At 55.5% G+C, this 55,315-nt stretch carries 57 protein-coding genes and 4 tRNA genes (1 of these 61 cut by a window edge); 22 read left to right on the forward strand and 39 right to left on the reverse strand.

The annotated features are described in order from the left end of the window. Nucleotides 1-78 precede the first annotated feature (78 nt). Both MV985_RS00040 and MV985_RS00045 read left to right on the forward strand, forming a co-directional pair. A complete protein-coding gene (locus MV985_RS00040; protein WP_297457852.1) occupies nt 79-330 on the forward strand; it encodes a UPF0175 family protein in 252 nt (83 codons plus the stop codon). Beyond that, nucleotides 327-812 (forward strand): DUF3368 domain-containing protein, encoded by a 486-nt coding sequence (locus MV985_RS00045; protein WP_297457854.1) that lies wholly within the window; start codon nt 327-329, stop codon nt 810-812. The genes MV985_RS00040 and MV985_RS00045 overlap by 4 nt, the downstream gene beginning before the upstream one ends. Nucleotides 813-848: 36 nt before the next feature. Here the strand turns inward: MV985_RS00045 and MV985_RS00050 are convergent, their stop codons facing one another. From MV985_RS00050 to MV985_RS00105, 12 genes are all read right to left on the reverse strand, one after another. Continuing rightward, a complete protein-coding gene (locus MV985_RS00050; protein WP_297457856.1) occupies nt 849-1,193 on the reverse strand; it encodes a hypothetical protein in 345 nt (114 codons plus the stop codon). A 166-nt stretch (nt 1,194-1,359) separates the two neighbouring features. Further along, nucleotides 1,360-1,755 carry a type II toxin-antitoxin system VapC family toxin gene (locus MV985_RS00055; RefSeq protein ID WP_297457857.1) on the reverse strand — a complete coding sequence of 132 codons (396 nt, stop codon included), beginning with the start codon at nt 1,753-1,755 and terminating at the stop codon, nt 1,360-1,362. Then, on the reverse strand, nt 1,752-1,988 hold the full coding sequence (locus tag MV985_RS00060; RefSeq protein ID WP_297457858.1) for an AbrB/MazE/SpoVT family DNA-binding domain-containing protein: 237 nt from the start codon (nt 1,986-1,988) through the stop codon (nt 1,752-1,754). Before MV985_RS00060 ends, MV985_RS00055 begins: the two co-directional genes overlap by 4 nt. 103 nt (nt 1,989-2,091) lie before the next feature. Beyond that, a complete protein-coding gene (locus MV985_RS00065) occupies nt 2,092-2,739 on the reverse strand; it encodes a 30S ribosomal protein S7 (RefSeq protein ID WP_297457954.1) in 648 nt (215 codons plus the stop codon). A 5-nt stretch (nt 2,740-2,744) separates the two neighbouring features. Next, on the reverse strand, nt 2,745-3,188 hold the full coding sequence (locus MV985_RS00070) for a 30S ribosomal protein S12 (RefSeq protein WP_011250029.1): 444 nt from the start codon (nt 3,186-3,188) through the stop codon (nt 2,745-2,747). Nucleotides 3,189-3,198: 10 nt separating this feature from the next. After that, a complete protein-coding gene (locus MV985_RS00075; protein ID WP_297457861.1) occupies nt 3,199-3,636 on the reverse strand; it encodes a NusA-like transcription termination signal-binding factor in 438 nt (145 codons plus the stop codon). Continuing rightward, nucleotides 3,636-3,944, reverse strand: coding sequence for a 50S ribosomal protein L30e (locus MV985_RS00080; protein ID WP_297457863.1), 309 nt, complete (start codon nt 3,942-3,944; stop codon nt 3,636-3,638). The genes MV985_RS00075 and MV985_RS00080 overlap by 1 nt, the downstream gene beginning before the upstream one ends. A 13-nt stretch (nt 3,945-3,957) precedes the next feature. After that, nucleotides 3,958-5,133 carry a DNA-directed RNA polymerase subunit A'' gene (rpoA2, locus tag MV985_RS00085; RefSeq protein ID WP_297457865.1) on the reverse strand — a complete coding sequence of 392 codons (1,176 nt, stop codon included), beginning with the start codon at nt 5,131-5,133 and terminating at the stop codon, nt 3,958-3,960. Between the two features lies 1 nt (nt 5,134). Continuing rightward, nucleotides 5,135-7,852: a DNA-directed RNA polymerase subunit A' gene (locus MV985_RS00090; RefSeq protein ID WP_297457867.1), complete on the reverse strand. Its 2,718-nt coding sequence runs from the start codon at nt 7,850-7,852 to the stop codon at nt 5,135-5,137. Between the two features lie 5 nt (nt 7,853-7,857). Beyond that, nucleotides 7,858-11,226, reverse strand: a complete 3,369-nt coding sequence (locus MV985_RS00095; RefSeq protein ID WP_297457869.1) for a DNA-directed RNA polymerase subunit B — start codon at nt 11,224-11,226, stop codon at nt 7,858-7,860. A gap of 18 nt (nt 11,227-11,244) precedes the next feature. Beyond that, nucleotides 11,245-11,493 (reverse strand): DNA-directed RNA polymerase subunit H, encoded by a 249-nt coding sequence (locus MV985_RS00100; RefSeq protein ID WP_297457871.1) that lies wholly within the window; start codon nt 11,491-11,493, stop codon nt 11,245-11,247. Between the two features lie 488 nt (nt 11,494-11,981). Then, nucleotides 11,982-12,058 (reverse strand) — tRNA-Thr (locus MV985_RS00105). A gap of 98 nt (nt 12,059-12,156) precedes the next feature. On the opposite strand from MV985_RS00105, the gene MV985_RS00110 reads away from it, so the two are divergent. Further along, a tRNA-Asn gene (locus MV985_RS00110) sits at nt 12,157-12,232 on the forward strand. A 5-nt stretch (nt 12,233-12,237) separates the two neighbouring features. After that, nucleotides 12,238-12,315: transfer RNA gene (locus tag MV985_RS00115), tRNA-Ile, on the forward strand. 283 nt (nt 12,316-12,598) lie between these two features. Here MV985_RS00115 and gcvPB read toward each other — a convergent pair. The 3 genes from gcvPB to MV985_RS00130 all read right to left on the reverse strand — a co-directional run bounded on the left by gcvPB (nt 12,599) and on the right by MV985_RS00130 (nt 16,888). Continuing rightward, complete coding sequence (gcvPB, locus tag MV985_RS00120; RefSeq protein ID WP_297457873.1) at nt 12,599-14,101, reverse strand: aminomethyl-transferring glycine dehydrogenase subunit GcvPB; 1,503 nt, start codon at nt 14,099-14,101, stop codon at nt 12,599-12,601. After that, nucleotides 14,102-15,448 carry an aminomethyl-transferring glycine dehydrogenase subunit GcvPA gene (gene gcvPA, locus MV985_RS00125; protein ID WP_297457875.1) on the reverse strand — a complete coding sequence of 449 codons (1,347 nt, stop codon included), beginning with the start codon at nt 15,446-15,448 and terminating at the stop codon, nt 14,102-14,104. A gap of 147 nt (nt 15,449-15,595) precedes the next feature. Then, nucleotides 15,596-16,888 carry a phospholipase gene (locus MV985_RS00130; RefSeq protein ID WP_297457877.1) on the reverse strand — a complete coding sequence of 431 codons (1,293 nt, stop codon included), beginning with the start codon at nt 16,886-16,888 and terminating at the stop codon, nt 15,596-15,598. Between the two features lie 110 nt (nt 16,889-16,998). Here MV985_RS00130 and MV985_RS00135 point away from each other — a divergent pair, with 110 nt between their 5' ends. Next, nucleotides 16,999-17,595, forward strand: a complete 597-nt coding sequence (locus tag MV985_RS00135; protein WP_297457878.1) for a DOMON domain-containing protein — start codon at nt 16,999-17,001, stop codon at nt 17,593-17,595. Continuing rightward, nucleotides 17,596-18,273, forward strand: a complete 678-nt coding sequence (locus MV985_RS00140; RefSeq protein ID WP_297457881.1) for an HAD family hydrolase — start codon at nt 17,596-17,598, stop codon at nt 18,271-18,273. Here MV985_RS00140 and MV985_RS00145 read toward each other — a convergent pair. Beyond that, a complete protein-coding gene (locus MV985_RS00145; RefSeq protein WP_297457883.1) occupies nt 18,265-18,549 on the reverse strand; it encodes a hypothetical protein in 285 nt (94 codons plus the stop codon). The genes MV985_RS00140 and MV985_RS00145 overlap by 9 nt on opposite strands. A gap of 91 nt (nt 18,550-18,640) precedes the next feature. On the opposite strand from MV985_RS00145, the gene MV985_RS00150 reads away from it, so the two are divergent. The 7 genes from MV985_RS00150 to MV985_RS00180 all read left to right on the forward strand — a co-directional run bounded on the left by MV985_RS00150 (nt 18,641) and on the right by MV985_RS00180 (nt 23,343). Continuing rightward, complete coding sequence (locus MV985_RS00150; RefSeq protein ID WP_297457885.1) at nt 18,641-19,327, forward strand: metallophosphoesterase; 687 nt, start codon at nt 18,641-18,643, stop codon at nt 19,325-19,327. Between the two features lie 39 nt (nt 19,328-19,366). Next, nucleotides 19,367-20,116, forward strand: coding sequence for a hypothetical protein (locus tag MV985_RS00155; protein WP_297457887.1), 750 nt, complete (start codon nt 19,367-19,369; stop codon nt 20,114-20,116). Nucleotides 20,117-20,158: 42 nt separating this feature from the next. Further along, nucleotides 20,159-20,866, forward strand: a complete 708-nt coding sequence (locus MV985_RS00160) for a PrsW family glutamic-type intramembrane protease (protein ID WP_297457889.1) — start codon at nt 20,159-20,161, stop codon at nt 20,864-20,866. Beyond that, on the forward strand, nt 20,863-21,072 hold the full coding sequence (locus MV985_RS00165; protein WP_297457891.1) for a hypothetical protein: 210 nt from the start codon (nt 20,863-20,865) through the stop codon (nt 21,070-21,072). Before MV985_RS00160 ends, MV985_RS00165 begins: the two co-directional genes overlap by 4 nt. Nucleotides 21,073-21,126: 54 nt before the next feature. Continuing rightward, complete coding sequence (locus MV985_RS00170; protein WP_297457893.1) at nt 21,127-21,786, forward strand: hypothetical protein; 660 nt, start codon at nt 21,127-21,129, stop codon at nt 21,784-21,786. 12 nt (nt 21,787-21,798) lie between these two features. Further along, a complete protein-coding gene (locus tag MV985_RS00175) occupies nt 21,799-22,428 on the forward strand; it encodes a hypothetical protein (protein ID WP_297457895.1) in 630 nt (209 codons plus the stop codon). Between the two features lie 108 nt (nt 22,429-22,536). Further along, complete coding sequence (locus MV985_RS00180; RefSeq protein WP_297457897.1) at nt 22,537-23,343, forward strand: hypothetical protein; 807 nt, start codon at nt 22,537-22,539, stop codon at nt 23,341-23,343. A 14-nt stretch (nt 23,344-23,357) separates the two neighbouring features. Here the strand turns inward: MV985_RS00180 and MV985_RS00185 are convergent, their stop codons facing one another. From MV985_RS00185 to MV985_RS00205, 5 genes are all read right to left on the reverse strand, one after another. After that, on the reverse strand, nt 23,358-24,518 hold the full coding sequence (locus MV985_RS00185) for an FAD-dependent oxidoreductase (RefSeq protein WP_297457899.1): 1,161 nt from the start codon (nt 24,516-24,518) through the stop codon (nt 23,358-23,360). Beyond that, nucleotides 24,515-26,002 (reverse strand): NAD(P)/FAD-dependent oxidoreductase, encoded by a 1,488-nt coding sequence (locus tag MV985_RS00190; protein WP_297457901.1) that lies wholly within the window; start codon nt 26,000-26,002, stop codon nt 24,515-24,517. Before MV985_RS00190 ends, MV985_RS00185 begins: the two co-directional genes overlap by 4 nt. 163 nt (nt 26,003-26,165) lie before the next feature. Beyond that, nucleotides 26,166-27,647, reverse strand: coding sequence for a glycerol kinase GlpK (glpK, locus tag MV985_RS00195; protein WP_297457903.1), 1,482 nt, complete (start codon nt 27,645-27,647; stop codon nt 26,166-26,168). 49 nt (nt 27,648-27,696) lie between these two features. Then, complete coding sequence (locus MV985_RS00200; protein ID WP_297457905.1) at nt 27,697-28,449, reverse strand: glycerophosphodiester phosphodiesterase family protein; 753 nt, start codon at nt 28,447-28,449, stop codon at nt 27,697-27,699. A 25-nt stretch (nt 28,450-28,474) separates the two neighbouring features. Then, nucleotides 28,475-29,176, reverse strand: coding sequence for a glycerophosphodiester phosphodiesterase family protein (locus MV985_RS00205; RefSeq protein ID WP_297457907.1), 702 nt, complete (start codon nt 29,174-29,176; stop codon nt 28,475-28,477). A gap of 107 nt (nt 29,177-29,283) precedes the next feature. Between MV985_RS00205 and MV985_RS00210 the strand changes: the two genes are divergently transcribed. The 4 genes from MV985_RS00210 to MV985_RS00225 all read left to right on the forward strand — a co-directional run bounded on the left by MV985_RS00210 (nt 29,284) and on the right by MV985_RS00225 (nt 33,622). Continuing rightward, nucleotides 29,284-30,606: an SLC45 family MFS transporter gene (locus MV985_RS00210; protein ID WP_297457956.1), complete on the forward strand. Its 1,323-nt coding sequence runs from the start codon at nt 29,284-29,286 to the stop codon at nt 30,604-30,606. 77 nt (nt 30,607-30,683) lie between these two features. Next, on the forward strand, nt 30,684-31,988 hold the full coding sequence (locus MV985_RS00215) for an MFS transporter (RefSeq protein WP_297457909.1): 1,305 nt from the start codon (nt 30,684-30,686) through the stop codon (nt 31,986-31,988). Between the two features lie 2 nt (nt 31,989-31,990). Next, the gene (locus MV985_RS00220; RefSeq protein WP_297457911.1) at nt 31,991-32,860 is read left to right on the forward strand and encodes an alpha/beta fold hydrolase; all 870 of its coding nucleotides are present in this window, start codon (nt 31,991-31,993) and stop codon (nt 32,858-32,860) included. A 36-nt stretch (nt 32,861-32,896) separates the two neighbouring features. Next, nucleotides 32,897-33,622: a DUF2334 domain-containing protein gene (locus MV985_RS00225; protein ID WP_297457913.1), complete on the forward strand. Its 726-nt coding sequence runs from the start codon at nt 32,897-32,899 to the stop codon at nt 33,620-33,622. A 159-nt stretch (nt 33,623-33,781) separates the two neighbouring features. On the opposite strand, the gene tmk is transcribed toward MV985_RS00225, so the two are convergent. The 3 genes from tmk to MV985_RS00240 all read right to left on the reverse strand — a co-directional run bounded on the left by tmk (nt 33,782) and on the right by MV985_RS00240 (nt 36,304). Then, on the reverse strand, nt 33,782-34,399 hold the full coding sequence (gene tmk, locus MV985_RS00230) for a dTMP kinase (protein ID WP_297457958.1): 618 nt from the start codon (nt 34,397-34,399) through the stop codon (nt 33,782-33,784). Between the two features lie 101 nt (nt 34,400-34,500). Further along, the gene (locus MV985_RS00235) at nt 34,501-35,208 is read right to left on the reverse strand and encodes a phospho-sugar mutase (RefSeq protein WP_297457960.1); all 708 of its coding nucleotides are present in this window, start codon (nt 35,206-35,208) and stop codon (nt 34,501-34,503) included. Between the two features lie 10 nt (nt 35,209-35,218). Next, complete coding sequence (locus MV985_RS00240) at nt 35,219-36,304, reverse strand: NDP-sugar synthase (RefSeq protein WP_297457961.1); 1,086 nt, start codon at nt 36,302-36,304, stop codon at nt 35,219-35,221. A gap of 141 nt (nt 36,305-36,445) precedes the next feature. On the opposite strand from MV985_RS00240, the gene MV985_RS00245 reads away from it, so the two are divergent. The 3 genes from MV985_RS00245 (at nt 36,446) to MV985_RS00255 (ending at nt 42,305) form a co-directional block, all read left to right on the forward strand. Then, nucleotides 36,446-38,323 (forward strand): phosphoenolpyruvate carboxykinase (GTP), encoded by a 1,878-nt coding sequence (locus MV985_RS00245; RefSeq protein ID WP_297457915.1) that lies wholly within the window; start codon nt 36,446-36,448, stop codon nt 38,321-38,323. An 89-nt stretch (nt 38,324-38,412) separates the two neighbouring features. Next, the gene (gene malP, locus MV985_RS00250; protein ID WP_297457917.1) at nt 38,413-40,899 is read left to right on the forward strand and encodes a maltodextrin phosphorylase; all 2,487 of its coding nucleotides are present in this window, start codon (nt 38,413-38,415) and stop codon (nt 40,897-40,899) included. Between the two features lie 116 nt (nt 40,900-41,015). Further along, nucleotides 41,016-42,305: a sodium-dependent transporter gene (locus tag MV985_RS00255; protein ID WP_297457919.1), complete on the forward strand. Its 1,290-nt coding sequence runs from the start codon at nt 41,016-41,018 to the stop codon at nt 42,303-42,305. 55 nt (nt 42,306-42,360) lie between these two features. Here the strand turns inward: MV985_RS00255 and MV985_RS00260 are convergent, their stop codons facing one another. The 7 genes from MV985_RS00260 to dcd all read right to left on the reverse strand — a co-directional run bounded on the left by MV985_RS00260 (nt 42,361) and on the right by dcd (nt 48,600). Then, the gene (locus MV985_RS00260) at nt 42,361-44,079 is read right to left on the reverse strand and encodes a glutamate--tRNA ligase (protein ID WP_297457921.1); all 1,719 of its coding nucleotides are present in this window, start codon (nt 44,077-44,079) and stop codon (nt 42,361-42,363) included. Nucleotides 44,080-44,169: 90 nt separating this feature from the next. After that, nucleotides 44,170-45,564: a DNA primase DnaG gene (gene dnaG / locus MV985_RS00265; RefSeq protein ID WP_297457923.1), complete on the reverse strand. Its 1,395-nt coding sequence runs from the start codon at nt 45,562-45,564 to the stop codon at nt 44,170-44,172. Then, complete coding sequence (locus MV985_RS00270) at nt 45,561-45,959, reverse strand: toprim domain-containing protein (protein ID WP_297457925.1); 399 nt, start codon at nt 45,957-45,959, stop codon at nt 45,561-45,563. The genes dnaG and MV985_RS00270 overlap by 4 nt, the downstream gene beginning before the upstream one ends. Nucleotides 45,960-46,013: 54 nt before the next feature. Next, complete coding sequence (locus MV985_RS00275) at nt 46,014-46,355, reverse strand: hypothetical protein (protein WP_297457927.1); 342 nt, start codon at nt 46,353-46,355, stop codon at nt 46,014-46,016. A 40-nt stretch (nt 46,356-46,395) separates the two neighbouring features. Continuing rightward, the gene (locus MV985_RS00280; RefSeq protein ID WP_297457929.1) at nt 46,396-47,673 is read right to left on the reverse strand and encodes a TIGR04013 family B12-binding domain/radical SAM domain-containing protein; all 1,278 of its coding nucleotides are present in this window, start codon (nt 47,671-47,673) and stop codon (nt 46,396-46,398) included. Between the two features lie 63 nt (nt 47,674-47,736). Beyond that, nucleotides 47,737-47,940, reverse strand: a complete 204-nt coding sequence (gene hpkA / locus MV985_RS00285; RefSeq protein WP_297457931.1) for an archaeal histone HpkA — start codon at nt 47,938-47,940, stop codon at nt 47,737-47,739. Between the two features lie 186 nt (nt 47,941-48,126). Next, nucleotides 48,127-48,600 carry a dCTP deaminase gene (gene dcd, locus MV985_RS00290; protein ID WP_297457933.1) on the reverse strand — a complete coding sequence of 158 codons (474 nt, stop codon included), beginning with the start codon at nt 48,598-48,600 and terminating at the stop codon, nt 48,127-48,129. 46 nt (nt 48,601-48,646) lie between these two features. Between dcd and MV985_RS00295 the strand changes: the two genes are divergently transcribed. Beyond that, nucleotides 48,647-48,722: transfer RNA gene (locus MV985_RS00295), tRNA-Arg, on the forward strand. Between the two features lie 659 nt (nt 48,723-49,381). Here the strand turns inward: MV985_RS00295 and rpl12p are convergent. The 8 genes from rpl12p to MV985_RS00335 all read right to left on the reverse strand — a co-directional run bounded on the left by rpl12p (nt 49,382) and on the right by MV985_RS00335 (nt 54,788). After that, complete coding sequence (gene rpl12p / locus MV985_RS00300; RefSeq protein ID WP_297457935.1) at nt 49,382-49,699, reverse strand: 50S ribosomal protein P1; 318 nt, start codon at nt 49,697-49,699, stop codon at nt 49,382-49,384. Between the two features lie 69 nt (nt 49,700-49,768). Next, entirely contained in the window at nt 49,769-50,788 is a 1,020-nt protein-coding gene (locus MV985_RS00305) for a 50S ribosomal protein L10 (protein WP_297457962.1), read from the reverse strand. Nucleotides 50,789-50,793: 5 nt separating this feature from the next. After that, a complete protein-coding gene (locus MV985_RS00310) occupies nt 50,794-51,444 on the reverse strand; it encodes a 50S ribosomal protein L1 (protein ID WP_297457937.1) in 651 nt (216 codons plus the stop codon). 78 nt (nt 51,445-51,522) lie between these two features. Further along, entirely contained in the window at nt 51,523-52,014 is a 492-nt protein-coding gene (locus tag MV985_RS00315; protein WP_297457939.1) for a 50S ribosomal protein L11, read from the reverse strand. Between the two features lie 24 nt (nt 52,015-52,038). Beyond that, nucleotides 52,039-52,497 carry a transcription elongation factor Spt5 gene (locus MV985_RS00320; protein ID WP_297457964.1) on the reverse strand — a complete coding sequence of 153 codons (459 nt, stop codon included), beginning with the start codon at nt 52,495-52,497 and terminating at the stop codon, nt 52,039-52,041. 17 nt (nt 52,498-52,514) lie between these two features. After that, entirely contained in the window at nt 52,515-52,700 is a 186-nt protein-coding gene (locus MV985_RS00325; RefSeq protein WP_297457940.1) for a protein translocase SEC61 complex subunit gamma, read from the reverse strand. A gap of 32 nt (nt 52,701-52,732) precedes the next feature. Continuing rightward, on the reverse strand, nt 52,733-53,854 hold the full coding sequence (gene ftsZ, locus MV985_RS00330; RefSeq protein WP_297457942.1) for a cell division protein FtsZ: 1,122 nt from the start codon (nt 53,852-53,854) through the stop codon (nt 52,733-52,735). Nucleotides 53,855-53,969: 115 nt separating this feature from the next. Then, nucleotides 53,970-54,788 (reverse strand): D-aminoacyl-tRNA deacylase, encoded by an 819-nt coding sequence (locus tag MV985_RS00335; protein ID WP_297457966.1) that lies wholly within the window; start codon nt 54,786-54,788, stop codon nt 53,970-53,972. Between the two features lie 220 nt (nt 54,789-55,008). On the opposite strand from MV985_RS00335, the gene MV985_RS00340 reads away from it, so the two are divergent. Next, nucleotides 55,009-55,315: the 5' portion of a TAXI family TRAP transporter solute-binding subunit gene (locus MV985_RS00340; RefSeq protein WP_297457944.1), read on the forward strand. It continues 728 nt past the right edge of the window; the window shows 307 of its 1,035 coding nt (coding positions 1-307); it begins with the start codon at nt 55,009-55,011; its stop codon lies off the right edge, out of view.

Here is a 55,315-nt window from a genome sequence, read left to right on the forward strand (position 1 = left end):
ATTTCCCTTCTCCCGAAGGGTAATATACTGGGCGAAGGCGTTAAATATCCTGACACCAATCGCTAACCCGGTGGGAAGATGGGAAAGAAAATAGTTGTTGAGCTACCCGGAATGGTAAAGATACCTGATGAGGAAGTTGAGGAGAGAATCAGGATAGAGCTTGCGCTCAGGCTGTACGAGAAGGGCATACTCTCCTTCGGGCAGGCGAGAAGATTGGCAGGTCTAAGCAAGTGGGAGTTCATTGAACTCCTCGCGAGGGAAGGGAGTGGCATACCCTATGACGAGGAAGAGCTTGAGAGCGACCTTAAGGTTCTGGAGGAGCTCTCATGAGGGCAGTTGTGAACTCGTCCCCGCTCATATTCCTTGCCAAGCTCGGGCTTCTTGACCTTCTAGAGAAGCTCTTTGATGATGTTTATATCACAGAGGCCGTTTATCATGAGACTGTTGTTGAGGGTGCGGGGCATGAAGAGGCCGTCTTAATAGCAAACGCGGATTTTCTGAAAAGGGTCTCGGTGAAGAACCAGAGGCTCGTGAAGTTTCTGCTTGAGATGATAGACCACGGAGAGGCCGAGACGATAGCGTTTGCCCTCGAAAATGAGGTTGATTTGATCGTTCTCGATGACAAGGACGCGAGAAAAGTTGCGAGGGGCTTTGGGGTGAAGGTAGCGGGAACGCTTGGCTTACTCCTCCTCGCGAAGAGAAGAGGTGTTATATCTCAGATTGCTCCCTACGTGGAAGAGCTGAGAAGAAACGGCTTCAGGATCTCGGATGAGGTTGTAAAAAGAATTCTAAGAGAAGCAGGCGAGCTTTAGGCTTCTTTCGCCTTTTTCATGCCGATTTCGACGCCCTTAGCGACGGCCTCTTGGAAGAGGAGCTCCTTTGTATCTTTCCTTGTACTTGTGCCATGTATAAAGACCGTAAATAAACGTCCCGGCAAACATAATGATCAGTAGCCATAGAGGCCAAAAGGCGTAAACTTCTGCCCCCGGTGATTTCATCAATGCGCCTAGTTGTAATAAAAACGACCCAAGAACTGAGAGAACTGATAATATTAACCCACCTTTCATTCCATTTTTTGCACAGCCCTTGCTACTGCATTCTAAAGGATCCGAGCCCCACATATCTTCCAGAAGGTACCAGACTCCAAACATACTTCCAAACGCAAAAAGAAGCACCAAATCAGCTATGTCCATTTCCCTCCTCCCGGAGGGTATAATACTGGGAGTTGAGAAGGGCATTGACCACCTGAGTAGGGATAAAAATGGAAAAGGGTGCATACACCCATGACAGGCACGGCAGGATGTGGTAGACCCAAGCGTTCTCCTTTTTCGCGTAGAGAACCAGAAAACGATGGGGAACTCAAAGCCACTCTATTTTCACCTTGTCCTCAACGCTTTTGAACTTCTCATCTCCGGTTAGGAGAGTGGCGTTCAAATCCATTGCCGTTGCGGCGGCGAAGGCCTCTGCATAGCTGAGCCTGTGGAAGGCTTTTATTCTCCCGGCTATGAGAGCGAGTCTCTCATCGGCAACCACGAGTTTGATCGGTTCCCTCCTGATAAGGGCAACCGCGAGATTTGCTATATCCGTTCCCCGCTTTCTCGAAATGATGTAGTAAACCTCGCCGAGGTTCACCACGTTCATGTAAAGTTCGGCCTTCCCACTTCTCCCGAGGTTGAGATACTCCTCAACCCTCTCCGCCGCTGGTTCATCGTTCATGTAAGCCAAAACTGCATAGCTATCCAAGACGACCCTCATTCTCTGACCTCCAGCTCCTCTTCCTCTTTCCGGATTTCTTGGAGTATCTCTCTGACGGGTTTCTCGAACTTTACAAGCCCCCTGAGCTTCAGGTCTTTCTTTACCGGAACTATCACAATCTCGTCTCCAAAGTCAAGAACCTCAAGCTCGTCGCCCTCTTTGATGCCAAACTTCTCGCGAATTGCCTTGGGTAAGACTATCTGGCCCTTTGAGGAAACTTTGACCGTTACCATCTTACATTCACCAAAATTGTCTTACTCAACGAGCATAAAAACGTTTTGGGACAGAAATCTGGAAACGTACAAATGGAGAAATGAGTGGGAAAACTTCCAGCCCTCAGCGTGAGGACTGGGCGATCCTCTCGATTTCTTCCTTCTTGCTGTAGGCGAAGCTCTTCGGATCCTTGTTGGCAGCAGCTATGATCTCCTCAGCCAGAGCCTGGGCGTAGCTGGTCTTGTTCCTGTAGCACTTTGCTGAGGCTCCAAGGGCGATGTTTTTAAGAGCGATATCTAGCCTCCTGAGTGGAGAGACATCAACGGCCATGTGGTAGCGGATTCCACCGAAGGCAATGGTGGTGGTGTCCTCCCTCGGGGCGGAGTTCTCGATGGCCCTCACGAGAACCTGAATCGGGTTCTGCTTCGTCCTGCGCTCGATGATCATGAAGGCCTCCTTGACCACTTCGTAGGCCTTCATCTTCTTGCTCATGAGGGAGCGGTGTTCCCTTCTCATGAAGTGGCCGCCAACCTTGTGGCTGCTTGAACCGCTGCGCATGACCTTGTTTATGAGCCTCTCGACGATATGAACGTTGGCCTTGCCAAAGGCCTTCTTTGCGTGCCTTCCGTGGCTGTGTGGGAGTATTCTTGCGTCGAGGTTTATGTAGGGCCTGAGCGACGGGTCGTTGACAACGACGTCCTCAACGCTCCACCTGCCCATGACCTTGGTTTCCTCGGGCCGGTAAAAGCGCTCGGTGAGTTCCCTGGCCATTGTCTTCACCTCCTCGGCTTCTCCTTCCTGCCCTTGACAAGCTCCTTGAGGCTAACGCGGTTCACCTTGACGACCTTGTATCTGATACCTGGGATATCACCCATCGAACCGCCCTTAGGACCGCCGATTCCCTCGATGATGACCTCGTCGTGCTCGTCGATGTGGTTGATGGCACCGTCACCTGGCGTAAAAGCGGTAACGACCTTACCGTTCTTGATGAGCTGAACACGAACGGCCTTACGCATGGCCGAGTTCGGCTGCTTTGCCTCGACGGCGATCTTCTCCAGGACGATTCCCCTGGCCTGTGGAGCGCCTTCAAGTGGGTCGCTCTTCTCCTTGAGTCTGAGAACCCTTCTCTTGTAGCGGATGTCACTCCAGCGGAACTTCTTCCTCTTGAGCTTGAGCTTTCTTCCCGCGAATTCTCCATAGGGGGCTTTCTTTCCAGCCATGATAATCACCTCAGATTATTACCACATCATGAATGCTGTGGTGTCTCTCCATCAACTCTTTCACGAGGTTGATGTTCTGGCCGCCCTTACCTATTGCCCGGGGTTTGTCGCGCGGGCCTATGTCGAGGAGGGCGACCTTTTTACCGTCCCTCTTCTCGGTGATGTGGACCTTTTTAACCTTAACCCCGAGGCTCTTATAAATGTTCCTCAGGAACTCCTCCGGGTTGTCGGAGTGCTCGATGAGTTCAATGTCCTTCCCGAGCATTCCCTGGACGCGCTTGACGTTCGCACCTTTCTTTCCGAGGGCCAGCCCCATCTCACCCTTCTTGATGACGTAGATGAGCCTGTTCCTGTTGGTGTCTATGAGACAGTCGAGGACGGTCGCCCCGGTCATGCTCTCGAAGAGCGCTATGAACTTGATCTGGTCTGTGTTGAGTTTCAGCGGCATTACTCCTTACCCCCAGCCAAGGCCAGTATCCTGCTCTCACCCGGGTCGAGTATCGCAAGAGCAGAGACCGTGTGCGGCCTTCCCAGGAGGGTTCCGAGCTCAACGCTGGTTCCCTCGAACTCGTAAACGGGGACACCGCTGAGCCTGGCGTAGTAGAGTATATCCTCCTTTATGTCAGGTCTGGCGTTCTTCGCAACGATAATCAGCTTAGCGCCTCCCATCTTTGCGTACTGGATGGCCTTCTTGGCGCCCATGACTATCTTTCCTGTATCCTCAGCCTTCCTAAGCTCAAAGGCGAAATCAACCATTACTCACACCTCCCTACTCCCTTTTCGGTCTCAGGGGGAGATTCATTGCCAGTCTGACCATTCCCGTACCCACGGGCACGGGCTGGCCTATGAGCACGTTCTCAACGACGCCGTTGAGCGGGTCAACTTCCCCCCTCTCAGCGGCCTCGAAGAGGTGCTGTGTGGTTATCTCGAAGGCGGCCCTGGCAAGCACGCTGGCCTTCTCCCCAACTATACCGTGCCTGCCTATGGGCAGTATGACTCCATCGAGCGTCATCATGTCGGCGACGAGCATGATGTGCCTGACGTCGACCTCGAGACCCTGCTCGCGCATCGTGTTGACGATTTCCTCGATGATAGCGTTTCTCGCCGCTTCAATGCCGAGAACCTCGGCGATTTCCCAGATGTTGTTCGTCCTGGTCCTCGTCGGATCAACTCCCGGAACCTTGAGCACCTGCTTGAAGTTCGAGCCCTCGGTGTAGATGACGTACTCGTCTCCTTCCTTCCTTATGATCGTCTTTCCGACGCCGGAGAGGCCCTTAAGGCGGTGCTTTTTAACCTTTTCGGCGAGTCTTCTCAACTCTGAGAGCTTCGTTGCCTTCTTGGGCCGCACGATGAGGGTGTAGCCATCCACCTCGAACTCCGCGCTCTTGAAGGATCCCTCAAGCTTTCTCAGGATCTTCTCCATGTCAAGGCCGGCCTTTTCGAGCCTCTCCGGGTCGATCTCGACGATGAACTCGAAGTTAAGGATGTCTATGCTCATCTCCCTTGCGAGGTTCTCCAGGGTGGTGCCCTCTATCCTCCTCGCGACTTCAAGGGCCTTCTCCCTGTCGTAGCGGTGCTTCTCGTCGAGGTAGACGGTCATTATTGGCGTTGAGGGGTTCTTCCTGGCATCGACAATCTCGATGATCCTCGGCAGACCGAGGGTGACGTTTATCTCGGCGACACCCGCGTAGTGGAAGGTGTTGAGGGTCATCTGGGTTGAGGGTTCGCCGATTGATTGAGCGGCGACGGTTCCTATGGCTTCTCCGGGCTCGATGAGGGCCCTTTTATACTCCTTCACCGTCTCCTCGATGATGGTCTCGATTTCCGCCTTCTTGAGCTTGTACTTCCTGTTGTACTCGACGAGCTTGCTGTAGAGCTCCTCCCTGACGTTCTCGGGGAGGTCGGCCTTGTTGACTAGACTCCTGATGGTCTTAGCTGCGACCATTTCACTCACCTCCCCTCATCTTTACGAGGGTTCTGAGGATAACCCTGTCAACGTCAACGGTCTTGCCCTGCCAGCTCTTCATCGGGTCTATTCCGTCCTCACCATACCGGAACTGGACGATTATGCCCGTCGGATCCCTGACGGTCCTGTCGTAGTCAACCTTAAGATCCTGGAGGGCGTTTATCAAACGACGCTGCATGTAACCGCTCTGCGCAGTTCTGACCGCGGTGTCAACGAGACCTTCCCTTCCACCCATCGCGTGGAAGAAGTACTCCTGTGGCGTGAGACCGCTCTTGTAGGAGTTGACGATGAAGCCCCTTGCCCTTGCCCCAAGGTCGCCGGGCTTGAAGTGGGTGAGAACCCTTCCGCGGTAGCCGCGGTAGAGACGCTTTCCTCTAATTGACTGCTGGCCGAGTAGTGCTGCCATCTGGGTGATGTTGAGCATCTTACCCCTGGCTCCGGTCTTGGCCATTATGACCGCGTGGTTGTTCATACCGAGATACTTCTCGGCGATCTTACCGGCGTTGTCACGTGCTTCAGCTAAAACCGCCATGATCTTGCTCTCCAGGGTTTCCTCAAGGGTCTTACCCGGGAGGGGTTCGAGTTCACCGCGCTTGTATGCCTCAATGAGCCTGTTCACCTTCTCCTCGGCCTCGCGGATTATCTCCCTTATCCTCTCAATGGCCTCCTCGGGGAGGTCCTCGTCGTCTATCGCAGTGGTAAAGCCCTTGTGGGTTATCACCCAGATGGCAAGCTTCGTCACCTGGTCGAGGAACTGCCTGGCTCTCTCGACACCGTATTCTCTCACTATGATGTCGAGGAGCTTTCCGTCCTCCCTACCGTAGGCCTTCTTGTCCACCGCGCCGCTGAGGAGCTTTCCGTTCTGGATGTAGACGAAGCCGTCGTAGGCTATCTTCCTGACCTCCTCGGGTTCGGGTATAAGCTTCTCCTCGATGAGCTTTTCGAGGGCCTCGCAGCGCTCGGGTTCATCGCAGAGCTTGTTGCGGTACCAGATGGTCAGATCCTCTGGGAGAACGAGGGAGAAAATCCTTTTGCCACTCCAGAGCTCGAGGCCGTCCTCAACCCTGTCCGGAGCGGGGAGCTTCTCCACGTCTATGCCCGCGAACATGAGCATCTGCTCGACCTCACTCCTCGTGAAGTAGGCCCCCTCGCGCGTGAGGAGATAACCGCCGGAGATGTGGTCCTGAATTCCAGCGATGAGCGGGCCTCCATACCTCGGTGAGATTATGTGGTTCTGAACCTCCATGAGTATCTTCGCTTCCGCCTGAGCCTCCTCGGTCTGGGGCACGTGGAGGTTCATCTCGTCACCGTCGAAGTCCGCGTTATAGGGCGGGCAGACCGCTAAGTTGAGGCGGAAGGTCCTGTAGGGCATTACCCTAACGCGGTGGGCCATTATGCTCATCCTGTGGAGACTCGGCTGCCTGTTGAAGAGGACGACGTCCCCATCCTGGAGGTGTCTCTCAACGGTCCAGCCGATGTCCAGCTTCTCGGCTATCGTTTCGAGGTTGTTCTCCATCAGGCGTATCCTTCTCCCGTCGGGGTCAATGACGTAGTTTGCCCCGGGATACTTCTCGGGCCCGTTGAGGACCATCTTTTTGAGCTTTTCGAAGTTGAACTCCGTGACCTTCTCAGGAACGGTGAGCTCCATTGCTATCGCGAGGGGAACGCCGACCTCGTTGATGCTTATCATTGGGTCGGGACTGATGACGGTTCTCGCCGAGAAGTTGACGCGCTTACCGCTGAGGTTTCCACGGAAACGACCCTCTTTGCCCTTCAATCGCTGGGAGAGGGTCTTGAGCGGCCTTCCGCTCTTGTGCTTGGCCGGAGGAATTCCAGAGGTCTCGTTGTTGATGTAAGTTGTCACGTGGTACTGGAGGAGGTCCCAGAGGTCCTCTATGATGAGCTGCGGCGCTCCGGCCTCGATGTTGCTCCTGAGGCGGTTGTTTATCCTGATGATGTCGACGAGCTTGTGGGTGAGGTCGTCCTCCGCTCTTATGCCGCTCTCGAGGGTGATGGAGGGCCTCATGGTAACCGGCGGAACCGGCAAAACTGTGAGGACCATCCACTCCGGGCGGGCCTTCTCGGGGTGGAGTCCGAGGAGCGGTAAGTCCCTGTCGGGCACCTTCTCGAGCCTGTCCCTGACTTCGCTCGGCATCATCCTGTGCTTGTACTCGTTGCCCTCCTCGTCCCTCCTGAGCTCGTAGTAGATCGTCGGTCTCTCGAACTTGATGGGGAACTGTGGGGCACCACAGTGCGGGCAGACCATTCTCTCCTTGGCCTTCTTGTGTATCTCCTTGATGAGTCTGTCCTTGGCCTTCTTCCTGTCGCCGACGACCTCGAATTTCTGCATGTACTCCTCTATCTCTTCATCAGTGAGCTTGATCCTTCCGCACTCTCTGCAGGTGCTCTCCAGGACGCGGTGAATTGTCTTCGCAAAGCCCACGTGAATTACTGGACGGGCGAGCTCGACGTGGCCGAAGTGTCCGGGGCACTCCCCGGCTCTTGCACCGCAGGTTTCACAGCGAAGTCCGGGATCAACGACGCCGAGGCGCTTGTCCATGAGGCCGCCCTCGATGGGGTAGCCATCGTCGTCGTAGGTGTCTGGAACGGTTATCTCGGCTGCGCTCATCTTCCTGATCTCCTGGGGTGAGAGGATTCCAAACTCAATACTCCCGATGACCTTCTTAATGGACTGCATACCCATCACACCCTGTCGGTTACCTTGAGGGATGGCCTTATCACCATTGCCTTCAGCTCGTCGAGGAGGAGCTTGAAGGCGTAGCTCATCTCCACCTTGCTTATCCTCTCCTCCTCACCACAGACCGGGCAGTAGACCTTACCGCGACGCTTGTCCTCTAAAGCTAAGTGTCCACAGTTCTCGCAGACCCATACCTCGGTCTTGTCGCTCTCCTCCAGGAGACGCTCTATGAGCAGCATTGCCGCGCCGTGGCCGACGAGAACATCGCGCTCCATCTCACCAAAGCGAAGGCCTCCTTCCCTGGCCCTTCCCTCGGTGGGCTGCTTGGTTAGCACCTGAACTGGACCTCTGCTTCTCGCGTGCATCTTGTCCGCGACCATGTGGTGGAGTCTCTGGTAGTAGATGACGCCCACGAATATGTCCGCCTCAAGCCTTCTGCCGGTTATGCCGTCGTACATGACCTCCCTTCCGCTGTGCTTGAAGCCAAGCTCCTCCAGTTCCTTCCTGAGCTTCTCCTCCTGCTCCCCTATGAAGGCCGTTCCATCAACGCGCCTGCCCTTGAGTGAAGCCACCTTCCCACCTATGGCCTCTATGAGCTGTCCGACGGTCATACGGCTCGGGATACCGTGGGGGTTAACGATCAAATCCGGAACGATTCCACTCTCGCTCCAGGGCATGTCCTCCTGGGGAACGATTAGACCGATAACACCCTTCTGGCCGTGCCTCGAGGCGAACTTGTCGCCCAGCTCGGGAATGCGGAGGTCTCTCACGGTTACCTTGACGAGCTTGGTCCCATCGCCGGTCTCGGTGATTATGACCTTGTCCACGACACCCTTTTCGCTGGGTCTGACGGCAACGCTCGTCTCGCGCCTCTCCTGGAGGATTATACCGCCGAGGCCGCTCTGCTCCTCAAGGAACCTCGGCGGTGAGGTTCTTCCAACGAGAACGTCCTTTCCTTCCACCTTTGATTCGGGGAAGATTATGCCGTCCTCGTCCAGGTGCCTGTAGTATTTTTCGCCGAGGTATCCCTGTATTGTCGGATCGGGGATTTCGAAGCGGTCTGTCTGTCCACCGAGGTAGCGCTTCTCCTCAGCCTCATAGGTTCTGAAGAAGCTGCTCCTTCCGAGGCCGCGCTCGATGGAGGCCTTGTTCATTATGATGGCATCCTCCATGTTGTAACCGCCGTAGCTGAGGACTGCAACCACGAAGTTCTGACCTGCGGGCCTCTCCTCGAAACCAACCGCCTTCATGATGCGCGAGTTAACGAGCGGAACCTGTGGATAGTGCATCAGATGACCGCGCGTGTCAACCCTGAGCCTGAAGTTCGCGCTCCCGAGACCGAGGCTCTGCTTGGCCATGCCCGCTCCATAGGTGTTACGCGGGGCCGCGTTGTGCTCAGGATAGGGAACGAGTGAAGCCGGTATACCGAGTATGGCAGCGGGCATAAGCTCGAGGTGGGTGTGCTCCTCCGTTACCTCCCAGGGCCATGTTGCAACGTAGGCGTTCTCCTCCTCCTCGGCGTCGAGGTACTCAATAACGCCCATCTTGATGAGATCGCTCCAGGTGAGCGTCCCGTTCTTTATCCCCTCAACGTGCTCCCTCGTGAGCTTGGGCTGGCCGTTTTCGACTATGATCAGCGGCCTCCTAACGCGACCATCGTCGCTGTTGACGTATATCTCCCTGACCTCCTCGTCCTCGTAGATGGCAACGTTGATTACGTCGCTTATCTTGTCGTTTCTCCTATCGTTCCTTATCCTCTGAACGAGACCCCTACCGTCCTCGATGGTTCCGATGAGAACACCGTTGAGGTAGACACGGTAAAGACCCGGGGCCGGTCTTCTATCCTCTATGGAAACGACGCCCAGCTTCCTGAGGTATTCCCTGACCTCCTCCTCGGGAATGCCCGTGGTTATCTGAGACATCAAAGCTAAGTTCTTGACCAGACCACAGTTCGGACCCTCTGGAGTCTCGGTCGGACATATTCTTCCCCAGTGGGTTCCGTGCAAATCACGCGCCTCGAAGTGGGGCTGGTCCCTGCTGAGCGGCGAAGTCACGCGCCTGAGGTGGGAGAGGGTTGACATATAGTTCGTCCTGTCGAGGAGCTGGCTGACACCGGTCCTCCCGCCGGGCCAGGCACCGGTCGCTAAGGCATGCTCAATCCTCTCGCTCAGGACATCGGGCCTTATCGAGTTTCTTACAAACCTCTGGATGTTCTCGAAGGTGTACCTCTCTCCCTTCCTCTGGTAGGTCTTGGTCATCTGGTACTGCATGTCCTTGACGAGCTGGCCGAATGCCACCCTGAAGAGATCCCTCAGGAGGTCTCCCGCTAACTTGAGCCTCTTGTTTGCATAGTGGTCCTTGTCGTCCTCTCCGCGGAGGCCGAGGGAAAGCTCGAGGACCTTCAGGGCCATCATGCCGAGGTAGTAGGCCTTGGCCTTCCTGTCCTCGGGATTAACGCCCATGTGGGGCAGGAGGTTGTTGTCTATGATGTGCTCCGCCCTCCTAAGCCGGTACTCCCTCGGCTGGCCCGGAAGGGAGAGCTTTCCTATATAGTCGAGCGCCTCTTCCTGCGTCGTTATGTCGCTCGCGTCCTCCAGGTTGTCGAAGAGAACCTGCTGTATCCTCGGGTCATCGCTGACCGCCTCAACTATCTCCTTATCGCTGAGCAATCCGAGGGCGCGCATGACGTAGACGAACTTGACCGGCTTTGGAACGTTCGGGATGTTGACGTAGAGAATGCCGTCCTTCCTTCTCTCGACGGTGATGAGGGCTCTATAACCGTGCCTGTAGGAGAAAACCTTGGCTATTATCCTGTTCTGCCTCTCGTCCTTCTCGACGAGCGTTTTGTTCGGGGCGAGATCCTCGATAGAGACTATAACCCTCTCGGAGCCGTTTATGATGAAGTATCCTCCCGGATCCTTCGGGTCCTCGCCGAGTTTTATGAGCTCCTCATCGCTGAGGCCGTAGAGGCGGCACGCCTTGGATTTGAGCATTATCGGGAGCTCGCCAATCCTGACCTCGACGGGCTCCTGCTCGATGCCCTTGATGACCGGGATGAGTTCCAGGTAGAGCGGTGCGGAGTAGGTTAGGTTCCTTATTCTCGCGTCCATCGGGTAGAGCGGCTTCCTCTGTCCCTGTGCCTCCTGAAACTCGGGCTCGCCTATACGGATCCTGCCGAACTTGACCTCGAAGTCCGGTATGTCGGGCTTGAGGCCACCGAACTCGTCTATAACCTGCTGCATGCCGTAGTCGATGAAGGCGTTGTAAGAATCAAGGTGCTGCCTGACGAGACCCTTCTCACGCCAGTAGTCCTCCATAACAAGCCAGAGGTCGTCGGGATTGACCTCAACAACGGTGGATCCCCTGGATGCCATAACAATCACCCCTCAGAATCAGTCCTCCACCACAAGGCGGTAGTAATAGTAATAGCCCGCCGTCGGGCTCTTCCTCTTTATCTCGAGAACGTCGCCTGGCTTCGCGCCGAGCGCTACAACTGCAGGATCCGAGGCTTTGATCTGCGGAAGTTGGGATATTCTAATCCTGTACTTTCTGAGAAGCTCCTCCTTCTCCTCCTCGCTGAGAATTCTGTGCTCGGGAACCAGCTCATGGGTGAATATGTCAAACTCCTTTTTCGTCGCCACCGAGAATTGCCCCCTTAACATTTTTTGAGAACGATACCACTATCCCCCTGTGGGTTTCGGTATATAAGCTTTTCGAGTGTTATCCGGGCAAAACGGGTTTATATCGCTTGCGTAAAGTTTAAGAGCCGTTCTCCACGCCGGAAATAGGACGTTAATGTACTTCTCTGGGGAGAAGTAAAGGAAAGATTTATAACGACTCTTCTGAAAGGGAGGCTTCTCCCAACGGAGAATTTAGCCCGAATACTGGAAAAGTTTGTCATTAGGTCAGTTTTTTAGCTACAATCCCGACAGATCTAACCCAGCTCTAAACCTTCCCGACGAAAATTCCAGAACAGCGTATGAATTTTATCGCCCGTACGGGTACCTATCTCCCGGGTCCCGTTTCATTTCATAGAACGTTCTTGGAGTGGGAGATGCCGGTTACGTGAACGGAGAGAATAGCGGCCATTCCGACAATGGTTTTGCTGGAAATGGCCCCTCTGGAAATGTGGAGCCCCGGGCGGGATTTGAACCCGCGACCGGCGGATTACAAGTCCGCCGCCCCACCAGGCTAGGCTACCGGGGCAAGGGACACGGTTTAAACACACCCCGGATCGGATATAAAGTTTTCGCAGCTCACCGCAAGATTTATAAATCACCCCCGTGTTCCCTACATTGGGTCGAGCCGCCGTAGCTTAGTTGGTAGAGCGCCGGACTGTTAATCCGGCGGTCCCCGGTTCGAATCCGGGCGGCGGCGCCAGTAGTGGGCCCGTAGCTCAGCCTGGTCAGAGCGCGCGGCTCATAACCGCGTGGTCGGGGGTTCAAAGCCCCCCGGGCCCACCATAGCAAACTTTTCTGGCGAAAAGTTTGACCAAAAGATTGTGATTCATCACGAACTTTGATGAAACTTTGCTTGGCAAAGTTTCTTTGGTGAAGCTTTTTCCAAAAGCTTCAGCGCCGCTTTCACCCTCGTTCAAGCGTCCTTGACGGATGGCAGAAAAGTAGGTGCTTTTTTACAAATTGCATTTCTGAAGGGGTTTTTACTCACTTACCCCTTGGTGGGTGTTTCTCTCTGGAGAAGCCCCCGAAGGGCGCTGATTAAAGAAGGACATAAAAGGGAAAGGGCTCAGTAATCAACTTCGCCCTTCTCCTTCAGCTCAAGGTACATCCTCCAGCTGAGGACGGGTTTCTTAGCCGCCAAAACGTCGTCAACTCTCCTGACAGCGGTGTTGTGGGGGGCGCTTTTCACAACCTCGGGACTGCTGTAGGCTTCCTCGCTTATCTTCTTCAGAGCTTCCACGTAGGCGTCGAGCTCCTCCTTGCTGACAGTCTCGGTCGGTTCTATCATCAGAGCTTCATGAACAATCAGCGGGAAGTAAACGGTCGGAGAATGCATTCCGAAGTCGAGCAATCTCTTCGCCACGTCCATTGCAGTAACCCCTGTTTCCCTCTTCATTGGCTCGGCTGAAAAGACAGTTTCGTGCTTCCTGAGTTCCTTGCCGGGGAGTTCATAACCACGGGTTCCCAGCAGTTTTCTCGTCAGGTAGTTGGCGTTGAGAACCGCCACTTCACTGACCTCCCTGAGGCCTTCCCGTCCCATTATTTTGAGATAAGTTAAGGCCCTGACCATGACCGCGAAGTTGCCGTAGAGTTCCTTCACCTTTCCTATGCTCTTGGGCACGTTGTAATCCAGGTAATAGCGCTCGCCATCGTAGCTCACGAGTGGAACCGGCAGGTAGTCCTTCAGGAAGTTCTTTACTCCTACCGGCCCGCTTCCGGGCCCGCCGCCACCGTGTGGAGTCGAGAAGGTCTTGTGGAGGTTGAGATGCACTATGTCGAAGCCCATATCCCCGGGCCTGACCTTGCCGAGAACGGCGTTGAGGTTCGCGCCGTCGTAGTAGAGCAGTCCTCCAGCCTTGTGGACTATCCTCGCTATCTCCACTATCTCGTCCTCGAAAATGCCGAGCGTGTTGGGGTTGGTGAGCATTAAGCCAGCTGTCCTCTCGCCCACCGCATTTTCGAGGGCCTCCAGGTCCATCGTTCCTTCTTCCGTTGAGGGAATCTCTATGACCTTAAAGCCCGCCATCGCTGCACTTGCCGGGTTCGTTCCGTGGGCTGAATCGGCCACGAGCATCTCATCTCTCTGCGGTTCACCGTTATCGAGGTGGTAGGCGCGGATTATCGAAACGCCGGTAAATTCTCCGTTCGCTCCGGCTGCCGGTTGAAGGGTGAAGCGGTCCATGCCTGTTATCTCCTTCAGCCACTGTTCCAGCTCCCACATGATTTTGAGCGCTCCCTGAACGGTTCTTTCATCCTGATACGGGTGGATGTGGGCAACTCCGGGATGTGAGGCTATCTCCTCGTTTATCTTGGGGTTGTACTTCATCGTACATGATCCGAGCGGATAAATGCCAGAATCAACGCCGTAGTTCATCTCGCTCAGGCGGGTGTAGTGCTTGACTATCTCCGGCTCGCTTATCTCGGGAAGGTTGAGTCTGCTCTTTCTCCGCAGTTTCTCGGGGATTTTCACATCAACGTCTTCAATCGGCTTAGGCAGGGTGTAGCCAATTCTCCCCTCGCGGGAGAGCTCGAAGATGAGCGGTTCGTCCCATTTAGCCTGGCGGAACATTCAGGCCACCTCCTTAAGGGCTTCAATCAGCTTATCAACCCATTCTTTCCTCGTCGTTTCGGTGGCAGAGAATAGTGCCGTCTCGCCGAGCTCCGGGAAGTGATTTCCTATATAGTAGCCACCGTGGATTCCCCTCGCGAGAAGGGCCTCGTGTATCTCCCTGTAGGGCCTTTCGAAGCGAACAGGAACATCCTTGAAATAGAGCCCCTCGAATGGAATCTCGGCAACTTCGGAAAGGCGTTTCCTGAGGTAGGCCGTGTTCTTGAGGATTGTTTCACCGAGCTCCTTCAAACCTTTTGGCCCGAGGCTCGCGAGATGTACCGCCGAAGCGACAGCCACTAGGGCCTCGTTGGAGCAGATGTTGGAGGTGGCCTTGGCCCTTCTTATGTGCTGTTCCCTAGTCTGGAGCGTCATCACAAAGGCCCTTCTTCCCTCGGCATCTTTCGTCATTCCGATTATCCTTCCGGGCATCTGACGGATGAGCTTTTTGTCGTTCCTGACGGCAAAAACGCCGGCCCTCGGTCCGCCGAAGTTCATGGGGTTACCGAGGTAAGCGGCCTCGCCAACGGCTATGTCCGCTCCGAGTTCTCCGGGAGCTTCAAAAACTCCGAGCATTGTGGGGTCTGCTCCGATCACGAAGTACGCTCCGGCCTCGTGGGCAATCTCCCCTATCTCCCTTACGTTCTCCTCGACCAGTCCAAAGAAGTTGGCCATTTCAACGTAAACGCCGGCCGAGTTCCCCACAGCCTCCTTGAGCTTTTCCATGTCAAGCTTGCCTTCATCGTCCCAGGGGATCTCGACGATCTCAAGGTTCGCCCCACGAGTGTAGGTCTCTATAACGGTTCTCTTCTCAGGGCTGAGTGCCTTTGGAATTACGAAGCGCTTCCTCTTACCCCTATGGAGTCTCACGGCCATCAGGGCCGCTTCGGCTATGGCAGTCCCCCAGTCGTACATCGAGGAGTTGACAACCGGCAGACCGTAGAGCTCGGCCATAATGCTCTGGTACTCGAAGAGGGCCTGGAGCATGCCCTGACTTATCTCCGGCTGGTAGGGGGTGTAAGCTGTGAGAAACTCGCTCCTCTCGATTAGATACTTCACGTGGGCGGGAATGTAATGGAAGTAGGTTCCAGCGCCGAGGAAGCTCGGCATCTCGAGAACTGTTCTGTTCTTTGAGAGGACTTCGTTGAGCTCGGTGAAGACCTCGTACTCGCTCTTTCCCTCGGGGAGGTCGAACTCCTTGACCATACCCTCCGGAACGTCGGAGAAGAGCTCGTCAATCGAACCAAAGCCGATTTCCCTCAGCATCTCGTCCCTCTGGGCGAGGTTTGGAAGGTAATGCTTCCCCATGGCAATCACCTTCTTAACTTTAAGACGGTCGTTGAAAGTTGATCGGGACGAATATATGCTTTGTGCTCGGAAGCGCTCATGTGGAATGCTTCCATTGAAGAACAGAGTGTGGGCTTCCGAGAGAGCCGCTTTAAAAAAAGAGAGGAGTCATCCAGTAACGCCGACGTCCTCGAAGAACTTCTCCATCAGGCCTGCAGCGCTCCTTGTGGTGTAGACCATGCTCTCGTAGACCGCCCACTGCACCTTGCTGTACTCCCTTCCGTCGAGGGTCCTGAAGCCGCTCGGCGCGTTGACGTCGAAGTTAGCGTGGAGCTCAATATTCCTGATGGCCCACCCATCAACGTCATCATCGAGCCAGTTGTCCTTGTCAACGTGGGTGTAGATGTAAACGGTGTCCCCCGGAACGGTGACGCTGGTGTCAACGAGCGGGTTGGGATCCTGGCTGTACCTCGCTATGAGGTTCCAGTTCTTGTCGTATATCTCGACGTAGCCGAGGGTCTTGAAGTAGGCATTCTGCATGTCTATGTCCTTGAAGATGATGGTTATCGAGCTCGCGCCGAGGAACTGAAGCTTGAGGACGCTCCAGTCACCCTTCTTAAGCGTCTTCGTCCAGAAGTAGCTGCCGAGATGACCGCGCTCGCTCCAGAGGTTGATGTCCTTTCCGGTCGAATAGAGCATGTACCTCCAGGAGTTGTGGGCTATTAGGTCAGCGTAGGCCCAGGCAACGCCGTTGGATAGATCCATGTGCCCGTTCTCGTTGTCAGCTATGTAGATGTCCTCACCGATTATGAACCTCTTCTTCTCCTCCGGGATCTGCCACCACTTTATCGGAGTGAGGTCGAGGGGGACGCGGTCGTTGAGGATGTCGTCGGCGACGGTCGGTGAAATCTCGTTCTCGACGAAGTCGTGGGCGTCCTCGATGTAGCTGAACTGCTCGAGATCCTCGAAGAGAGCCGGAGTGGTGTGCGCCACAAGCATGCCCATGTCCTCGAGGATGTGGACGGCCCTGCCGAGGTAGAGCATGGCCCCCTCCCTGTCACCCTGCTTCCAGAGCTGGACTGCTTTCTCGTAGAGCTGCTGGGCCATGTCCGCACCGGAGGAATCCCTATCGCCGAAGATGTCCACTGTTATCAGCTCGGAGTGGTCCATCGGATCGTGGAAGTGGTACTGGCTCTGGAGGGTGTATGTCTTGCCTTTGAATTCTATGCTCCCCCCGCGCCAGTCCTCATCGTACGCTCCGTAGAGGAGTCTGTCCTGATACTGCATGAGGATCGCACCGAGCCGCGGGTTGTCCTGGTAAACTGCCTCGATGGCCTTGTAGGTCAGTCTCTGGTGGACGTTCATGGGGTTCTGGAGATCCGGCCCGTCGGTGGGCCAGGCACTTGCGAAGCCCAGACCACCGAGGACCAGAACCAAAAGCGCCAGCGCCCTGACTTTCATTTCATCACCACCTGGATGGATTTAGCGGTTATTCCATCTAAAAAGGGTTTAAAAATCTGGCTACCGGAATCGCGACAAAGCTTTAAAGCGCCCGGCTCCATGTTACTGGTATGATGGGGCGAAGGGTTCTGGCGGCACTCCTTACGGGTTTCCTGATGGTCACCGCAGGCTGCATTGGGGGAGGTGTTAGTTTAGAAAAAACTGGCACGAGCAAACCGTGGAAACCCGACGGTGTCATAGAGCCGGGAGAGTACTCCAGTAACTTTACGGTCGGGGGAGATTTCTCGGCCTTCCTCCGGGTTGATAACGGAAGCCTCTTCGTCGGCATGAAAGCCAAAACGCGCGGCTGGGTCGCCGTGGGCTTCGGCGGCGGGCCGGGAATGAGGAAGACCGATATCATCATAGCATACGTTCTCCCCAACGGCACCGTTGAGATAAGCGACTCCTACTCCCCAGGTTTTGCCGGCCCCCACAATCCGGATACGACCTACGGTGGCGTGGACAACATCATCTCCCACGGTGGAGGGGAAGAGGGCGATTTTACCGTGGTCGAGTTCTCCCGAAAGCTTGATACGGGAGATAGATACGACTTCAAAATCCCCACAAGCGGTACCTTCCGCGTCATCTGGGCCTATGGGACTGAGGACGACTTCGTTTCGGAGCACGTAAAAGCGGGCCACTTCTATGTCTCTCTGGGAGGTGGTTGAATGATCATAGCCTTCGACTTCGACGGGACCTTGGCGGACACTTACTCGTGCATCGAGGAGGCCTTCAAGCGCGCCCTTCAAAAGCGCTATCCCTGGCTCCCCGGAAAGGGACTGTGGGCAAAGCTTCTCACCAAGATAGAGCTGCAGTTCGAGAGACCGGCCTTCGGGAAGCACAAGAAGAAGTCAAAGCCGCCCTTCTTCCTGCGGACGAAGTTCTTTGAAACCTGGTTCGAGGAGAGGGCGAAGCTGACGAAACCGATAGATGATTCTCCGGAACTGTTGAGGAAACTCAAGGAAGAGGGCCACACCGTTATCTCGTTCTCCGCCGAGGACTTCATTGACGGCATGAAGGTCAGAAGGCTGAAGGCGATGGGAATCTACGACCTCTTCGATGATGTGATAGTCTTCGGCAGGGATCTCACGATAGATGAGGCATTTAAGCTCGTCCGCGAGAAGTACGGGGATGAAACCTTCATCTGGGTGGACGACAAGCCCTGGCGCTTCATCGGACACGGGGATGAGAACACCGAATACGTCTGGTACTACTTCCCGTTCACGGCAAAGTTCATCGAGAAAAACAGGGAACGGCTGGCTCTGATTCCCCGCCTCCACGTCATAAGGGACCTCTGGAGCATTTTCGACGTGATAGAGAGGATTAAGGGGGAGCGGTCATCCTGAATCAGCGTTGGTGTACTCTATCGTGTCCTCGACGAACTCGTCGTAGGTTTCTCTATCTACCTCTTCCAGCCGCATTGAGAACTCTTTTCCGAGGGACCATCTTACCGCAACCGGTCCCCTGTCCGTCTCCGCCATTACCAGTCCAAAAGGCAAATCGCCCGCCCAGTGATGCTTTGAGAATCCTATCGTGAAGCCTCTCCTCCTGAGCTCCTCGATGATGGCATCGAAGGTTTTGCTTGGGCCGTAGGGACTCTTGGCGAAACCAATATAGGCCATTTTTACTCACCATTGTCCCTTCAATGGGCAGATTTAAAACCTTTTCGGTTTCCCTAACAAAGTTTAAAAGTCAAAGAGCCAACCCTGAAATATGAAGCCTCAACCCCTGCCGGAAAAGGCCCTAAAACTCGGAAGAACGCTCGTCATAGCAGATCTTCACCTCGGCTACGAGGTCAGCATGGCGAGGGAGGGTTTTTACCTTCCGAGGGTGTTCCATGAAGTCGTTGGAAAGCTGAGGGAACTCCTCAAAAGGGAAAAACCGAAGCGCATCATCATAGACGGCGATTTAAAGCATTCCTTCGTCCCGGAGTGGCGCGAGAGGGAAGAACTCAGGGCCTTTGTGGAGGAGGTTTTCCCGCTCGTTGACGAGCTTGTACTCGTTAGAGGCAACCACGACGTCGGAACGCTCTGGTTGAGGGAGCTTGGCGTTCAAGTGGTCGATGAACTCGAACTCGGTGGATGGAAACTCGTCCACGGACACAAGTTGGCCGAGGGCGAGCGCTTCATAATCGGTCACGAGCATCCGGCCATAAGGCTCCGCGACGAGGTTGGGGCTCTGGTTAAGGTGCCGGCCTTTTTGATGAGCGATGCGCTCATAGTTCTCCCAGCCTTCAGCCCCTGGGCCTACGGGAACGACGTGCTGAGGGAGATAGTCTCGCCCTTCCTGAGAACTCACGATGTTTCGAGGGCCCGGGTGCTTGTTCCTTTGGATGAGGAGCTTCTCGACTTCGGCGAGCTTGAAAAACTCTCCCGGGTCCTCGGCTCGCTTGGGGGCTAACCTTTTAATACCCGCCGGGGAGTTAGCTGGGGTGATAGAATGAGGAGAGCTTTTACCGGATTGCTCCTCGCCTTCATCGTTCTCGCCGCGGGCTGCATCGGTGGAAGTTCAAAAACTTCACCGACAGCGACCGGAGCACTTCCATTCACATCGGTGGAGCTTAAGGCAGCGATAGAGGGTTTGAGGAGCTACGAATACGCAATGAAGGTTGACAGCTATCGCGGGACCGAACTCGTTGCCCAGCTCTTCACAAATGGAAGTGTGGACTTCGAGAAAAGGACCAAGTCTGTTTCAACGTTCTCCAACACCACCGCCCACGGGGGAGGGTATTACCGGGCCTACTACTACACCGACACCAGGGGCTACGCCGCCTACTACGACCGGAACGGAACTGTGAGCTGGGAGGTGTCCTGTTACGGCCCGGGGGAGGGACCCAACTTCAACAGCACGATTCTGGACGGTCTCTGGACGGTGCTTGACTCCGAGGGGGTCCGGGTAGTTGAGAAAGACAACTACTACCTCGTGTACGCCAACGGGACCGGTGGTACCGCCGGGAGTGACGGGATAACCTCCTACCGGACGCGGATCACGATAAAGCTCACGAAGGACCTCATCCCCGTGGAGGTGAACCGGACCGTCCACTACCGGAAGAACGGCTCCGAGTGGGTGGACGTGACGAGGATAGTTATCACCCAACCCAACGCCGCGAAGGTTGAACCTCCAATCGAACTCGTGGAATACCTTGAGAAGCAGGGGATAGATTTAGAAGAGTTCCTCGGAAAATGCTAAACCTTTAAATCCCCTTCTCCCTATTTCCTGCGGTGAACGCCTATGGACGTGCTTAGCGCTCTGATCTTCTTCGCCTACGCGCCGGCACTGGCGATACTGTGGTACTTCTACCACGCGGACAGATACGAGCCAGAACCGAGGCGCTACGTCATAGGAACCTTCATCCTCGGAGGAACGCTCTCCGTGAGCGTTGCCTTCATCCTCGAGAGCATCCTAACCCTCGGCGGACTTATACAGCCACTCCTTCCAACAACGGCATTCTACGTGGCCCTGGTTGCGGGGATCGTCGAGGAGCCGGCAAAGGCCCTTGCCATCCTGTGGCCCTACAACGCGGGCCAGATGGACGGTGTTATGGACGGTCTGGTCTATGGGGCAGCTGCTGGACTCGGCTTTGCCGCAACCGAGAACTTCATGTACGGCCTCGGCTGGGGACTGGGCGTTACCCTTATGCGGGCATTCCTGACGCCAATTGCCCACGCCACCTGGAGCGCCATAATTGGAGTTGGCTATGGCCTGAAGGCCGAAGGAAAGGTGGACTCCCTGGCGACATACTTCTTTCTCGCAATGTTCCTCCACTTCATCTGGGACTACTACGCCTTTATGAGTGCAACAGTGCCGGCCTACAACATAATACTGATAATCCTCCTGGGCATCAACATCGCCATACTCCGCTACTTTATGCTTCTGGGTCTGGAGGAGGATCGTAAGAGAGTTCTTCACTACTGGTTCAAGAGGAGGGATCGAAGTTGAAGAGAGACAAACTTGAGGAGGTTCTCTTCGAGGTCAGACCCTACGTCGAGTACTGGGACAGGCTGAAGGAACTCGTAGAGAGGCTCTGGGCGGAATCGAAAAACGAGGAGGAGTTTCTCAGGCGTCTCAGAGAAGAAATGGAACGGGCGGAAGAGCCCTTCAGAACCGACCTCCGGATATTTATCCAGAAGTTCGAGGCCCTCTGATTTTTCTTATTGCGAGGGTAAATTTTATAACCCAGAATGTCCAAATTGCTATGGGTGATTCTTACGAGAAGGCTCCTCCTTGCGATGGCGGTTATCCTGGTCACAGGAGTGGCGTATTACCTTATCTCTGGCCATTCGCTGAGTAAGGCCAGTCCTCCCTCGACGGCGGATGTTCTCGATGCCATCAACGGCCAGACCTCCTTCTGCTGGGAGGCGGAAGTTAAGGCCTTTTCCAACGGGAGCTTGAAGGAAAGGGCGGGTGTAAAGGGCTGCATAAACTACGAAAACGGGAGTGCAATTTGGGTGAGGGATATTGACGGAAGGAAGAGGGTAATACATGCCAGCAGGAACGATTCCGACGACCCCTACTGGCGGATGGCACTCGAGGGCTGGGGCGCGGAGTGGAACGTCATGAACTTCCTGCGGAAGGTTCTGAAAGAAGGAAAGCTGGAAAGCGTTCGGGAGACCGGAGAAGGCTACGAGATGGAGCTGACGTTCAACTGGGGAGAGAGCTACTCCGCTGGAACCATCGAGAACGGCACCAGAGTCACGGCGAGCCACGTCCTAAAGCTGTCCCTCCTCGTGGATGGGGACGGAAGACCCCTGGGGGGAAACTTCACGGAGGACGTTGAGAGAAACTACCTCGACTGGAACCGGGTTGAGGGGGAAAGAACTGAGGGGAGCTTTGAGCTGCTCGGCCCGTGGGAAAGCTGACTGGTGATACCCATGTCGCGGCGGAGGAAGGCGCTTGCTGTTGTTCTCCTCATGGTTTCAGTCTTGCTCCTCGTTCCGATGTCCCTGGAGGGTTATACCTACCGTTACGAGCTTAAGAGCCGGGGTTTCATGTCCTTCTCAAAGATGGGCTACGGGGTGGCGTGCCCCGGTGTTTTCAGGGCCTACTACGAAGTGGACGACGATTGGGATGTTGAGTTCGTTAGCTCCTATTTTCCTTCAAGAGAAGGCGCCAAAAGGTTCAACGATCCCCACGTGATAATAGACGAGTTCGAGAAAACGGCTCGGTCAAAGCGGATCATCAGCAAAGACGGATACTTGATCCTCGTACTCTCAAAGGACGCGAAGGGACGACCGCTGAACACCCATCACAGGCTCAAGGCAGTGTATAAAGATAACGTCCTTAAGTGGGTCTCCTTCAACACCACCCATTCCCTCAACTACGACCCGCGGAACAGCTCCGTTCTCGTGGACTACGTCAATACTTATGCGAGCTATGAGCTTGATGAGACCCACTGCTGGCAGGTTCTGATGGGCTGGTTGAGGCCCCTTCTGGAGAGGTACCTTCGTCACAGGCTCGGGGAGATACCCTACCCCAAGCCCTGGGAAGGGGAACCCTGGTGATCCTTTCCACTTTTTGCAGACTTCTAACAGTAGTGTGCAAAATCTGAATAGAAAAAGTATTTAAAATGCAGCCACATACCAGCTACGAGCCCAACAGGAGGTAGTACGATGAAAAGGGTGATAGCACTTTTCCTGATAGGTTTTGTAGTGCTGGCGAGCGGCTGCATAGGACAGAGCGTTGGTCTCACCGAGGAGCAGGTTCTCGAAGCCATCCAGAACTTAGATACTGCCAGCTACGACCAGAACTTCTCGATGAGCATGCACTTCACCGACCCGGACACCAACAAGACCGTAAACATCACAATGTCCGGCCATGTCATCGGGGTTTTCAACAAGACCGCGGGACTGGAGAAGGGCAACATGAGCATGAGGGTGCACATGATGGGTATGGATGTCAACATGGACTGGCCCTACTTCGTCAACAACACCAGCGTCTACTTCAACATTGATGGCAGGTGGTATCGCGTTCCGCCCGACGATGACCTCTACTCCCATGCTAAGGGCTCCCTTAACGTGGACTACATCAGGAACCTCCTCAACGAGAAGAACGTTACCATAGAAAAACTCGCCGACGGCTACGCCTTCAGGGTGAACGTTACCTTCTGGGAGTTCGTGAACGCCACCAACCAGACCGGTTACCTCAACGAGCTCTGGGGTGCTGGGAGCGAGAGGATGGTGAACGTCACGACCAAATCCGGGTGGGTGGAGGTTCACCTCAGAAAGGACGGAACGCCGGTCTTCATCGAGACGTACATGGATCTCGTCCTGACGATAAACGTCTTCGATGACAAGAAGATGGAGGCCTACTTAACCGTCCACGACAGGGTTAGCCTCTCCAACATCAACGAGCCCGTTGAAATCGAAGTACCCCAGGGACTCGAGAACGCCCGCTACATCCACGAGATCTTTGAATGATTCCCGGGGGGCTCTTAACCCCCCATCATTATTCTAACTTTCATTCCTGGCTTCAAGTCCACTCCACGCAACTTCACCCGAAGTATCCGGGAGGGGATGACATCTCCAACACGGGTTTCTATCCCCAGCTCCGGGATCTCCAGCCTGCCGTTCTTAAGGGGCCCCTCCGGACGAACGTAGAGGGTGACATCCCCACCACCCAGGAGCTGGGGAAAGACAAACTTCACTCCTTCCCCTCCAAAGACCCGCGCCCATCCTCCGTTTCTTATCCCCCCCATCTCGATGAACTCAAGCACTCCCCTCGCGGCGATTGTCCCCTGCTCGACGGCAATCCCCGGGTCATAGCCCGTTCCCAGGGAGTTCCCGGCGGCGAAGATGCCCGGAACGCTAGTTTCAAGCCACTCACTGACCAGGGGCCCACCGGTTGCAGGATCAACCAGCGCTCCGGTCCGAACCAGCTTCCCCATGGCCGGTACAGGTTCGGCGCCAACGATGAGGGTATCCGCGTCAAGCCACTCCATACGATCCCCAAGGTCAACGCCAACGCGCTCCACTCTCCTCCTCCCCCTAACCTCAACAACACTGGCCCCCGTCATCAGCCCGGCCCTCCCGAGACACTGTGGAGGGCCTTCGATCCTGCGATCAACGATGGTCACCGTACCCTCTTCCGCCAGACGAGAGGCAAGGTGGAGGGCGGAGTCGTGGGAACCGCCGATCACCACGTTCCTCCCGGGAAGAACGCCCAGGGAGATGAGCTCCATTGCCTCCCCCACGGTGTAGACTCCCGCCCCGCGATCGCCAACGATGCCAACCTCGAATGCGTGCCGCTCCCTCGAACCCGCGGCGTAGATCACGGCCCCTGTTCTCACCCCACGTAGCCCCATCGGGGAGGAGAAGAGGACGTATTTCTCGAGGTCCGAGCGATTGCCGATCTCGAGGGCCCGCGCGGAAGTGATAACATCAACTCCCGCATCCTCAAGGCCGGCGGCGAGCTTTTCCCTGAGCTCGTTCCCTCCAAAGAGTCCGAGGTTCGTGCCCGGTGCCGGCTTCTCGTTGAGCAGGAGAACCTTCAGTCCGAGTTTCCCGGCCTCGATAGAGGCGGACATCCCCGCTGGTCCCCCGCCGATGACGACAACATCATAGTTGAGCACCGGAGCGTTGGGCATCTCCATCATGCATCATCCCTCCCGAAGGCCGTAACATCGCCCATCCCAATCTCGCTTCCCCTGCCCTTCAGCGTGACCTTCCAGGGCTCGACGCCGTACTCTTTGGCTAAAAGCTGGACTATTTTCGGCCTGCAGAAGCTTCCCTGACAGGTTCCGGTTGTAGCTTTCGTTCTGAACTTGACGGAATCAACGCTCGGAGTTTTGACGCCTATGAACTTCATCCTCTCGATTGCCTCCAGAATGTCCCCCTCGCTGACGTTGTTGCAACGGCAGACTATCTTTCCATAGGCCGGGTTTCTCTTAACCGCTTCGTTTACCTGTTCGGGTGTCATCATGAAGAAGTGGCTTATCTCCTTCCTGTAGGGGTTCCACTTGGCTTTTTCCTTCAGCTCAATTCCGAGGTCGCGCCGGATTATCTGGGCAACCTCATAAGCTATCGCGGGGGCGCTCGTTAGACCGGGCGAGCGAATGCCTGCAACGTTGATGAAACCCCAGACCTCTTCCTCCGCTTTGATTATGAAGTCTCCCCCGGTTGGCTCAGGTCTCAGTCCTGCGAAGGTTCTGATGACCTTGCTCCTTGGGGGTAGCTGGGGCCAGAGCTTTTTGGCACCTTCCCACACCTGCTCAAGTCCTTCCCTTGTGGTTGCAAGGTTGTCCTTTTCCTCCGGTGGCAAATCCTGGGCATTCGGCCCTATCATCAAGTGTCCGGAGACCTCCGTCGTAACAACGATTCCCTTGCTTATCGGCGTCGGCGTCGGGAAAAGAACCCTTCTCGGCCCGGGAACGTCGTCATCAAAAATCCAGTATTCTCCTTTCCTCGGGTGAATCTCGAAGTAGTCTATTCCCGCCATTCTCGCTATCTCATCGGCATAAAGACCCGCCGCGTTTATGACGATGTCGGCCTCGATGAAGCCGTTGTTTGTTTCAACGCCCTTAACCTCCCCGTTCTTGACCTTTATGCCCCTCACTTCCGTTTCGAGGTGGGTCTTTACTCCGTTGGCAACGGCGTTCTCAACGAGCGCTATAACCGCTGGAATCGGCGCTATCTGGCCGACTATAGGAACCCACAGGGCTCCAATAGCCTCCCTCGTGAGGCCCGGCTCGAGTTGAAAGAGCTCGTTCCTATCAACTATCCTCATCTCGGGGACGCCGTTTTTCCTTCCGCGCTCCAAAAGCCTCTCAAGTTCGTCGAAGTCCTCCTCCTTGGTTGCAACTATCAAAGCCCCGTTCCATACGTGAGCTATCTGGAGTTCCTTAACCCACTGGTGCCAGAGCCTGTTTCCCCTTATGCAGAGCCTTGCCCTCGTCGGATACTTCTCCGAGTCGTCGTCGTAACCGCCGTGAATTAAGGCGGTGTTTGCCTTGCTCACGCCCCAGCCAACGTCTGGTGCCTTCTCGATTAGGTGAACCTCAAGGTTCTCGTATTTGCTCAGGACTCGCGCTATGCTCGCACCGCTTATTCCAGCGCCTAGGATCGCCACTCTGATCTTCATGTTCTCCCCTCCGATTTGAGCCTGGAAACGCTTTTCTCAGTTTTAAAGCTTTCTTTAACCTTTGGTTCCGCCGAAGAGACACGGGAGAACAGTTCTGGGCATAAAAAGGGAGGACGTGAGTGACCATTGGCTGAAAGGTCATCCCTGTACATTCTCGTTTGGATCATTGATCAATGATCTTGGCCCAGCCCATTGCCCGCTTCACGGCCTCCTTCCAGCCGCGGTAGAGCTTTTCCCGGGTTTCCTCGTCCATCTTTGGCTCGAAAATCTTCTCGACCTTCCAGAGGCGCTCTATCTCCTCAAGGCTCTCCCAGTAGTCCACGGCCAGTCCTGCTAGGTAAGCCGCTCCAAGGGCGGTGGTCTCTTTAACCACCGGCCTCACGACACGCCTGTTGAGTATGTCCGCCTGAAAAGCCATCAGGAAGTCGTTGGCCGTTGCTCCACCGTCAACGCGGAGCTCCTTTATTCCGACCAGCTTTTCCATTTCCTCAATGACGTCCCTTGTGAGGTAGGCTATCGCCTCCAGCGTTGCCCTCGCCAAATGCTCCCTGCCGGTTCCGCGCGTTATGCCTATTATAAGGCCCCTTGCAAACTGGTCCCAGTAAGGAGCACCGAGGCCAACGAAGGCCGGGACGAAGTAAACTCCCTCGTTGCTCTCCAGCTTTTCCGCGAGTTCCTCTGTTTCAGAGGCGTGCCTGATAATCTTTATTCCGTCGCGGAGCCACTGGACGGCGGCACCAGTTACGAATATGCTCCCTTCCAGCGCGTAGGTTACCTTTCCCTTCAGCCCCCAAGCTATCGTCGTGAGTAGGTTGTTTGAATAGCGGACGGTCTTTCCAGTGTTTGCCAGTATGAAGCTCCCGGTTCCGTAGGTGGCCTTCACCATTCCCGTTTCAAAGCCAGCCTGACCGAATAAAGCGGCCTGCTGGTCGCCGGCGTCTCCACTCACCGGAATCTCCGCACCGAGGAGGTCTTTCCTCGTATAGCCGTAGACCTCGCTCGACTCCCTTACCTCTGGCAGAATGTCCCTGGGAATCCCGAATATCTCGAGGAGCTCGTCGTCCCAGTCGAGCCTCTTGATGTTGAAGAGCATCGTTCTGGATGCGTTCGAGTAGTCCGTCACGTGCTCCCCGGTCAGGCGGTAGATGAGGAAGGTATCCACCGTTCCGAAGAGGACCTCGCCTTTCTCGGCCTTCTCCCTCAGCCCGGGCACGTTGTCGAGGAGCCACTTGAGCTTGCTCGCGGAGAAGTAGGCATCGGGCACGAGACCGGTCTTCTGCCTTATCATATCGCCGTATTCCCTCTTTATTTCCTCGACCATCTCCGCCGTTCTCCTGCACTGCCACACTATCGCGTTGTAAAGCGGTTTCCCTTTTCTGTCCCAGACTATTGTCGTCTCGCGCTGGTTGGTAACTCCGATGGCGGCTATCTGGTTCGGTTCTATTTTGGCCCTCTCAAGGGCGGTCTTTATCGCCCTGAACTGCGCCTCCCAGATTTCCTCGGGATTATGCTCCACCCAGCCGGGCTTGGGATAATGCTGGGGGAACTCGTACTGGCCGATTCCAAGGATGTTGCTTTCCCTGTCGAATATTATCGCCCTGGCAGATGTCGTCCCTTCGTCGAGTGAGAGTATGAACTTCTTCATATTGATCACCAGGGAGAAGAAAAAGCGAAAAAGTATATTAGGGGTTCGGTCACCTGAGCCCAAGTTCCCCGAGGTAACTAATCATCCTCTCCACATCGTTCGCAATGACCACCTCGAAGAGGCCCTTCAGCTTTGCAAGGTTGTCGTTGAGATAGAAGAGTTCGTCGTTTTCCGTCCACAGGACGACTTTTAGTCCGAGGGTGCGGGCCCACTTTATGGCCTGGAGGGTCTTTTCAAGGCCGAGAAGCGGTATCGCTTCCATTGGAATGTTTATGGACCAGAGGTTGAGCTCCTCCTTAAGCTTTGGAATGAGCGGAACTACCTCTTCCCTGTCAATCAGGAGGCCCATCGTTGTATCCCTGTCGTGCTTCCTGTACTCGTGGAGGGCCTCGATCTCGAAGGACGATATCATGACCCTCTCGGGGTTGTTCTCCCTAACTATTCTGGCCACTTCCTTTGCTGCATCGACGTCCTTGAGCTCGATGTTGGTTAGGGCTTTCTCTGGAAGGGCTTCAAAGACCTCATCAAGCGTCGGAATCCGCTCACCCATGCCTATATCCGCCTTCTTGAGATCCTCAAGCGTCATGTCCTTCTGCCTTCCACTCATGTCGCTCGTTCTGTCTATGGTCTCGTCATGCATTACTACGACCTTTCCATCCTTTGTCAGCCAAACGTCGAGCTCAACGCCATCCGCACCGACTTCAACGGCCTTCTTGAAGGCCAGAAGGCTGTTTTCTGGATATCTGGAGGAGTAACCCCTATGTCCCAGAACGAGAACCCTCTCTGATTTCCATCCTCCCATGGGTATCGCCCCGATGGAGTATGCGCTACCCGTAAAAACTTTTCTTCAACCTCGCGGGATCGTCCGAGATAACGGCATCGGCAAAGCGCCAGAGCCTTGGAACCCACTCAAGCTCATTCATCCGGTAGTTCCAGAGGTATACCCTCAGGCCCCTCTTTCGCAGAGCCCTGAGGAGCGTAAGGAGGGCACGGTAACCGACGTAGGAAACAGCATCCAGCGGAACATGGACGGAGTAAAGGTTCCTGAATTTTGGTATCCGGAAAACGGCTTTGTAGCCTGTGATGGAGAAACCCACCCGGCAATCCGGGCACTCCCGAAGGAGGGCCTCGACAATTTGGGGGTTTTCGGAGGAAAACACCGTTCTCTCCAGGAGGTCCGACGACTCAACGGCCCCCAGGAGGGGTTTCAAAGCCAGTTCTTCCTTCACATCGGCGTTGAAGATCGCCCCTTTAAACTCATCGAGCACTCCCTTCACAGTGGGGATCAACCTTCCCAGGGGGTGCAGCCTTCTGAGTTCCCTGAGGCTGAGCTCTCCGACGAGGTGGAAGGAGCCGCCGGCGTAGAATCCTGGATCATGATGGGTTATGAGCTTTCCATCCCCTGTCATACGGACGTCGAACTCCATCCCCTCCGCATAACGAAGTGTCCTCCTGAAAGCGGGAAGGGTGTTTTCGAGAGGTCCCTTAAAACCTCTGTGCCCCAATATGAGAATTTTCTCACTGTACATTACTGTCACCCCACCGGCAGTCCAGAGATGGGCTCACAACCCTTAAAAGTTTCATCCACGAAACCACCTCACCCCTAAAGCCACGCGGTACAATCGGAGGGATGAACATGGGATTCAGGTACAGCAGGATTTTCATCCTCGGTCTCGGTTTCTTTGGGATAAGCATCATCTGGGCGCTATACAACGCTTACGTTCCGATTTTTCTGCAGGACACCTTCCACCTGAGCAAGACCATAACCGGCTTTATCATGACCATCGACAACCTCTTCGCGGTTCTTTTGCTCCCTTTCCTAGGTGCTCTAAGCGATATGACGCGGACGAGACTTGGGAGAAGGAAACCCTACATTCTGCTCGGTGCACCTTCCGCGGCCATAATGTTCGCGCTCATTCCGATAGCGAGGGAACACGGCAATCTGGCCCTCTTCATGGGTACGATAGTCCTGATGAACTTCTTTATGGCTCTCTTCCGCTCCCCTGTTGTTGCCTTCATGCCGGACATCACTCCCAGCGAAAAGAGAAGCCAGGCCAACGGCATAATCAACTTCATGGGCGGCCTTGGGGCGCTTTTGGCCTACTTCGGAGGTAAGGTTCTCTACGACATGAACTATGCCTATCCCTTCTACTTCGGCGCCGCCATAATGCTCATCGCCAACCTGCTCGTGGTTCTCCTCGTCCCCGAGCCGCAGGAGTACCGTACCCCCGGCGAGGGGATAAGTCTGAGAAAGCTCCTCGCTGAAACATCGCACAAGAGCTTCGGCGAGCTGAAGGAGAACCTCAGGGACGTCTTCGCCAGCCACGAGAAGAGTCTTCTCGCGATACTCCTGGCGGTTTTCTTCTGGTTCATCGCCTTCAACTCCCTTGAGACCTTCTTCACGAGCTACGCCAAGTACCACCTCGGAATAGAGGAGAGCACCGGTGCGTTCCTCCTGGGTGTCTTCAGCCTGAGCTTCATGCTCTTCGCAATTCCAGCAGGTTTTATCGGCGGCCGCTTCGGAAGGCGGAAGACGATAACGCTCGGACTCCTGATAGTGATAGCCGTAATGCTCGGTGCTTACCTCGTCGGAGAAGGCTCAAAGCCATCCTCGAGCTCCCTCTCCGACCCGGTGGTGAGGACGTTCATGGGGCTCTTCTTCATCGGGGGGATGGGATGGGCGATGGTTAACGTCAACTCTCTGCCGATGGTCGTTGATATGACGACGGAGGAAAAGCTTGGAGGCTACACGGGGCTCTACTACTTCTTCAGTCAGGCGGCGAACCTCGTTGCGCCTCCTCTCGCTGGAGCCTTCCTGGACCTCATAGGTTACAGAACGCTCCTGCCCTTCGCAACGGCCTTCTTCGTACTGGCTGCGATAGCGATGCAGTTCGTCAGACGCGGGGACATCGTAGGAAGAAGGGGAACCGCCCTCGACTACGTTCCCGATATGGACTGACCTCTCCTTTCTTTCACCTTTGAACCGAAAACGTAAAAACGTCTTTAACAATTTCCTGGCAAATAGGGGGTGAAAGCGTGGAAAAGAGGGGATTCAGCTGGGGCGTGGTGCTCGGCCTTGCTTTGCTCGGCTTCAGCAGGAGCGTCGGCTGGGCGCTCAACAAGGGTCTGTCCTTCCCTCTGCTCTCGAGCTACACAGGTTCCGCCTTCGTTAAGGGAACCATCCTCGCCGCCGAGGGTCTCATTGGACTCTTTATCCCGGTTCTCTTCGGCTATTACAGCGATACCCTCCGCTCGAGGCACGGCCGGAGGAGGCCCTTCATCATGGCCGGCGGTCTCATGGCCGGGGTGGCGGCGCTGCTCATCTACACCGCCTACGTGATGAACGTCCCGCTCTGGGGCTTCGCATTGGCTCTGGGCTTCTTCTACTTCGCCATGCACACCTACACGGCCCAGTACCGCGCCCTGATGCCCGACACGATTGAGAGCGGTCACCGTGGAAAGGCCAGCGGAGTGATCACACTCCTCGAATGGGCGGGCAACCTCTTCCTCTTTGGTTTAGCCGGCTTCCTAATAGCCAAGGCCGTTGCCGAGACCGGTGAAAGTGAAGGAATAAAGGCCCTGGCACAGACTCCATACCTAAAGATACCCTTCATAGTAACCGCCGCTTTTCTCATCGGGGCGGCGCTCTTCGTCTACTTCATAATCCGGGAGCCGGAAGCACCGGAAACGGGAGAGGGAGAGGGCCTTTGGGACTACCTTAGAAGCATAGTCGAGAACCGCGACTTCCTCAAGTTCTACTCGGCGCAGACCCTCTGGTGGATGAGCTTCGAGTTCATAGCCATCTTCCTCTACGGAATCCTCGCTTACATCCTCTACGGTTCGGCCGACGAGGAGAGCATAAAGGCTGTCACATCGCTCGGCCTCTACCTCATGGCCCTGTTCAACGTGACGGTGCTTTTGGGGGCACTCCCTGGGGGCATAATCTACGATAGACTGGGGAGGAGACTGAGCATAATCCTCGGCGGACTGATCTTTGCCCTGCCCCAGCTCTGGGGCTGGTTCATCCACAGCCAGACCGAGATAGTGATCGCCCTTGGGATAGCTGGAATCGGCTGGGGAATCCTGATGGCGGCATCGTATCCGGTCATCGGCGACCTGCTCACCAAGTTCGAGAGGGAAGCATTCACCGGCCGCTACTACGGCTTCTTCGAGGCGACCCGCTCGCTGCCGGTCCTCCTGGCGGGGGTTATTGGTGGGGCAATAGTGGACCTCGCGGGCGAGAACTACAGGGTGCTCTTCCCCATTGGTGCAGTAATGGTCCTCCTGGCGATGCCGATGATATGGGCCATGAGGAACCTTGAGGTGAAGACGGAGGGATAACTATGTTATGGCTCGTTTCCCTCCTGGTTTCCATCTTCCTGGCATTCCTCGTCTTCTCGGCCTTCGTGGCCTACAGGATGGTCAGGCCGCCGCGCTTCATCGGTGAGTGGACGCCGGGGGATTTTGGCTTTGACCACGAGGATATAACATTCGAGACCGAAGACGGCCTGAAGCTCAGCGGATGGTGGGTTCCGAACGGGAGCGATAAGACCGTGATCCCGCTCCACGGCTACACGAGGAGTAGGTGGGACGATGTCTACATGAAGCCCACCATCGAGTTCCTCCTGAGGGAGGGCTACAACGTCCTCGCCTTTGACTTCAGGGCGCACGGAAAGAGCGAGGGCAAGTACACGACCGTTGGGGATAAGGAGATAGCGGATGTAGTGGCGGCCGTCAAATGGCTGATCGAGAACCACCCGGAAAGTGCAAAGCGGATCGCTCTTGTCGGCTTCTCCATGGGCGGGATGCTAACGATAAGATCTCTGGCCGAAATCCCTGAGGTCTGCTGCGGCGTGGCCGACAGTCCTCCGATGTACCTTGACAGGACCGGGGCGCGCGGTTTGAAGTACTTCGCCGGCCTTCCGGAGTGGCTCTACTTCATCGTCAAACCCTTCACGAAGCTCCTCAGCGGTGGAAAGGAGGTCCACCCGATAGAGTACGCTGACAGGGTAAGGAAGCCGCTCCTTCTCATAGCCGGCGAAAAAGACCCGCTCGTGAGAGTTGAGGAGGTCAGGGAGTTCTACGAGAGGAACAGGAAGGTGAACCCCGACGTGGAACTCTGGGTGACAGATGCGCCCCACGTGAGGACGCTCAAACTCCATCCCAAAGAGTGGAAGGAGAGGGTTCGTGATTTCCTTAAGAGACACATCTGAGAAAGTTTTTTACGTCCCTTCCCCAATTTTAGGCCGATGAGAAAACTGTCCATTGTCCTTGTGCTGGCGACGATATCTCTTGTCTACGTTTCGACTTCCTCCCTGGGTGAGCCCGCCTACCTTCCGGAATTCGGCCGTTTCGTTATTCTGATCCATGACGTCAGTCCCGGTTATGCGGAGCAGCTCCGGGAGATAACTGCGATAATCAACGGGTACAACCTCCAGAACCGAACGTATCTCTTCGTGATACCCGACCACGGCGGTGGGGAGCGTCTCAGAGATCACCCGGAGTTCGAGGCCCTCCTGGAGAACCTGAGCAGCGAGGGCTACCACATCGGGCTCCATGGCTACGACCACATCGGGAGGGAGTTCGACTGCAGCCGGGGCGAGGCGGAGAGGAGACTTGACATGGGCCTGAGAGAGCTTGGAAATGCCGGCTTCATTCCCGAATACTTCCTTCCCCCAAGATACGCCCTCTCCGGCGAGGCCCTGAGGGTTCTCCTCTCCCGCAACCTGACGGTCATAGGAGAAGACTTCGTTTACTTTCCAAACGGTACCGCCGAACCCATTCTAAATCGCGAGTATACCTGGTATCTCTCCCGTTTTCTGCTCAACTATCGGCTGGAGAGTGCCCAATCGAGTTATGAGAACACCAGGGGTACCTTCTTCCTTTCCGTTCATCCCAAGGCTGTTAACAGCGGGGCAGGTCTGGAGTTCCTGAGGGAGTTTTTGAACTACGTGCGGAAAACCGGCCTCGGCTAACCCTCTTCTCCTCACCGCTCAGCGTGGCTAACGCTCGTCATCGGCCGGCTTTTCTTTTGGGAGAACCTTTTAAAAAGCAACCGCCGAAGGGAGAGGGGGGATGAAGAGCGTTTACCGGTCTGACTTCGAGGATGAGGAGACTGGCACTGGCTGACCCCTTTACTTCCCCAGGAGCTCGTGCTCCACGAGGGCCACTATGTCCCTGTGGATGTCCTCGACGCTCGCGAGGGCGTTGACGATCTTCATCTCCGGGAAGCGCTCCGCCAGCTTGAGGTAGTTCTCGCGCACCCTCTTCTGGAGCTCCACGATCTTGTCGAACTCGCTCTTTATGCTCCTGCTCCTCAGCCTCTTCATGCTCTCTTTGACCGGAAGGTCGAGGAGTATCACCAGGTCCGGTCTGATGGCAAAGCGATTTAAATCTATCAGCCACTCCAGGTCAAGGCCCCTCGCCCACTGGTAGGCGAGCGAGGAATAGAAGTAGCGGTCGGAGATGACCACCTTGCAGGCTTCGAGTGATGGTCTTATGAGTTTTGCAACGTGCTCGGCCCTGTCAGCCGCGAAGAGGAGTGCCTCCGCCTCGTGGCTTATTCTGGCACCGTCTATTATGCCCTCCTTCCCCCCGGTGAGAACGAGCTTTCGGATGAGCTTGCCAAAGGCCGTGTCCGTGGGTTCCTTGGTCAGAACCACCTCATAGCCCCTGTCCTCGAACCATTTTGCGAGAAGCCTCGCCTGGGTTGATTTACCCGCTCCATCAATACCCTCAATGACAATGAACATTCCCACAGGTGCCACCCCCGAAACGAGGAGAGCTCGGGATCCCGGCTTTTAACGGTTTCCACAAAAATTTTGAGGGGAGTTTAAAAGAAGGCCAAAAAAGATCAAAGGTTCCGCTTCATGTGATCGAGCAGTCCCCACATGCTCCCGAACTCGAGTTCCTCTCCATCGCGGTAGAACTCGACCACGCCCTCGGGTCTGAAGCGGAGGCCGAAGTCGTAGTTCCCCTTGTTGAGCTTGTGGAGGAAGACCTCCTTCGGCTTTGGCGGCAGGTAGCTGGTCATCATATCGTTGATGAGCTCTACCTCGAAGCCGAAGTGCTCGCTCATGCGCGGGAAGAATAGCACAGCGGGGGTGTTCATGGCATCCACCAGGGCTTTACCCTCAATTCTGAAGTTGTAGTGTTTGAATAGCTCATGCAGGAAGTCGTCGAGGGCGTTCGGATAGTAGACGGTCGCGCCTATGTCGTTTGGATGCGCCTCGATGAAGCTCCTGCTTTCGAGAATGGTGTTTATCTCGTCTGCGTCCATGCCGTTGACGTAAACGCGGACGCCGTTGTAGTAGTAAACATAGGCGAGCGGAAGACCCTTCCTGTGGGCGAAGTCCTTGAGGGCTATGAGGGGAATCAGGCGAACGTCCATTATCGTCGAACCCGTGCTGACGATTCCAACGACCATAGCGCGCTTTCCGTACCTCGATATTGCCCTTCCGTCCCTTCCGACGATTATGGTACCGTGCGAAATCGTTCCTATGGCCCTTCCGAGAAGGGCAAGCTCCTCGGGGTTGAACCGTGGGGAATAGTAAACCTCCATCTCCATCACCTCAGTCGGGCAGCACTATACTCTCCCGTCCTATCCTGGACTCGACCCATATCTTGACGTTCGAACCGATCTTGCTGAAGTCCTCGATGAGCGTGTTGTCTCCGATAACGCTTCCTGGCTGGATTACAACGCCCTTTCCAATGCGGACGTTCTCCCCGATTATTGCCTCCCTGATCTCGGCACCGTCCCCTATGGTAACACCCGAGAGTATCACCGAACGTTCTATTTTAACGTTTCGGCCTATCTCTACGTCGTCACCGAGAACCGCGAAGCCCCTGATTTCCGGCCTTCTCAGAATGCACCTCCGTCCGGTGAATATCGGCCCCCCGTACTCCAGATTGCCTTTAAGTCCCTCGGTTCTCAGATCCGGGAGAATGAGCCTCCCCTGAAAAACATCCTCCGTTGCCTGCAGGTAGCTCGAGGGTCTTCCCACGTCGTTCCAGTACTCACTAAAGGGGAAGCCGTAGAGCGCTAAATCGTTCTCCAGCATCCTCGGGAAGAGGTCCCTGGAGAAGTCAAACTCCTTTGCCTTCGGAACGAGGTCAAAAGCCTCCGGCTCAAAGACGTAGATGCCTGCGTTGACGAGGTTGCTGAAGACCTCCTCCGGCTTTGGCTTCTCCTTGAACTGCCTGATCCTCCCGTCATCGTTTATGATGGCTATGCCGTACTGGGTCGGGTCCTCAACGCGGGAGAGCGCTATCGTTGCGAGGGCCTTCTTCGAGCGGTGGTACTCGTAGAGCGCCTTCAGATCGAGGTTCGTCAGGACGTCGCTGGAAACTACGAAGAATGTATCGTCCATGTGCTTTACCACCTTCTTGGTGGCCCCAGCCGTCCCGAGCTTTATGTTGTCCTTGTTCGAGTAGTGAATCTCAAGCCCCCACTCGCTTCCGTCCCCAAAGTATTCCATTATACGCTCCTTCAGGTAGCCGACGAGGACGTAGACCTCATCGACGCCCGCGTTAACGAGGTTCAGCAGGGCGTATTCCATCAGGGGTCTGTTGAAGAAGGGGATCATGGGCTTCGGCCGGTATACCGTCAGCGGGAGAAGCCTCGTCCCCCTTCCTCCGGCGAGCACTACAGCCTTCATTACCGGCACCACCACCGTGTACCACTCCCAGCTGATATACCTTCCGATTGGTTCAGCGCTGAACCCATGGGTTCACCAGCGTATGGGGTTACTCGATAAACTATTTTAAGGCATCGCTCAACTCTTCCCGGAGGCGATACAATGGAAGCCCTTGAGAGGCTCGAAAAACTCCTCGAGAAGGATCAGTTTGGGAAGATAAAGGCGATAGACAACCCGGAACTCCACAGTTTTCTGGCGGAGTGGATAGAGTGGCTGGAGCCCGAGAAGGTCTTCGTCTGTACTGACAGCGAGGAGGACGAGATCTCCGTCCGCTGGAAGGCCATTTACTATGGCGAGGAAAAAATGCTCGAAACCCCCAACCACACCGTCCACTACGACAGCTACTACGACCAGGCGAGAGACAAGGCCAACACCGCCATACTGACTCCCGGTGGAAAGAAGCTCCCCTACATCAACACCAAGGATAGAGAAGAGGGCCTGAAGGAGATACGCGAGCTTATGAGGGGCATAATGAGGGGCAAAGAACTCTTCGTCTGCTTCTTCACCCTTGGCCCGAGGAACTCGATATTCACCATCCCAGCGGTTCAGCTCACAGACTCGGCCTACGTTGCCCACTCCGAGTTCATCCTTTATCGAAAGGGCTACGAGGAGTTTAAGAGGTTGGGAAGGAGCGCGAGGTTCTTCCGCTTCGTCCACTCAGCTGGAGAGCTCGACGAGAGGAAGACGAGCAAGAACCTTGAGGAGAGGAGGATCTACATCGACCTCGAGGACGAGACAGTCTACTCCGTCAACACCCAGTACGGCGGGAACACGATAGGCCTCAAGAAGCTTGCCTTCAGGCTCACGATCAAGAGGGCCGTCGAGGAGGGCTGGCTCAGTGAACATATGTTCCTAATGCGCGTGAACGGCCCGCACGGCAGGAAGACCTACTTTACAGGAGCGTATCCGAGCATGTGCGGAAAGACCTCAACGGCCATGATACCCTGGGAGAACATAGTCGGCGACGATTTGAGCTTCATCCTCCCCGTCAACGGTGTGGCGAGGGGGGCGAACGTTGAGAAGGGTGTCTTCGGAATAATCCAGGGGGTGAACCCGCGGGACGACCCCATACTCTGGAAGGTTCTCCACTCACCGGTTGAGATAATCTTCTCGAACGTTCTGGTGAAGGATGGAAAGCCCTACTGGAACGACATGGGCATTGAGATTCCTGAGGATGGGGAGAACCACAGCGGAAAATGGTGGAAGGGCAAGAAGGACGAGGAGGGCAACGAGATACCCCCGAGCCACAAGAACGCTCGCTTTACCGTCTCTCTAGAGCACTTCCCGAACGTTGATCTGGAAGCACTTGAGAACCCGTGCGGCGTTGAGGTTGGAGGCATGATATTCGGCGGCCGCGATAAGGACACCTGGCCACCGGTTAGGGAAGCATTCGACTGGAAGCATGGCGTTATAACGATGGGTGCTTCACTTGAGAGCGAGACTACAGCCGCAACTCTCGGCAAGGAAGGTGTTAGAGCATTCAACCCGATGGCCATTCTCGACTTCATGAGCGTCCACCTTGGAGATTACATAAGGAACTACCTCGAGTTCGGGAAAAAGATCAGGAAAACGCCGAAGATATTCGCCGTCAACTACTTTCTCCGCGATGAAAACGGCAACTGGCTCAACGGCAAGCTCGACAAAGCCGTATGGCTCAAGTGGATGGAGCTTCGCGTGCATGGTGACGTTGATGCCATAGAGACGCCCATAGGTTATATCCCGCGATACAGGGACCTTGCAAGGCTCTTCAGGGACGTTCTCGGCGCGGACTACACCAGGGAAGACTATGAGAAGCAGTTCACGATAAGGGTTCCAGAACTCCTTGCAAAGATCGAGCGCATCGAGGAGACATACGGAAAGCTCGAGGACGTGCCAGATGAGCTGTTCCAGGTTCTCGAGGAAGAGCGGAAGAGATTGCTTGAGGCAGGGGAGAAGTACGGCGACTACATCAGCCCCTTCGCCCTTGAGAGGGGGCTGTAATCCCTCTTTCTTCGGCATCTGACGAGCGGCAAGACTTTTTAATGCCATGGATAATTAGGTATCACTGCGGATGATACAGGGTGATCTCCATGGTTAACACCGAGATGATGTTGAGGAAGAAGCTCCCCCATCCCCTTAAGGGGCTGGCGGACCTGGCTTACAACTACTGGTGGAGCTGGAACAGACGGGCAACAAAACTCTGGGAGAGGATCGACCCGGAGCTATGGAGGGAGCACAAGAACCCGGTTAAGCTCCTCCTCGACACCCCTGAAAGCCGCTTCAAAGAACTCCTCAGGGACGACGACTTCATGAACCTCTACGATCTGGTGATGGACCAGTTCGAGGCCTACATGAACCCAGATTCAACCTGGTTCTCGACCAACTACCCCAAGTGGGACAGGCCCATAGTCTATCTGTGTATGGAGTACGGCATAAGCAGGAGTCTGCCAATCTACTCCGGCGGACTGGGAATCCTCGCCGGGGACCACGTTAAGACCGCCAGCGACCTCGGGTTACCTTTCATAGCGGTCGGCCTTCTCTACAAGCACGGCTACTTCAGGCAGGAGATAGACCGGGATGGAAGGCAGAGGGAGATATTTCCGGAATACAGGCCCGAGGAGATGCCCATCGAACCCATCCTCGGGAAGGACGGAAAGCCGCTCCTCATCGAGGTTCCTATAGAAGATAGAACCGTCTACGCGAGGGCCTTTGAGGTCCGGGTCGGGAGGGTGAGGATATACCTCCTCGACACCGACGTGCCCGAGAACAGTCCTGAGGACAGAACCATATGCGACTACCTCTACAACGCCGAGATGGACAAGCGCATAAAGCAGGAGATACTCCTCGGAATCGGTGGAATGCGCCTTTTGAAGGCCCTCGGCATAGAACCCGGCGTCGTCCACCTCAACGAGGGACACCCGGCCTTCGTGAACCTCCAGAGGATTGCCTGGTACATGGGGGAGGGGCTGACCTTCACCGAGGCTCTGAGCGTTGTTAGAGGAACGACGGTTTTCACCACCCACACGCCCGTTCCAGCCGGCCACGACAGGTTCCCGATTGGGGAGGTCAGGAAGAGGCTCTCCGGGTTCCTGGAGGGGAAGGAAAACATTCTCGAACTCGGCCGCGAGGGCGACCAGCTCAACATGACTCTCTTGGCCATAAGGACGTCGAGCTACGTCAACGGCGTGAGCCAGCTCCATGCCGAGGTAAGCAAGCGCATGTGGAAGGACCTCTGGCCGGACGTTCCCATAGATGAGATCCCCATAGAGGGCATAACCAACGGCGTCCACACCATGACCTGGGTTCACAACGAGATGAGGAAGCTCTTCGACCGCTACATCGGAAAGGTCTGGCGCGAGCACACGAACCTGGAGGGCATCTGGTTCGCCGTCGAGAGAATCCCGGACGAGGAGCTGTGGGAGGCCCACCTTGAGGCCAAGAGGCAGTTCCTCGAACTCCTCAGGAGGAAGGTTCTCCTCAGAAACCAGCGCCTCGGAACAGATGATCCGCTGCCCAACATCGACGAGAATGCCCTCATTATAGGCTTTGCCAGACGCTTCGCCACATACAAGCGCGCCACCCTCATCCTGAGCGACCTTGAGAGGCTCAAAAAGATACTCAACGACCCCGAGAGGCCGGTTTACGTAGTCTTCGGTGGAAAGGCCCACCCGCGCGATGAAGCAGGAAAGGAGTTCCTGAGGCGCGTCTACGAGGTCAGCCAGATGCCCGAGTTCAGGGGCAAGATATTCGTCATGGAGAACTACGACATGGGCAGCGCGAGGCTGATGGTTGCTGGCGTTGACGTCTGGCTCAACACACCACGGAGACCGTTAGAAGCGAGCGGGACGAGCGGCATGAAGGCAGGCCTTAATGGAGTTCTCAACGCGAGCATCTTTGACGGCTGGTGGGTCGAGGGCTACAACGGCAAGAACGGCTGGGTCATCGGCGAGGAGAGCACCGAGCCTGAAAGCGAGGCCGACGACGCGAAGGACGCCCAGTCCCTCTACGAACTCCTAGAGAGGGAGATAGTACCGACATACTACGACAACCGCGAGCGCTGGATATACATGATGAAGGAGAGCATAAAGAGCATCGCGCCTCGCTTCAGCACCCACAGAATGGTCAAGGAGTACATGGATCGCTTCTACTCCAAGGCCATGAGCAACCACATCTGGCTGACGAGGGAGAACTACCGTGGAGCCAAAGAGATAGCGGCGTGGAAGGACAGGGTAACCGCATCATGGGACGCGGTCAGGTTCGAGGACGTTAAGATTGGCGAGGACGGCAGGAGGATCGAAGCTATAGTTTACCTCGACGGTCTTGAACCTGAGGACGTGAAGGTGGAGCTTTACTACGGGGTGAGGGCGGAGGGCTACAACGTCGAGAGGCCCCACATCATAGAGATAAGGCACCCCGAAGAACTGGGAGATGGAAGGTGGCTCTACACCTACGAGGGCAACGCACTCAAACACCTCGGCGACCCGTGCTGGCATCACGCCATCAGGGTTTACCCACACCATGAGAAATTGCCCCACAGGTTCCTTCTCGGACTCGTTAAGTGGTGGGGCCTTGACTGATGTTTCGTATTTTTCCCAGTTTTCAAATTTGTATTGAAGTCTCTGAAAAAGCTCCAAACGGAACTTTTTTAGGCGTTCACTCCCAGCAGGGAGCGTAAAATCCAGGGGGTGGAAATATGGATGAGATAAAGAAGTGGACCCTCTACCTGATCTTTCTCGTTGCAGGTTTTGCGACCGGAATCGGGAGCATCGGCCTGTTCCCCCAGTTCTGGCTCCAGTACGGCATGACGGGAATGGCCGTGCACCTCGTGTTCCTGGCAGTGTTCACCTACGTGGCCATACTCGAGGCCGAGACCGTCATGAAATCGGGCTATTACTTCGTCGAGCTCTACACCAAGGTGGCCAGAAAACCTGGAATGATACTGTCCATACTCACTGTCGTTGCGATGTTCCTCTCCTACTACGCCGCCAACACGATGCTCTCGATCCTCTCGCCCGTTTTGGGAACAGGAACGGTCGCCAGACTAATCGCCAAGGTGATAATGTTCGCCCTGGCGTTCCTTATACTCACGCGAGCCAGGGAAAAGACCTTCACAATAATGGCCGTAGGCTCTGTTTTCTTCGTCCTGGCGGTCCTCGTGACTACGATAGCCTTCAAGACCCAGATACCCGAGAACGCGGCCTTCCTTGGAATGGCCAAACACATGCTCGTGGCCACGCACGGGATAACGCTGGAGATGATAAAAGCGGCCGCGGAGAGGGCCCTCTACGGGATTGGCCTTGGGTTCGGATTCTACCTGATGCTGGGCAGCTTTCTCAACGAGCGCTTTAATGCCAAGCTGATCATAGGGACGGGAATCTTCATCCAGCTTCTCATAGGGGTGCTCTCGACCATAACCATTGTCTACGCGATAGCCCCTACAACCCCCGAAAGGCTCCTGACCTACGTCTACGGGGGTTCTGAGGGTGCGATAGCCCTCCTCGGCGAACTGCCCGAGATACTCTCCAACTACCAGATCCTGCTGGTTCTGATAGGGCTCTCGACTTTCTTCGCGGGCATAACCAGTCTCCTGCCTACGGCGGAGGTCGGCCTCCAGATAATCGAGTCCATGCTCGGGGTGGGCAGAACCAGGGCCGCCACATACCTCATCGGGATCTCCCTTCTCATAGGGATCCTGGATTCCCCTCCGAGCGTGGCGGACATGATAGTCCGGGCGGTAGTCATCGCAACCTTCTTCACGGCGATCTTTGAGCTCTACCCTGTGGCGACCTCAAAGAATCGGCTCTCCACCCCATCAATGGTGATCGTTGGAATCGCCGTACTGCTGTTCCTCGTGGGGGGACTCTACGCCTTCTTCGGCGTGTTCAGGGCCGGGGGAATATACGTGGTATCTGGCATACTGGCTGCTGCCATAGTCCTCTTCGGCCTCCTGGGAGACAGCCTGGTATCGCAGGAGACCCCTTGAAGTCTTTCCTTTTTCGGTTTTGAATAGGGAATAGAAAAGTGGGGTGGGAAAAAGCTCACTTGTGGGCGAAAATCGCCCTGACCTTTCCATCTTTTACCTCGTCGATTCTGACGAAGCCGAAGCGCTCGAACTGGACGATGTCGTCGACTTTGACGTCGGCATCGGCCTCAAGCAGGCCGTTCCTCACGAGAAGCTCGTCCCCCTCGGGAACGAGAACCTCGCAGGGCTTTCCTTCGGTAACCCAGTGCACCATCCTCCAGCGGTTCTCCCTCGCTATTTCGTAGTCAACGCTGTGGAATCTGGCCTTGATACTGTCCTCGCTGACCTCGAGTATCTCGACGTTGAAGAGGTCCTTCAGGCGGACGAAGTTGCCCGGTTTAAAGAGCTCCATATCGTCTCTAGAGACGTACACCGGTTTGCCCGGCTCGAACTTAAGCTTTCTAACTCCCCTCTCCGGATAGTCGGGATGGAGCGGTATCTCGGCGGTGAACTCCTTGGCCCCTTCGATGTACATAGGAACCGGGTCTGCAACGAAGAAGTAGCGGTTGGCTATTGGCTCGACTATGCGCCTGTTTATCGCGGCAAGGTTGTCCCAGCTGACGGTTGTGTCGCTCCTCTTTAGGCCGACCTCGATGATAAGCTCCCTAATTGCCTCGGGCCTTATGCCCCTTCTCCTGAGGGCGCGAATCGTTCCCAGCCGGGGATCGTCCCAGCCGAGGTATTTGCCCTCCTCAATGCCCTTCCTCGTCTTTGACTTGCTGAGGATAACTCCCTCAATGCTCAGCCTGCCGTGGTGGACTGTAACAGGGTATTCCCAGCCGAAGTAGTCGTAGACGTATCTCTGCCTCGTCTCGTTCTCGGCGTGCTCCTGTCCGCGGAAGATGTGGGTAACTCCTAACTCGTGGTCGTCTATCGCTGACGCGAAGTTGTATAGGGGCCAGACGCGGTACTTATTGCCGGTTCTCGGGTGGTTCGGGTTGTCAATTATCCTCAGGGCAGGCCAGTCCCTCACCGCTGGATTTGGATGGCTGAGGTCGGTCTTTATCCTGACCACCGCTTCACCCTCTTTATACTCGCCGTTGAGCATCTTCCTCCAGCGCTCGAGCTGAACCTCCACCGGCTCGTCCCTGTGCGGGCAGGCTATTCCCTTGTCGCGAAGCTCGCGGAACTTCTCCGGTTTGCACGTGCAGACGTAGGCCTTACCCATCTTAATCAGCTTCTCGGCGTAGTTGTAGTATATCTCCAGCCTGTCGCTTGCTATGTGGATTTCGTCAATCTTAAAGCCGAGCCACTCCAAATCCTCCTTAATCCACTCGTAGAAGATCGGCTCAGGTCTCTTGACCTTTGGGTCGGTGTCGTCGAAGCGGAGGATGAACTTGCCGTCGTAGAGTCTAGCGTACTCGTGGCTCAGGATTGCCGCGCGGGCGTTCCCGAGGTGGAAAGCTCCATCCGGATTCGGGGCGAAGCGGGTAACCACTTTCCCCTTCTCCGCTTTGGGAAGAGGGGGCAAACCTTTCCTCTCCTCCCTCTTGGTCTTCTTCTCCTCGAAGAACTCCGGATAAATCTCGTGGAGCCTCTTTTCCTGCTCCTCAATGCTTAGAGCGTTAACCTTCTCAACTATCTCGTTAACGAGCGGGATTATCTCCTTCGCCCTCGGCCTCAGCTCGGGGTTCTCGCCGAGAACCTTCCCTATGACAGCCTTTGGGTTCGCCTTACCTTTGTGGGTGTAAGCGTTAACCAGCGCGTACTTCCAGATAAGGGTCTCGACTTCCATCTTTCACCACCGGGGAGAGAAGAGAGGGGGAAGTTATAAAGGTTAGTCCTTCAACGTGCACTTCAGAAAGGAAAAGCGGAGAAGAGGGGTTTACTCCGCGAAGGTGACTATCTTGAGGTTGACCGGCCTTCTGACGACGTTGTACTTCCTCGCGCCGATCAGATAGCGGACGCCGGTCTCGCTGACGGTGTCGATAAGCCTCTGGGTTATAACGCCGTTGAATACCACCGCGTAGACGTCCTTGCGCTCCTTCAGCTGGTTGGTGAGTTCCCTGACTGGAATCTCTGCTATGACGTTCCTGCTCTCGTCCAGGAGTATCGCTGTGGATTCCTTGCCGCTTTTTACCCGCTCTATGAACTCCTTGAACTCGTCAAGCTCACTCGATGTCGGTTTCTGTATCGGGCGGATTATGCGCTCCTCTTTCTTCGGCTCCACCTTCTCAACCCTCTCAGCTCTGCGCTCCTCCACCTTCTGAACCTGGGGTGCCTGCTGGGACTGGGTCTGAGGAGTGGTGGCCTTCTCCTTCTCGCGCTCCTTCTCCCTGATTACGTCGTAGAAGTTCCTGCCCTTGTAGAATATCTCCGTTATCACCTGCTCCGCCGGAACCTTGCTCCTGAGGGACTTGACTATCTCCTTTTTGGTGAGTTCCTCGACCTCCTTGCCCTCGGGAGCCCTTGCAACGTAGTCCACATCCGCGACCTGGAGGAGCTCCTTGAGGATGAGCTCACCGCCGCGATCTCCGTCTGTGAAGGTCGTCACTATGCGCTCCTTGCTGAGCTTGATTATGGTCTCGGGAATCGAGGTTCCCTCGACCGCTATCGCGTTCTTTATGCCGTGCTTGAGCAGGTTGAGAACGTCCGCTCTACCCTCGACGACTATGATCGAGTCGGAGAACGGCACGTGAGGACCGGCCGGGAGCTTCTCCGGGCCGTATTCTATGAGCTCCTTAGCCCTTACCGCCTTCTTGACCTCCTCTGTCAGCTCCTGGGTTTCAGGTATCTCCTGGTCCATCAGCTTCTCGAGGATTTCCTTGGCCCTCTCTATGATGTACTTCCTCTTGGTTGCCCTGACGTCCTCAATGCGGAGAACCCTTATCTTGGCCTCGGCGGGGCCAACGCGGTCTATTGTCTCGAGCGCGGCCGCCAGAATGGCCGTTTCGACCCTGTCGAGGCTTGAGGGAACGGTTATCGTTCCGTAGGTCTTTCCAGCTTTGGTGTGAACCTCGACCCTTATTCTGCCTATCCTACCCGTCTTCTGGAGCTCCCTGAGGTCCAGATCGTCACCGAGAAGACCCTCCGTCTGGCCAAAGATTGCACCGACAACGTCGGGCCGTTCGACGATTCCGTTGGCCTCGAACTCCGCGTAGATCACGTACTTGGTCGTTCCAAACTCATCCTTGGCAGACATGCCACCACCCTCTTTCCTTTTTTCAAACTTCTGCTTTTCAGCCAAAATGTGGTGCAGTACTGTTTTCTTCCTCTTCATCGAATCCCCTCCGGAGCGGGGTCAGAAACGGAGATTTTGAGGTAGAGGCCGTAGAGATCTTCCACCCCTTTGATGTCCTTTTTGACCAGCTTCCTCAGTTCCCTGCGTGTCTCTGAATCAACCCGAGAGGGATAGCCCTCCAGATACTGGAGGAGCTTCCCCGCGAGTTCTTCACCCTTTCTGTCGAAGTCCGTGAGTATGATGACCTCTTTATAGGATGACGCGATGAGTGCGACCTCACTCAAAGGCAGGCGTGAGAGCCTTATTATCTCCGCCCTGACCCCCAGATTCCTCAGAGCCACCTCGTCTCGCATGCCCTCCACTATGAGGGCACCCTCAAACTCTCGCAGTCTGTCTATAAGCTCCAGGAATCTTTTATAGTTTTCGGCGTACATTTCGCCGTCGGTTGGATAACCATTGGATGCAGTTATAAGCTTATTGGCATGCCTTCAGAGTTTGTACCTAAAGCCGAAGAGGGGCCAGCTGAGATAGTCCTTCTTCCTCCCGTAGAGCAGCGCTGTTAACGCCCCGAGAAACGGCAGGGAAATCAGGACGGCAGATTTCCATCCGGTTGCGTTCGTCTTAACGCCTATCACTATGGCCACGGCGAAGCCCGCGAGGAAGCCGATGAAGAAGTAGAAGAGCATCCCAGCCCTCTTCGGGCTTGATACTGAGAGCAGGATTATCACGGATAGCATGGCCGAGGAGATGAGACCTGAGATTCCCCACGCGAGGTATGAGAAGGCGAGGAAAAACCCAACCGAAACCGCCGGCAGGAGCCACTTAGACATCTTCCCACCCGGTTGGGTATTGGAAGAAAGACGTAAAAGCCTAACGCCGGCAGACGTCTCTCACCGGAACTGTGTGGCTCATAGGCTCCTCGTAGAACTCGTCCATCAGCCTCTGCAGCTTCCTCGAAAGCTCCATCTGGTTGCCCCACGAACCCTCGATTTTGCCCTTCGCCGCCATCCGTCCTAAAAAGCGCTTCATCTCCTCGCTCAGGGGAGAAGGTTTGCAGCGGGACCACGGCGTCCCGGGCAGTGGCATGAAGTAGTGGGCCCTCACCTTTCCCCCCTTGTCCATAACCCACTTCATCAGCTCGATGCTCTTCCTCTGGCTTTCCTCACTTTCATTTGGCAGTCCCACGATGAAATCCACAACAGGCTCAAAGCCGTAGTCAAGCATGTACTCCACCGCCCTTTTAACGTGCTCGATTCTGTGAAGCCGGTGCATCGCCTTCAGCATTGCATCGTCGCCGCTCTGCGCTCCTATTGCCAGGCGCCTGTTGTCCGCATAGTCGATGAGGAGTTCCAGCGTCTCCGGCAGGACGAACTCCGGCCTTACCTCGCTCGGAAAGGTGCCGTAGAAGAGCCTCCTGCCTTCTTTCCTCAGAGGCTGGAGCGCTTTGAGGAGGGCTTCGAGCTTGTTTAGTTTGAGTATCGCGCCAGGGGAGCCGTAGGCGAAGGCGTTGGGCGTTATGTAGCGCATGTCCTTCATCCTGCGCGAGTACTTCACTATCTGGTCAATCGGCCTGTGCCTCATCCTGAACCCCTTGATGTATGGCGTTTGACAGTAGTAGCAGCCGAAGGGACAGCCCCTGCTGATTTCTATCGGTGAAATCAGCCTTATCGATTCCGGGTATGGCGGAAAGCGCCAGAAGTCTTCCACTTTAGCGAAGCCGGTGAAGGTAAATTCGCCGTTGATGTAGGAGGCAAGTCCCCTGATGTTGAGGAGATCCCCGGTTATTTTATAGTCGGTTTTTTTGAGCGTTGTTAAAAGCTGATAGAGAACCTCCTCCCCCTCGCCGATAACGGCAATATCAAAGCCGAGCTTTAGAGTGTGTTTAGGCATCGCTATCGCGTGATAGCCGCCCGCTATCAAGAGCGCCCCCCTCTCTTTGAGCAGTCTAACTTCTTCCGGCAGGGAACCCCATATCTCCTCGGTGAAAAAGGAGTAGAGAACCACCCTCGGCTTTGCCCTGAGGATCTCGCCGAAGTCCTTCGTTATGAGCAGTTCGCTTAGGTCGAAGCCCTGACTCTCTAAGGCACCGAGGAGGTGGACGAAGGCATTGTGGTTGCGCTTGGTCATCCTGACGGCTATCTCTGGCATGATGGAAGCCGCGAGAAGCGATTTAAAACGGTAACGGTTCAGAAATGGGTAGAAAAGAGATCATCAGCTCTTGATGGCGAGCTTGATGTCCTCGGCCTTAACGGTCTTCCTGCCAGCGTGCCTGGCGAACTCGTTGGCCTTCCTGGCAACTTCAATAGCGTACTCCTCGAGGTACTCGGCGAGGACCCTGGCGGCGTCCTCACTGACCCTCTCGGCGCCAGCCTTCCTTATAAGCCTGTCAATCGGGGCAATCGGCAACTCGGCCATTCACAACACCTCCTTAAAGATATTCTCGGTTTTCTTTTAGGGATTGGAGGTATATAAACCTTTCGGTAAATAGAGGGATTTCCACCCTCCAAAAGCAGCATCAACCTGGAAGGGGAGGTAACTACCTCGAAGGAGGGTCCTGGGGAGACTTTCCAGCTCCAACCCCCCTCTCCTGGTTCCCCGGGATTACCCATCGGCTCTCCTCTTTGAGAGGACTATGCGCTGACTCCCCTGGTAGCTGCCGCGATAGGGGTTTTTTGCTGGACCCTCAAGACGTATAAACGCTATCTGGACAAAGCGCTCTCCGTAATCCAGCTCAACGGGTTCCTTCGAAGCGTTGACGATCATCAGGGTGAGGTTGCCGTCCCATCCCGGGTCAACCCATGCGAAGGAACCGAGGAGGCCTTCCCTCGCGAGACTGCTTCTGAGCCTCATATCCCCCATAACATCGTCTGGAAGTTTAACGCGCTCGAGGGTTAGAATTAGGGCATGGGTCCTGGGGGGAATTACGACACCTCCATTTTTCTCCACGTTGATGAGCTCGCCGTCTATATAAGCCTCTTTCCCAACGCGCAGATCGTAACCTGCCGGTTGAAGGGACTTTTCGTTGAAGGGTTCAATGAGAATCTCCTTCCTGATTTTCCAGTCCGGGAGTATCATCCCACCACCGCAAGCTTTATTTTGTCAGCCCTTAAAACACTTCCGAGGGCCCGTGGCCTAGAGGATATGGCGCCGGCCTTCGGAGCCGGTAGTCGCGGGTTCGAATCCCGCCGGGCCCGCCATAGCAAACTTTTCTGGGGAAAAGTTTGATCAAATGCTTTTAACTTCTGGAGATTGTGGAGGGAGTTTGTGTGCACTCTTACTTGCCAATCCTGATTGCGGGTTTGAGCCCTCACGCAAGCCCTCCAACCAGTTTCACCCTTATTGTTGGCGTCCGAAGGACGCCGTTTCAGGAGTGAAACGCTTACAAGGGAGCAGTTATGGATACAACCTCTTTCCGAACGTGACTATTTTAACGTGCACGAGGCATTGCTGGATCCCTTTTGCAGTGAAAGATTTTTGGTCAAGCTTTTCGCCAGAAAAGGTTGTTTGGGGGCTAACGCCCCCACACCCCCTTATCGCCCTTGCTTCGCAAAGCGCTGGCGGAAAATTGTCGACTGTTTTGAAATGTTAAAATGTAGGGGGATTCCTCGCATCTCCCTAGCAATTCTATGGTTGAATTCTCTCATTAATGCTCTTCTCCAGAGAGTTCCCATCCTTTGACGCCCTTCGGGCGTCTGTTAAAGTTGAACTCCTGCCAAAACGCGAGTTAACAATGATAGAATTCAAGATTTATCCCAGTGTTTTTCAGTGGAATCCACTCAAACTGACGATTTAGGGGGAACCACAAACTTTGATCAAACTTTGCGAAGGCAAAGTTTGAAAGAAAAGGGAAGAGGGTTCAGCCGAAGAGGGCGCCAAGACCGGCGAGGGCCTCCTCCTCGCTGGCCTCCTCTTCCTCTTCTTCCTCTTCCTCCTCCTGAGCGGCCTCGGCCGGAGCCTCTGCCGGGACAGCGGCGACTGCAACCGGGGCGGCAACCGGCATGGCGGCCTTCTCTATGACCTCGTCGATGTTGACGCCCTCGAGCGCTGCAACGAGGGCCTTTATCCTGGCCTCATCGGGGGTAATCCCGGCGGCCTCAAGGACCTTCTTAAGGTTCTCCTCGTTTATCTCCTTGCCAGCGGCGTGGAGCAGCAGAGCGGCATATACGTACTCCATCTTTCACACCTCCGATCATCCTCATTTTCAATCCATTTAACATCTGTATGGGATACGGGAAACTGGAAATCAGCCGAAGAGCGCGCCCAGTCCCGCGAGCGCGTCCTCTTCGCTGGCCTCTTCCTCTTCCTCCTCTTCCTCGGCCTCCTCAACCTTCTCCTCAGCCGGCTGAGGGGCCGCGACTGTCACTTGTGCCTGGGCGTTTAAAAGCTCTTTGGTCTTCTCGTCAAGTAACTCTTCAGGCAGGTTCTGGGCTATGAGCAGGACTGCACGAAGGGCCCTGCCAAAGATCTCCTCGATTGTTTCGGGCGTGACGTAGCCAGCCTCGACTGCAACGTTCTTGGCCCCGAGGAAGGCCTTCTGGATGATCGCCTCGATGGTCTGCTTGGTCGGATAGGCGGTGTTGACCGACAGGTTGAAGGCGTGCATGTAAGCCTTCTGGAGCATGTTGATGTACTCGTTCTCGTCGATGGCAAGAACCTCTGGAGTGTAGACTATGCCGTCCTCGTAGGCCGCGAGGAGGTTGAGACCGACCTCGAGCGGCTCGATGCCGAGCGCGTTCAGGATCCTGGCGAGCTGGTCGGTTATTACCTCACCTGCCTTGAGGACGGTGTAGTCCTTCTGTATGCTGACCTTGCCCTTCTCGATCCTCGCCGGAATACCAAGGGCCTGCATCTCACCGACGAGCGGACCCGGCGCGAGTGAGGTCGGTCCGGCCGGGATGACGACGTCGTGCGGAACGACCGCACCGGCCTTGGCCGGGGCCGGGGTCTTGCTCTCCTCGAGGAGCTTGTAGAGCTTGAAGGGGTTCATCTCGGTGGCGAGTATTCCGGCCCCACCCTGGATGTGGTCAACGAGCTTCTCGAGCTCGGGTTTGTTGAGCTCCTTCGCTGCCCTCTTAATGGCGAGTTCGATGAGAGTATTCCTGCTGACCCTGAGGAGCGCTTTGCCGCGGAGTTTGTCACGCATCTTGCTAAGCGGATAAGCGGGGACGCCGGCCACGTCAACGAGCGCTATCACTGGGTGGCTCTTGATGATCTTGGTGAGCTCTTCAACTTCCTTCTTTTTCCACTCGGCTACGTGGGCCATTTCCCTCACCTCTCCACCTTGATGGCCGGTCCCATGGTGGTCTTGATGTACACTGACTTCACCTGGTTCTCGCCGCGCTCAAGCTTGTTGAGTATCGCGTTGAGAACCGCCTCGGCGTTCTCGGCGAGCTTCTCGTCGTCCATGTCCTCGGTGCCTATAGGAGCGTGTATGACGGGGTTGTTCTTGAGCTGTATCCTGACGGTCTTCCTAAGCTTGTTCACTATGGGCTCAAGGTTGGTCATCGTCGGCGGAACGACAACTGGCATCTTGTTCCTCGGACCGAGGTACCTACCGAGGTACCTACCGATCTTCGGCATCAGCGGAGCCGCGGCAATGAAGAAGTCGTAGTTCTTCGCCAGCTTCCGTGCCTGTCTCGGGTTCTTTGCGAGCTCCTCAAGCTGCTCTCCACTAATCACATCAAGCCCGAGCTTTTTAGCCGCCTCGGCAACGGCACCATCAGCGATGACCGCGATCTTCGGTTCTTTCCCACGACCGTGGGGCAGCACAACCTCAAGCTTGAACCTGTTCTCCGGCTTGCGGAGGTCAATGTCCTTGAGGTTGACTGCCATCTCGACGGTCTGTGTGAAGTTGCGCGGCTTAGCCCGGGCCTTCGCCTCCTTCACCGCTTCCAGGAGTTTCTGCCTGTCATAGGCCATTTACAGCCCTCCTTTCGGTTTTGATTTAAGCCGAAAAAGTCAAAGATGCGTAAAAGGAGGGATTTTTAAACTTTTCCCTCACTCCTCGGCTTTCTCAAAAATCTCGTCGTAGAGCCCCTCGTCAATCTCCCTCTGGACTTCCCTGGGGTCCTTGCCCTCGACTGTGACGCCCATGCTGAGGGCGGTGCCTATGACCTCTTTGGATGCCTCCTTGAGGGTCGGCGAGAGCATCTGATCAATCTTCATCTTGGCTATCCTGACGACCTGCTCCATGGTCAGGTCCCCGACGGGACTGTGTCCGGCCTCACTTGAACCCTTGGGAATGCCGAGTTCCTTCTTTATGAGCTGGCTTGTCGGGGGAATGCCGACCTCGATCACGAAGGTCTTCTTTTTGGGGTCGGTGACTATGATCCTCACGGGGACCTGCATACCCTCGAAGTCCTTGGTGGCTTTGTTTATCTCGTCGACTACCTGTTTGACGTTGAGTCCGAGAGGACCGATAGCTGGACCGAGCGGCGGTCCGGGTGAGGCCCTTCCTCCCTCAACGAGCACCTCAACAACCTGTGCCATCTTTCTCACCTCTGGATGATTCCTTCACTCCTTCTGGCGTTTGCTTATAAGTCTAACGTATTCGCCCCTCACCGTGACCGGAATGGGGACGATGGAGCCTATGAGCTCCACTACTATTTCGTCCTTGCTCTCATCAACCCTGACGACCTTCGCCTTCTCGCCCTTGAACGGGCCGGCGATGAGCTCAACGATGTCCCCTGGCTCGAAGCCACTCACAGCGGGCTTCTCCTCGAGGAAGTGCTCTATCTCCTCGAATTTGACCTCTCCCGGAAGCGTTCCCTTGGCGTGGCGTATGCCTTTGATGGCCTCGTCGACGGCGCTCTTACTTGGTGCCTCAACGAAGATGTATCCCTTAACCCTGGAGGGGGCAAGGATTGCGTATACCGGAAGGTTGTAGGTTTTAACCTTGCTGTATATCAGCTTTGATGTGGTCTCCTCCTGGCCAACGGTGACGCGCACTGTGAATATCCTGCCGTCGCTCATCCCCATCACCATTTCTATCACTGCCCGGTGATGAGATAACCCACCAGGCGGATTATGAGGCCGATGGACCCTATGAGGAGCATTCCCAGGCCGGTTACCTTAACGGCCAGCTTGAACTCCTTGGGCCCCGGCTTCTTCGTGACCATCAGAACCCTCCGCGACTCCGCGAAGAAATTTTTAAGCTTTTCTATAACGTTCGCCACGACTCTCACCCCTGCTTTTGAAATAGAAATGATCAGAGCTCGTCCAGGTCGAGCCTGATAACCTTCCTCTCCTCCTCACCGAAGTAAGGCCTTTCCTCCTCCTCCGCAACCGCGTAGGGCGAGCTGACGCCCGTGACAACGAGGAGGATTCTTATGGTTTTACCAAGCTCCTCGTCGAGCTGGATTCCCCAGATGACCTGGGCCTCGGGATCGAGCTTGCTCGTGACGAGTTCGATTATCTGCTGGGCCTCCTCGAGCTTGACGTCGCTTCCGCTTATGCTTATCAGAGCACCCTTGGCGCCGCTTATGTCGACGTCGAGGAGCGGGCTGTTCAAAGCCTGCTGAGCAGCCTCAAGGGCGCGCTTCTCGCTGTCGCTCTCGCCGATGCCTATCATCGCAACGCCGCCGTCCTTCATAACTGCCCTAACATCGTTGAAGTCGAGGTTAACCAGTCCAGGCTTGGTGATGAGCTCGGTTATGCCTTTAACCGCCTGGACGAGTATCTCATCCGCAACTTTAAATGCCATGTGGATCGGGAGGTTCGGGGCCACCTCCATGAGCTTGTCGTTCGGGATGACTATGACCGTGTCGCTGTTCTTCCTGAGCTTTTCAAGGCCGTACTCGGCGTTCTTGATGCGCCTTATTCCCTCAACCGTGAAGGGGAGGGTGACCACTGAAACGGTCAGGGCGCCCATCTTCTTGGCTATCTCTGCAACCACCGGGGCGGCGCCGGTTCCGGTTCCACCTCCGAGACCGCAGGTGATGAAGACCATGTCTGCCCCCTCAAGGGCCTCCCTGATTTCCCTCTCGCTTTCCCTCGCGGCCTCTTCACCCATCTTGGGGTTGTTCCCGGCACCGAGACCGCGGGTAAGTTCCTTACCTATGAGTATCTTCTTGTGAGCGCGAACCTTAAGGAGATCCTGGGCATCGGTGTTGATGGCTATGACCTTCGCACCCTCAATACCGACCTGCATCATTCTGTTAATGGTGTTGCAACCGGCTCCACCCACACCGACGACGTATATCTTGGCCTGGATCTGCTCGAGGATCTTCTTAAGTTCCTCATCAATGTCCGTCTGGGCCACAGGGGTTTCGGAGACACCCTTCGAGCCAGCGGAGGTCCTCTCAATGGCGTCTTCAATCAGCTTCAGCATGCTTTCACCCTCCGGTAAATTGACACCGCCCCAGTTTTGGGCAGGGAGTATATAAACCTAGCTGGACGAAGGCTGATTTTTAAATCCCGCTTAACATCTTTAAAGATTTCGCTTTTCAATCCCGTATGAACTCCAGTCCGAGCTCTTCGGCCAGGTTCCTTGCCAGCTGCCTCGTCTCACCTTTGCTACCCTTCCAGTCAACGTAGATGGTATCCACCCCGCGAGAGGTTCGTTCTATGGCCTTCAGCAGCATCTCCCTGCCCAGCGGATGGGCGTACTTCGGGACTATGTGACCGAAGGCAATCTCTGTCTCGAGTGCCCTCTTCGTCTGTTTCGGCGCGTAGTGACCGCCGCCAATTCCAACCGCCACCGGAAAGTCTGCCCTTTCGTAGTTTTTGAGGACATAAACTATGGTCTCGGCTATGATCTCACCGGCCCTCTCGTTGATCCACTCCTCTTCGCTTGAGCCTATCTCAATGAAGAAGCCCGGGACGTCCACCTCCGTGGGGCCATGGTGGGTCGCCTCATAACAGACCGTCCAGCCGAGATCGTTCAGCTCGTTCATCTTCAGTAATGCGAGCTTCATAGCCACCGGTTCCGCAATGGCGAGGCTTTCGTCCCTTCCACCGTACATCGCCTTTCCCCAGTTGCCGGTCACGTGGGTGGTTAAAGCCGGGAGCTTCTGCCTGCTCGAGTGCCTCGAGGCGAAGGCTATAATCTCCGGCCTGAAGCCGAGCTGTTTCTCTATCTCCTCGTCGAGGCTGTCGTAGTATATCATCTCGTTGTTGGTCGTCAGTATGACGGTATCCCCCCTGCTGTAAACCGGGTTGCCATCGAAGACCCCTCCGGTTTCAACAAAACCGAAGTTCTCAACTAGCTTACCCATTATGTTCATCGAGGCTGGGTCAACCCGGGTTGTCATTATCACCTTCATCCGCAACCCCTCCGATTGATACCCGAGAACGTTAAAAGGCTTTGCACCGCATAGGTTTCACAATCGCACCGCTTCCACGGAGAATTCGCCAGTTGATACCGGCGTTTTTATGAAAGATTTACGAAAATGTAACGCAAACTATATAACAGCGGGCGTGCTTCAATATCCTAATATGGCCACATGGCCATAGATGTACAACACAACCGGAGGGTGGACTGCAATGAGAAGGGTTGTATCAATAGGGCTGGTGGCGGTTTTGGTCTTTGCCGTGATAATGGCCGGCTGTATCGGTGGCGGCAACGAGACCAGCTCCCCGACCAGCGGTCCGACTGAGAGCTACTCGATAGAGATATACACTGGAGGTACGAGCGGAGTTTACTACCCGCTCGGCTCCGCCTATGCGAACATACTTAACAAGTACAGCAAAAAGGAGACGGGCATAAAAATCGAGGCCAGGGCCGTCACCAGCGGTGCCAGTGTTGCCAACGCCCAGGCCATAGGTGACGGAAGGGCCCAGGCGGCGATAA

It is taken from the genome of Thermococcus sp. (assembly GCF_027012695.1).
In the GTDB taxonomy this organism is placed as follows: domain Archaea; phylum Methanobacteriota_B; class Thermococci; order Thermococcales; family Thermococcaceae; genus Thermococcus.

Bases quoted from the DNA above. Each gene is read 5' to 3' on its own strand.
- MV985_RS00040 (WP_297457852.1), top strand. From the start codon at position 79: ATGGGAAAGAAAATAGTTGTTGAGCTACCCGGAATGGTAAAGATACCT.
- MV985_RS00045 (WP_297457854.1), top strand. From the start codon at position 327: ATGAGGGCAGTTGTGAACTCGTCCCCGCTCATATTCCTTGCCAAGCTC.
- MV985_RS00050 (WP_297457856.1), bottom strand. From the start codon at position 1,193: ATGGACATAGCTGATTTGGTGCTTCTTTTTGCGTTTGGAAGTATGTTT.
- MV985_RS00055 (WP_297457857.1), bottom strand. From the start codon at position 1,755: ATGAGGGTCGTCTTGGATAGCTATGCAGTTTTGGCTTACATGAACGAT.
- MV985_RS00060 (WP_297457858.1), bottom strand. From the start codon at position 1,988: ATGGTAACGGTCAAAGTTTCCTCAAAGGGCCAGATAGTCTTACCCAAG.
- MV985_RS00065 (WP_297457954.1), bottom strand. From the start codon at position 2,739: ATGGCCAGGGAACTCACCGAGCGCTTTTACCGGCCCGAGGAAACCAAG.
- MV985_RS00070 (WP_011250029.1), bottom strand. From the start codon at position 3,188: ATGGCTGGAAAGAAAGCCCCCTATGGAGAATTCGCGGGAAGAAAGCTC.
- MV985_RS00075 (WP_297457861.1), bottom strand. From the start codon at position 3,636: ATGCCGCTGAAACTCAACACAGACCAGATCAAGTTCATAGCGCTCTTC.
- MV985_RS00080 (WP_297457863.1), bottom strand. From the start codon at position 3,944: ATGGTTGATTTCGCCTTTGAGCTTAGGAAGGCTGAGGATACAGGAAAG.
- rpoA2 (WP_297457865.1), bottom strand. From the start codon at position 5,133: ATGGTCGCAGCTAAGACCATCAGGAGTCTAGTCAACAAGGCCGACCTC.
- MV985_RS00090 (WP_297457867.1), bottom strand. From the start codon at position 7,852: ATGCAGTCCATTAAGAAGGTCATCGGGAGTATTGAGTTTGGAATCCTC.
- MV985_RS00095 (WP_297457869.1), bottom strand. From the start codon at position 11,226: ATGGCATCCAGGGGATCCACCGTTGTTGAGGTCAATCCCGACGACCTC.
- gcvPB (WP_297457873.1), bottom strand. From the start codon at position 14,101: ATGTTCCGCCAGGCTAAATGGGACGAACCGCTCATCTTCGAGCTCTCC.
- gcvPA (WP_297457875.1), bottom strand. From the start codon at position 15,448: ATGGGGAAGCATTACCTTCCAAACCTCGCCCAGAGGGACGAGATGCTG.
- MV985_RS00130 (WP_297457877.1), bottom strand. From the start codon at position 16,888: ATGAAAGTCAGGGCGCTGGCGCTTTTGGTTCTGGTCCTCGGTGGTCTG.
- MV985_RS00135 (WP_297457878.1), top strand. From the start codon at position 16,999: ATGATGGGGCGAAGGGTTCTGGCGGCACTCCTTACGGGTTTCCTGATG.
- MV985_RS00140 (WP_297457881.1), top strand. From the start codon at position 17,596: ATGATCATAGCCTTCGACTTCGACGGGACCTTGGCGGACACTTACTCG.
- MV985_RS00145 (WP_297457883.1), bottom strand. From the start codon at position 18,549: ATGGCCTATATTGGTTTCGCCAAGAGTCCCTACGGCCCAAGCAAAACC.
- MV985_RS00150 (WP_297457885.1), top strand. From the start codon at position 18,641: ATGAAGCCTCAACCCCTGCCGGAAAAGGCCCTAAAACTCGGAAGAACG.
- MV985_RS00155 (WP_297457887.1), top strand. From the start codon at position 19,367: ATGAGGAGAGCTTTTACCGGATTGCTCCTCGCCTTCATCGTTCTCGCC.
- MV985_RS00160 (WP_297457889.1), top strand. From the start codon at position 20,159: ATGGACGTGCTTAGCGCTCTGATCTTCTTCGCCTACGCGCCGGCACTG.
- MV985_RS00175 (WP_297457895.1), top strand. From the start codon at position 21,799: ATGTCGCGGCGGAGGAAGGCGCTTGCTGTTGTTCTCCTCATGGTTTCA.
- MV985_RS00180 (WP_297457897.1), top strand. From the start codon at position 22,537: ATGAAAAGGGTGATAGCACTTTTCCTGATAGGTTTTGTAGTGCTGGCG.
- MV985_RS00185 (WP_297457899.1), bottom strand. From the start codon at position 24,518: ATGATGGAGATGCCCAACGCTCCGGTGCTCAACTATGATGTTGTCGTC.
- MV985_RS00190 (WP_297457901.1), bottom strand. From the start codon at position 26,002: ATGAAGATCAGAGTGGCGATCCTAGGCGCTGGAATAAGCGGTGCGAGC.
- glpK (WP_297457903.1), bottom strand. From the start codon at position 27,647: ATGAAGAAGTTCATACTCTCACTCGACGAAGGGACGACATCTGCCAGG.
- MV985_RS00200 (WP_297457905.1), bottom strand. From the start codon at position 28,449: ATGGGAGGATGGAAATCAGAGAGGGTTCTCGTTCTGGGACATAGGGGT.
- MV985_RS00205 (WP_297457907.1), bottom strand. From the start codon at position 29,176: ATGTACAGTGAGAAAATTCTCATATTGGGGCACAGAGGTTTTAAGGGA.
- MV985_RS00210 (WP_297457956.1), top strand. From the start codon at position 29,284: ATGGGATTCAGGTACAGCAGGATTTTCATCCTCGGTCTCGGTTTCTTT.
- MV985_RS00220 (WP_297457911.1), top strand. From the start codon at position 31,991: ATGTTATGGCTCGTTTCCCTCCTGGTTTCCATCTTCCTGGCATTCCTC.
- MV985_RS00225 (WP_297457913.1), top strand. From the start codon at position 32,897: ATGAGAAAACTGTCCATTGTCCTTGTGCTGGCGACGATATCTCTTGTC.
- tmk (WP_297457958.1), bottom strand. From the start codon at position 34,399: ATGTTCATTGTCATTGAGGGTATTGATGGAGCGGGTAAATCAACCCAG.
- MV985_RS00235 (WP_297457960.1), bottom strand. From the start codon at position 35,208: ATGGAGGTTTACTATTCCCCACGGTTCAACCCCGAGGAGCTTGCCCTT.
- MV985_RS00240 (WP_297457961.1), bottom strand. From the start codon at position 36,304: ATGAAGGCTGTAGTGCTCGCCGGAGGAAGGGGGACGAGGCTTCTCCCG.
- MV985_RS00245 (WP_297457915.1), top strand. From the start codon at position 36,446: ATGGAAGCCCTTGAGAGGCTCGAAAAACTCCTCGAGAAGGATCAGTTT.
- malP (WP_297457917.1), top strand. From the start codon at position 38,413: ATGGTTAACACCGAGATGATGTTGAGGAAGAAGCTCCCCCATCCCCTT.
- MV985_RS00255 (WP_297457919.1), top strand. From the start codon at position 41,016: ATGGATGAGATAAAGAAGTGGACCCTCTACCTGATCTTTCTCGTTGCA.
- MV985_RS00260 (WP_297457921.1), bottom strand. From the start codon at position 44,079: ATGGAAGTCGAGACCCTTATCTGGAAGTACGCGCTGGTTAACGCTTAC.
- dnaG (WP_297457923.1), bottom strand. From the start codon at position 45,564: ATGAAGAGGAAGAAAACAGTACTGCACCACATTTTGGCTGAAAAGCAG.
- MV985_RS00270 (WP_297457925.1), bottom strand. From the start codon at position 45,959: ATGTACGCCGAAAACTATAAAAGATTCCTGGAGCTTATAGACAGACTG.
- MV985_RS00275 (WP_297457927.1), bottom strand. From the start codon at position 46,355: ATGTCTAAGTGGCTCCTGCCGGCGGTTTCGGTTGGGTTTTTCCTCGCC.
- MV985_RS00280 (WP_297457929.1), bottom strand. From the start codon at position 47,673: ATGCCAGAGATAGCCGTCAGGATGACCAAGCGCAACCACAATGCCTTC.
- hpkA (WP_297457931.1), bottom strand. From the start codon at position 47,940: ATGGCCGAGTTGCCGATTGCCCCGATTGACAGGCTTATAAGGAAGGCT.
- dcd (WP_297457933.1), bottom strand. From the start codon at position 48,600: ATGATACTCCCGGACTGGAAAATCAGGAAGGAGATTCTCATTGAACCC.
- rpl12p (WP_297457935.1), bottom strand. From the start codon at position 49,699: ATGGAGTACGTATATGCCGCTCTGCTGCTCCACGCCGCTGGCAAGGAG.
- MV985_RS00305 (WP_297457962.1), bottom strand. From the start codon at position 50,788: ATGGCCCACGTAGCCGAGTGGAAAAAGAAGGAAGTTGAAGAGCTCACC.
- MV985_RS00310 (WP_297457937.1), bottom strand. From the start codon at position 51,444: ATGGCCTATGACAGGCAGAAACTCCTGGAAGCGGTGAAGGAGGCGAAG.
- MV985_RS00315 (WP_297457939.1), bottom strand. From the start codon at position 52,014: ATGGCACAGGTTGTTGAGGTGCTCGTTGAGGGAGGAAGGGCCTCACCC.
- MV985_RS00320 (WP_297457964.1), bottom strand. From the start codon at position 52,497: ATGAGCGACGGCAGGATATTCACAGTGCGCGTCACCGTTGGCCAGGAG.
- ftsZ (WP_297457942.1), bottom strand. From the start codon at position 53,854: ATGCTGAAGCTGATTGAAGACGCCATTGAGAGGACCTCCGCTGGCTCG.
- MV985_RS00335 (WP_297457966.1), bottom strand. From the start codon at position 54,788: ATGAAGGTGATAATGACAACCCGGGTTGACCCAGCCTCGATGAACATA.